Origin of the sequence: Cupriavidus pampae, assembly GCF_914271485.1 — a bacterium.
GTDB classification, from domain to species: Bacteria; Pseudomonadota; Gammaproteobacteria; order Burkholderiales; family Burkholderiaceae; genus Cupriavidus; species Cupriavidus pampae.
In genome coordinates, this window is the sequence record NZ_CAJZAG010000017.1 from 1 (window position 1) to 57,671 (window position 57,671).

General features: G+C 64.2%; 49 protein-coding genes (1 of these 49 running past the window's edge). 24 read left to right on the forward strand and 25 right to left on the reverse strand.

Going from position 1 to position 57,671, the window contains the following annotated elements; all coding sequences use genetic code 11:
* The 10 genes from LDO41_RS31525 to LDO41_RS31570 form a co-directional block, all read right to left on the reverse strand.
* On the reverse strand, window positions 1-528 hold a 528-nt coding region (locus LDO41_RS31525), incomplete at its 3' end, for a hypothetical protein (RefSeq protein ID WP_223995391.1).
* 658 nt (window positions 529-1,186) lie between these two features.
* A complete protein-coding gene (locus LDO41_RS31530) occupies window positions 1,187-3,361 on the reverse strand; it encodes an alpha/beta hydrolase domain-containing protein (RefSeq protein WP_223995392.1) in 2,175 nt (724 codons plus the stop codon).
* Between the two features lie 148 nt (window positions 3,362-3,509).
* The gene (locus LDO41_RS31535; RefSeq protein WP_223995393.1) at window positions 3,510-4,142 is read right to left on the reverse strand and encodes a CDP-alcohol phosphatidyltransferase family protein; all 633 of its coding nucleotides are present in this window, start codon (window positions 4,140-4,142) and stop codon (window positions 3,510-3,512) included.
* 35 nt (window positions 4,143-4,177) lie between these two features.
* Entirely contained in the window at window positions 4,178-4,468 is a 291-nt protein-coding gene (locus LDO41_RS31540) for an antibiotic biosynthesis monooxygenase family protein (protein WP_223995394.1), read from the reverse strand.
* A 139-nt stretch (window positions 4,469-4,607) separates the two neighbouring features.
* Window positions 4,608-5,072, reverse strand: a complete 465-nt coding sequence (locus LDO41_RS31545) for a DUF2127 domain-containing protein (RefSeq protein WP_223995395.1) — start codon at window positions 5,070-5,072, stop codon at window positions 4,608-4,610.
* Window positions 5,073-5,142: 70 nt separating this feature from the next.
* Entirely contained in the window at window positions 5,143-5,544 is a 402-nt protein-coding gene (locus tag LDO41_RS31550) for a hypothetical protein (protein ID WP_223995396.1), read from the reverse strand.
* A 101-nt stretch (window positions 5,545-5,645) separates the two neighbouring features.
* Window positions 5,646-7,172 carry an efflux transporter outer membrane subunit gene (locus LDO41_RS31555; protein ID WP_223995397.1) on the reverse strand — a complete coding sequence of 509 codons (1,527 nt, stop codon included), beginning with the start codon at window positions 7,170-7,172 and terminating at the stop codon, window positions 5,646-5,648.
* Window positions 7,173-7,258: 86 nt separating this feature from the next.
* Window positions 7,259-10,459: an efflux RND transporter permease subunit gene (locus LDO41_RS31560; protein ID WP_223995398.1), complete on the reverse strand. Its 3,201-nt coding sequence runs from the start codon at window positions 10,457-10,459 to the stop codon at window positions 7,259-7,261.
* Window positions 10,460-10,559: 100 nt separating this feature from the next.
* Entirely contained in the window at window positions 10,560-11,834 is a 1,275-nt protein-coding gene (locus tag LDO41_RS31565; protein ID WP_223995399.1) for an efflux RND transporter periplasmic adaptor subunit, read from the reverse strand.
* Window positions 11,835-12,063: 229 nt separating this feature from the next.
* Window positions 12,064-12,975 carry an alpha/beta hydrolase gene (locus LDO41_RS31570; protein WP_223995400.1) on the reverse strand — a complete coding sequence of 304 codons (912 nt, stop codon included), beginning with the start codon at window positions 12,973-12,975 and terminating at the stop codon, window positions 12,064-12,066.
* 318 nt (window positions 12,976-13,293) lie between these two features.
* On the opposite strand from LDO41_RS31570, the gene LDO41_RS31575 reads away from it, so the two are divergent.
* Window positions 13,294-14,253, forward strand: a complete 960-nt coding sequence (locus tag LDO41_RS31575) for a LysR family transcriptional regulator (protein ID WP_223995401.1) — start codon at window positions 13,294-13,296, stop codon at window positions 14,251-14,253.
* 316 nt (window positions 14,254-14,569) lie between these two features.
* On the opposite strand, the gene LDO41_RS31580 is transcribed toward LDO41_RS31575, so the two are convergent.
* The gene (locus LDO41_RS31580; protein ID WP_223995402.1) at window positions 14,570-15,301 is read right to left on the reverse strand and encodes a BON domain-containing protein; all 732 of its coding nucleotides are present in this window, start codon (window positions 15,299-15,301) and stop codon (window positions 14,570-14,572) included.
* A 358-nt stretch (window positions 15,302-15,659) separates the two neighbouring features.
* Here LDO41_RS31580 and LDO41_RS31585 point away from each other — a divergent pair, with 358 nt between their 5' ends.
* From LDO41_RS31585 to LDO41_RS31610, 6 genes are all read left to right on the forward strand, one after another.
* A complete protein-coding gene (locus LDO41_RS31585; protein WP_223995567.1) occupies window positions 15,660-16,163 on the forward strand; it encodes a Csu type fimbrial protein in 504 nt (167 codons plus the stop codon).
* Window positions 16,163-16,954, forward strand: coding sequence for a fimbrial biogenesis chaperone (locus LDO41_RS31590; protein WP_223995403.1), 792 nt, complete (start codon window positions 16,163-16,165; stop codon window positions 16,952-16,954). Before LDO41_RS31585 ends, LDO41_RS31590 begins: the two co-directional genes overlap by 1 nt.
* Window positions 16,955-17,035: 81 nt before the next feature.
* The gene (locus LDO41_RS31595; protein WP_223995404.1) at window positions 17,036-19,291 is read left to right on the forward strand and encodes a fimbria/pilus outer membrane usher protein; all 2,256 of its coding nucleotides are present in this window, start codon (window positions 17,036-17,038) and stop codon (window positions 19,289-19,291) included.
* Entirely contained in the window at window positions 19,288-20,253 is a 966-nt protein-coding gene (locus LDO41_RS31600; protein ID WP_223995405.1) for a Csu type fimbrial protein, read from the forward strand. Before LDO41_RS31595 ends, LDO41_RS31600 begins: the two co-directional genes overlap by 4 nt.
* Before the next feature lie 73 nt (window positions 20,254-20,326).
* Window positions 20,327-21,013, forward strand: a complete 687-nt coding sequence (locus tag LDO41_RS31605) for an SOS response-associated peptidase (RefSeq protein ID WP_223995406.1) — start codon at window positions 20,327-20,329, stop codon at window positions 21,011-21,013.
* Window positions 21,014-21,161: 148 nt separating this feature from the next.
* Window positions 21,162-22,244 (forward strand): calcium:proton antiporter, encoded by a 1,083-nt coding sequence (locus LDO41_RS31610; RefSeq protein ID WP_223995407.1) that lies wholly within the window; start codon window positions 21,162-21,164, stop codon window positions 22,242-22,244.
* A gap of 9 nt (window positions 22,245-22,253) precedes the next feature.
* On the opposite strand, the gene LDO41_RS31615 is transcribed toward LDO41_RS31610, so the two are convergent.
* The 6 genes from LDO41_RS31615 to LDO41_RS34290 all read right to left on the reverse strand — a co-directional run bounded on the left by LDO41_RS31615 (window position 22,254) and on the right by LDO41_RS34290 (window position 28,023).
* On the reverse strand, window positions 22,254-22,829 hold the full coding sequence (locus tag LDO41_RS31615) for a TetR/AcrR family transcriptional regulator (protein ID WP_223995408.1): 576 nt from the start codon (window positions 22,827-22,829) through the stop codon (window positions 22,254-22,256).
* 160 nt (window positions 22,830-22,989) lie between these two features.
* A complete protein-coding gene (locus LDO41_RS31620; protein ID WP_223995409.1) occupies window positions 22,990-24,405 on the reverse strand; it encodes a dihydrolipoyl dehydrogenase in 1,416 nt (471 codons plus the stop codon).
* 108 nt (window positions 24,406-24,513) lie between these two features.
* Window positions 24,514-25,251 (reverse strand): glutathione peroxidase, encoded by a 738-nt coding sequence (locus LDO41_RS31625; protein WP_223995411.1) that lies wholly within the window; start codon window positions 25,249-25,251, stop codon window positions 24,514-24,516.
* A 239-nt stretch (window positions 25,252-25,490) separates the two neighbouring features.
* On the reverse strand, window positions 25,491-25,967 hold the full coding sequence (locus LDO41_RS31630; protein WP_223995413.1) for a nuclear transport factor 2 family protein: 477 nt from the start codon (window positions 25,965-25,967) through the stop codon (window positions 25,491-25,493).
* Window positions 25,968-26,087: 120 nt separating this feature from the next.
* A complete protein-coding gene (locus LDO41_RS31635; protein WP_223995415.1) occupies window positions 26,088-26,927 on the reverse strand; it encodes a class I SAM-dependent methyltransferase in 840 nt (279 codons plus the stop codon).
* Between the two features lie 19 nt (window positions 26,928-26,946).
* Window positions 26,947-28,023 carry an alpha/beta fold hydrolase gene (locus tag LDO41_RS34290; RefSeq protein WP_290370936.1) on the reverse strand — a complete coding sequence of 359 codons (1,077 nt, stop codon included), beginning with the start codon at window positions 28,021-28,023 and terminating at the stop codon, window positions 26,947-26,949.
* Window positions 28,024-28,373: 350 nt separating this feature from the next.
* Between LDO41_RS34290 and LDO41_RS31650 the strand changes: the two genes are divergently transcribed.
* On the forward strand, window positions 28,374-29,351 hold the full coding sequence (locus LDO41_RS31650; RefSeq protein ID WP_223995416.1) for a hypothetical protein: 978 nt from the start codon (window positions 28,374-28,376) through the stop codon (window positions 29,349-29,351).
* 73 nt (window positions 29,352-29,424) lie between these two features.
* Here the strand turns inward: LDO41_RS31650 and LDO41_RS31655 are convergent, their stop codons facing one another.
* Window positions 29,425-30,414: a Bug family tripartite tricarboxylate transporter substrate binding protein gene (locus LDO41_RS31655; RefSeq protein ID WP_223995418.1), complete on the reverse strand. Its 990-nt coding sequence runs from the start codon at window positions 30,412-30,414 to the stop codon at window positions 29,425-29,427.
* A 506-nt stretch (window positions 30,415-30,920) separates the two neighbouring features.
* Between LDO41_RS31655 and LDO41_RS31660 the strand changes: the two genes are divergently transcribed.
* Window positions 30,921-31,466 carry a ferritin-like domain-containing protein gene (locus LDO41_RS31660; protein WP_223995420.1) on the forward strand — a complete coding sequence of 182 codons (546 nt, stop codon included), beginning with the start codon at window positions 30,921-30,923 and terminating at the stop codon, window positions 31,464-31,466.
* An 81-nt stretch (window positions 31,467-31,547) separates the two neighbouring features.
* Here LDO41_RS31660 and LDO41_RS31665 read toward each other — a convergent pair whose 3' ends face one another.
* On the reverse strand, window positions 31,548-33,347 hold the full coding sequence (locus LDO41_RS31665) for an FAD-dependent oxidoreductase (protein WP_223995422.1): 1,800 nt from the start codon (window positions 33,345-33,347) through the stop codon (window positions 31,548-31,550).
* 752 nt (window positions 33,348-34,099) lie between these two features.
* Here LDO41_RS31665 and LDO41_RS31670 point away from each other — a divergent pair.
* The 6 genes from LDO41_RS31670 (at window position 34,100) to LDO41_RS31695 (ending at window position 42,049) form a co-directional block, all read left to right on the forward strand.
* A complete protein-coding gene (locus LDO41_RS31670; protein WP_223995425.1) occupies window positions 34,100-34,729 on the forward strand; it encodes a response regulator in 630 nt (209 codons plus the stop codon).
* A gap of 3 nt (window positions 34,730-34,732) precedes the next feature.
* The gene (locus LDO41_RS31675; RefSeq protein ID WP_223995427.1) at window positions 34,733-36,694 is read left to right on the forward strand and encodes a PAS domain-containing sensor histidine kinase; all 1,962 of its coding nucleotides are present in this window, start codon (window positions 34,733-34,735) and stop codon (window positions 36,692-36,694) included.
* Window positions 36,687-38,363: a putative bifunctional diguanylate cyclase/phosphodiesterase gene (locus LDO41_RS31680; protein ID WP_223995428.1), complete on the forward strand. Its 1,677-nt coding sequence runs from the start codon at window positions 36,687-36,689 to the stop codon at window positions 38,361-38,363. Before LDO41_RS31675 ends, LDO41_RS31680 begins: the two co-directional genes overlap by 8 nt.
* A 277-nt stretch (window positions 38,364-38,640) precedes the next feature.
* Window positions 38,641-39,891 (forward strand): cyclopropane fatty acyl phospholipid synthase, encoded by a 1,251-nt coding sequence (gene cfa, locus LDO41_RS31685; protein ID WP_223995430.1) that lies wholly within the window; start codon window positions 38,641-38,643, stop codon window positions 39,889-39,891.
* 164 nt (window positions 39,892-40,055) lie between these two features.
* Entirely contained in the window at window positions 40,056-41,000 is a 945-nt protein-coding gene (locus LDO41_RS31690; RefSeq protein ID WP_223995432.1) for a patatin-like phospholipase family protein, read from the forward strand.
* 239 nt (window positions 41,001-41,239) lie between these two features.
* Window positions 41,240-42,049, forward strand: coding sequence for a BON domain-containing protein (locus LDO41_RS31695; RefSeq protein WP_223995433.1), 810 nt, complete (start codon window positions 41,240-41,242; stop codon window positions 42,047-42,049).
* Between the two features lie 29 nt (window positions 42,050-42,078).
* Here the strand turns inward: LDO41_RS31695 and LDO41_RS31700 are convergent, their stop codons facing one another.
* Together LDO41_RS31700 and LDO41_RS31705 are read right to left on the reverse strand one after the other, a co-directional pair.
* The gene (locus LDO41_RS31700; protein WP_223995434.1) at window positions 42,079-44,067 is read right to left on the reverse strand and encodes a methyl-accepting chemotaxis protein; all 1,989 of its coding nucleotides are present in this window, start codon (window positions 44,065-44,067) and stop codon (window positions 42,079-42,081) included.
* Between the two features lie 160 nt (window positions 44,068-44,227).
* Complete coding sequence (locus LDO41_RS31705; RefSeq protein ID WP_223995435.1) at window positions 44,228-44,992, reverse strand: SDR family NAD(P)-dependent oxidoreductase; 765 nt, start codon at window positions 44,990-44,992, stop codon at window positions 44,228-44,230.
* 109 nt (window positions 44,993-45,101) lie between these two features.
* Between LDO41_RS31705 and LDO41_RS31710 the strand changes: the two genes are divergently transcribed.
* Window positions 45,102-45,731, forward strand: a complete 630-nt coding sequence (locus tag LDO41_RS31710; RefSeq protein WP_223995436.1) for a TetR/AcrR family transcriptional regulator — start codon at window positions 45,102-45,104, stop codon at window positions 45,729-45,731.
* Between the two features lie 71 nt (window positions 45,732-45,802).
* Complete coding sequence (locus LDO41_RS31715) at window positions 45,803-47,104, forward strand: MFS transporter (RefSeq protein WP_223995437.1); 1,302 nt, start codon at window positions 45,803-45,805, stop codon at window positions 47,102-47,104.
* 27 nt (window positions 47,105-47,131) lie between these two features.
* Here the strand turns inward: LDO41_RS31715 and LDO41_RS31720 are convergent, their stop codons facing one another.
* Window positions 47,132-48,016: a LysR family transcriptional regulator gene (locus tag LDO41_RS31720; protein WP_223995438.1), complete on the reverse strand. Its 885-nt coding sequence runs from the start codon at window positions 48,014-48,016 to the stop codon at window positions 47,132-47,134.
* Window positions 48,017-48,127: 111 nt separating this feature from the next.
* Between LDO41_RS31720 and LDO41_RS31725 the strand changes: the two genes are divergently transcribed.
* The 4 genes from LDO41_RS31725 (at window position 48,128) to LDO41_RS31740 (ending at window position 50,899) form a co-directional block, all read left to right on the forward strand.
* Window positions 48,128-48,550, forward strand: a complete 423-nt coding sequence (locus LDO41_RS31725) for a VOC family protein (RefSeq protein ID WP_223995440.1) — start codon at window positions 48,128-48,130, stop codon at window positions 48,548-48,550.
* A 24-nt stretch (window positions 48,551-48,574) separates the two neighbouring features.
* Window positions 48,575-49,285 carry a fumarylacetoacetate hydrolase family protein gene (locus LDO41_RS31730; protein WP_223995441.1) on the forward strand — a complete coding sequence of 237 codons (711 nt, stop codon included), beginning with the start codon at window positions 48,575-48,577 and terminating at the stop codon, window positions 49,283-49,285.
* 274 nt (window positions 49,286-49,559) lie between these two features.
* Window positions 49,560-50,048, forward strand: a complete 489-nt coding sequence (locus LDO41_RS31735) for a copper resistance protein CopQ (RefSeq protein ID WP_223995442.1) — start codon at window positions 49,560-49,562, stop codon at window positions 50,046-50,048.
* A 230-nt stretch (window positions 50,049-50,278) separates the two neighbouring features.
* Window positions 50,279-50,899 carry a TetR/AcrR family transcriptional regulator gene (locus LDO41_RS31740; RefSeq protein WP_223995443.1) on the forward strand — a complete coding sequence of 207 codons (621 nt, stop codon included), beginning with the start codon at window positions 50,279-50,281 and terminating at the stop codon, window positions 50,897-50,899.
* 48 nt (window positions 50,900-50,947) lie between these two features.
* On the opposite strand, the gene xth is transcribed toward LDO41_RS31740, so the two are convergent.
* On the reverse strand, window positions 50,948-51,763 hold the full coding sequence (gene xth / locus LDO41_RS31745; RefSeq protein WP_223995444.1) for an exodeoxyribonuclease III: 816 nt from the start codon (window positions 51,761-51,763) through the stop codon (window positions 50,948-50,950).
* 129 nt (window positions 51,764-51,892) lie between these two features.
* On the opposite strand from xth, the gene LDO41_RS31750 reads away from it, so the two are divergent.
* Together LDO41_RS31750 and LDO41_RS31755 are read left to right on the forward strand one after the other, a co-directional pair.
* Window positions 51,893-54,367: an ATP-dependent DNA helicase gene (locus tag LDO41_RS31750; protein WP_223995445.1), complete on the forward strand. Its 2,475-nt coding sequence runs from the start codon at window positions 51,893-51,895 to the stop codon at window positions 54,365-54,367.
* 39 nt (window positions 54,368-54,406) lie between these two features.
* Window positions 54,407-54,742: a thioredoxin family protein gene (locus LDO41_RS31755; protein WP_223995446.1), complete on the forward strand. Its 336-nt coding sequence runs from the start codon at window positions 54,407-54,409 to the stop codon at window positions 54,740-54,742.
* Window positions 54,743-54,773: 31 nt separating this feature from the next.
* Here LDO41_RS31755 and LDO41_RS31760 read toward each other — a convergent pair whose 3' ends face one another.
* Window positions 54,774-55,658 carry a LysR family transcriptional regulator gene (locus tag LDO41_RS31760; protein WP_223995447.1) on the reverse strand — a complete coding sequence of 295 codons (885 nt, stop codon included), beginning with the start codon at window positions 55,656-55,658 and terminating at the stop codon, window positions 54,774-54,776.
* A 101-nt stretch (window positions 55,659-55,759) separates the two neighbouring features.
* On the opposite strand from LDO41_RS31760, the gene LDO41_RS31765 reads away from it, so the two are divergent.
* Window positions 55,760-57,187, forward strand: coding sequence for an aldehyde dehydrogenase family protein (locus LDO41_RS31765; protein ID WP_223995569.1), 1,428 nt, complete (start codon window positions 55,760-55,762; stop codon window positions 57,185-57,187).
* A gap of 12 nt (window positions 57,188-57,199) precedes the next feature.
* Here the strand turns inward: LDO41_RS31765 and LDO41_RS31770 are convergent, their stop codons facing one another.
* Window positions 57,200-57,671 carry the 3' portion of an Lrp/AsnC family transcriptional regulator gene (locus tag LDO41_RS31770; protein WP_223995449.1) on the reverse strand. It continues 2 nt past the right edge of the window, so 472 of the gene's 474 nt are visible here — the last part of the coding sequence; its start codon straddles the right edge of the window (only 1 of its three bases is visible, at window position 57,671); it ends in the stop codon at window positions 57,200-57,202.

Here is a 57,671-nt window from a genome sequence, read left to right on the forward strand (position 1 = left end):
CACATGCTGCCCGGGTAGCGGGAACCACTCGCTGTTCCATTGACCCGCGGCATTGGGCCAGAACGTGGAATAGACGCGGTTGTCGAAGCCAATGACGAACAGGTCCAGGTTACCCGGTGCCCGGGAGACTGCGGCGATCCGCTGCTTCTGGTGATCGAACACGTGCCGCCCGGGTAGCGGGAACCACTCGCTGTTCCATTGACCGGCGGCATTGGGCCAGAACGTGGAATACACGCGGTTGTCGAATCCAATGACGAACAGGTCCAGATTGCCCGGTGCACGGGAGACTGCGGCGATCTGCTGCGTCTGGTGGTCGAACACATGCTGCCCGGGTAGCGGGAACCACTCGCCGTTCCAGTTGCCAGCGACGTTGGGCCAGAACGTGGAATACACGCGGTTGTCGAATCCGATGACAAACAGATCCAGGTTGCCCGGTGCCCGGGAGACCGCGGCGACGTGTTGCTTGTCGCGGTCGAAAACCGCCTGACCGGGAAGTGAAAACCAATCATTGTGCCAACGCTGACTCATGTGTGGTTTCTCCTAAATCAGTCATAGCTGTGGGTCGCACTTGCGCGGGAGGAGCGATATGAAATGACGTTAGGCATGGCAATGCCAGGAGTCAATTTCACTTAATGTAGATCTGCCATGCACAGATATTAGAAGGTCGCGACATTGAAGCATTCGGCTAGGAAAACGCGATACTGCGCTGACATCCCCGCCGCACGCCCAGTTCGACGAACGGACGCCGATTTCCCATTTTCTTCGAAGAATTTCTCTTGCCCGTCGTCGTACCGTGGATAACGATCAAAGATCGTTATGTCCATCTTCACGAGTTCAGAATTTGAGGATCTCGCATTAGACTGAGAGCAAGAAAAACGCCCAAATACTTCCATTCTTTTCGCGTAATTGGGAGTTCACCCATACCGTCCGTGAGGAACGCCCATCCAATCACGAGGATGACGAGGATCGGCTTAATGACTAGGCCGGCTGGCTCCGCTAGTCGGCGTTCAAGTCGTTGCCGATTCAAATGCTCGCTCATAACGCCGTTAATCTGTTGTTATCGCGCCCCAAACTTTCTGGCCTTCCATCCGCGGTACGGACGCGCTGTATGTCGTGCAGGTCGCGATAAAGCCGGGCGCCTCTCCACTGCCACCCGGGCTTCACGCATGCACTGACAGCAGCCGACTCAAGGCAAGACCGGCTGCGCCGTAGCCCGCGCGATGATTGCGTCCGCATCGCGTTGCAGCAGGAACCGCTGCGCCACCAGATTGTTCGCGGCCGTGGTTACCGCCGCCACGTAGCCCGCCTGATTCACGTAAAGCGATTCCAGCGATGGTCGGCCATCGCCAGCCGCGATGCGCGCCGCGTCGGTCTTGTGGAACGGGATGAACGAGCCCGTCAGGTTAGACAGGTCGATGATCCCCGGCGTGGCCACGTAGTTAAACTCGATGCTGGTCCCCACCGGTACCCGTGCGTCCACGCTGTGGATGCCCGCCAGCGGAATGCCCGTCGACGTGTCCACCTGCGGCACCAGGATCGCATAGTCCCGATTCAGGTTCGTCGGAGGCAGTATCGTGGCGATGCCCGATTCATCCTGCGGACGGTACTGCGGACCGAAGTCGAACAGTGAATAGCCGTTGTATCGCGCGAGGTACTGGAAGTCCGGAATCGCGGTACCGCCGGCAACAGGCCACGTCAGTCCCTTCATCACCGGGAACGTCACCGCGCCCGGTTGCACGAGCGAGCCATCGGCCAGCTTCGGCACCTGGCTGGCCGGTGGTGCCACACCCCGCACGACCCAATCTTCCAGATCGATAAACAGTGCGCGGAAGGTGTCGTTGTGTTGGGTCACCGTGCCGGCTGGATAGACATTGCGCGTCGGTGCGAACGCAATGCTCGACGTACCGCCTGCCCCACCGTGCTGCGTGCCCGTGTAGTAGTAGATGCGCGCGTTGTCCGGTTGCGTCAGATCCCTGGTGCCATTGGCGTCGGTCAGCACCGGCGAGCCCTGCAGTTGCCAGAACTCGGTACCTGACAGCCCGAGGAAAAACTTCGGGCAGGTATTGGTCGCCGAGCATCGCGCCATCACTCCCCCACGCTGGCCCGAGATGTCATCGACATAGTCCTTGTCGAGCCCGCGCGGCGCGGTCTGGCCGAACGCCGTATGGTCGGTACGCAGTCCACCGCCGCCTCCGGGCACCGCAAAGCGCGTATTGACGTTGGTCTGCCGCGCGGCCACGTGCGCGTAGATGCCGTCGAACACCTTGCTGCCATCGAGCGCCTGATTGAAGCCCAGATGCAGGAAGGTCTTCATCGCATTGCCCGACTGCGATGTGCCCTGCCCGATCGTATTGGTAATGCGCCCCGCTACCGGATTCGGCGCCCCAGCGCTATCCGCCGTCTTGCTGCGGAAGAAGCTGATGGTGTCCCGCAGCGCTGCAAGGCCCACGCCCATGACCTTCGGATCCTTGGCCACGTACACGAGCTCGTACAGGTATGCCGGATCGAAGCCGCCGCGCAGGCAGACGTTCGCGGGGTCTGGCGTACCGGGGAACGGATTGGTGCCCGCATCGCACGTCGCGAACTTCCAGTCGCCGGCCGGAACGGGCACGCGTGCATCGGTCTCGTTCGCGCGCCGCGTAAGCGAATAACCGGGCTGCGTGTTGTCGAGGCTGGCCGGCGCGTATGGCAGCATGGTGCCGTTGAACACGCCGCCCGGTAATGTCATGGAAGGAGTCGCCGCAGTGGGGACCAGCTCGCTGCGATACGGACCGGTGATGGACGTGCCATCGGCGTTCTTCGCCACCGGCACAGTCACGGTCAGCCGTGCCGCGCTGGACTTCGGCACGTCGCCCTGCCACGCCGAATACAGCAGCACATAGCCGCGCTCGAGATAGACCGCATCGCTCGGCGTGGCCGTCGGATTGACCATCGTCAGGATATTGCCTCGGTTCGGCGCGTCGTAGCGCATGACACCGCTCGCCTTGCTCATGTCCTTTGGCTTGAGCATGACGAAGTCGGCGGTGTACTCGACCATGCCGTTGGCGTTGACGGGTGCAAGGGCCAGATCCTGGATGATCGCGTTCTTCGGGTCCTTCGGATCGACCTCGCCGCGGAGCGTGCCGGTGAGTTGCTCGTACTGGCCGACGGTTCCGTAGCTGCCCGGAAAGTCCTGCGTCGCGGTGACCTTCAGCGTCATCGCGGGAGCACGCGTGGCCGGCGCACCGCCGCCTCCCGTGCCACCACCATTGCCCGCGTTGTTGTCATCGCTGCCACCGCATGCGCCCAGCAGCAGCGCACCGGCCATCGTGCATGCCGCGAGCGCGCACGTCTTCCCCAGGTGTGGGAACACCTTTGTCATTTGCTGTCTCCTCGTTACGGGTTTCGTTACGTGACGTCACCTCGAAACTGAGTCTAAGCGCAGCAAATTAATCTTATAAATTGATTGTTTGGATGAATTTATCGAGATTACCGATGAGATCCCCAGCGGTGCCACAGCGGGCAACGGCTCAGAACTTTGGAATCCGCAGCGTCTTGCTGATCATCAGCGAGCCCGATAGTACGAACAGCAGTGCCATCGGATGCAGTACCGCCGGGCCGATTTGCCATGCGCCGCCGTAGAGTGCGTCGGCCAGTCGGTCCTGCGATGCGCACCATGCCAGCACGCCGGTCAGCACCACGCTCGTGGGGATCGGTGTGCCCTCGAAATACTTCACCTTGTTGGCACCGGCCGATAGCGTTTCCGCGGTAACGTTGAAGCGCGCGAGGCGACTCACGCCGCAGCATACGAAGTACGCCAGCGCGATCAGATCCCATCCGCCCCGCATGCCCGCGGCAAACGCCAGCGTGGCGGGCGCCACGCCAAACGAGATCACATCCGACAGCGAATCGAGTTCGCGGCCCAGCGCGGAGTGCGCGTGCCGCCAGCGCGCGATGCGGCCATCGAGCACGTCGAATATAAATGCGGCCGGCGCAAACGCGGCGGCCACGTAGAAATGCGATATCGAAGTTTCCGCGACGTAGAACATCGCGAAGAACACGGCGCCCATGCCGCATGCCGCATTGGCCAGCGTGAAGAAGTCCGCCAGCTGCAGGTCACGCAGCATCGAAAAATGCTTGGGTCGCTCGCTCGAAGTCGTCATCGTTACTCGGGTAGCGGACCCGATCGGTTTCCCGATCAGATCACGGTGTTGACGTGATACACGTTAGGCGGCGCGGCGAACGTATCGCCCACCAGCTTGCGCCACGTCTGAAAATCGTCGGACTCGCGGAAATGCACCATATGGTCTTCCACGGTTTCCCAGCCGACCACGAGGTTGTACTGCGCAGGCTGCTCGATCGAGCGCTGCAGGTTCATGCTCAGGCAGCCGCGCGCACGCGCGAACAGCGGCTTGGCCTGCGTCACGCCTGCTTCGAACTGCGCTTCCATGCCGGGCTTGACGGTGATCTGTGCGATTTCGTGAATCATGGTCTGATGTCTCTCGTTGAATAAACGCCATGCAAGCGGCGTGCCGTGTACCTTAGCAGATCGCGCGCAGGCGCGACACGGCGCCTATGGTCGATCGCGCCACGCTTACCGGTCGATCCAGCGATCGTTTGCAAATTTTCTAGCCGCTGCCCTTCTGCCGCAGCAATCCGACCACGAGGTAGGCAACCACCACCGCATTGGCGATAGCCAGCCCCACATGCAGCCACGTCGGATGGCGCACCGCCTCGTAGAACTCCACCGGAATATAGATGCCGCCCGACCACACGCCGAGCCATTTTCCCCACGGCAAGTTGTGCCATAACCCGTAGGCCTCGGCAAAGCGCATCACCGCGTAGACCGCGGCGGAGCCGCCGATCGCCCACAGTCGGCCATCGGTAGGATGCGCCAGCAGCGAAAGGAAAATTGTCGGATAGCGACTGGCGGGATTGATATGGAGGCGCGCCACGATGGCCTCCGCCAGCGCCTGCGCATCTCGATGCAGGAATGCGACCAGGCCGATGCCGGCCAGGATCACGAGCGCACCCTTGGCGGCCTCGAACAGCGCAATGCTCTTGAGGCCCAGTTGCGATGAAGCATGTGCCATGGCGATGAGAAAAATGTCGGGAGATCGACATTGTGCTACATCGGCGACATGTAGATCATCTGAGCCATGCTTAACGCCGGGATTCGCGCTCCACGATCGGCCCGTCGGCATCGATGCCGCCGCCCGCTTCGATCGCGCCGTCGACGGTGATCGGACCATCGACCTGCAGATCTCCGTGCACCACCATCGACCCGTGAATCGTTACCGGCCCGTTGAAGTCCTTGTACAACCCGCGTGGCGGCGGACGTGGATAACCGCCGCCCGGTGTGGCGAGCCAGCCTGCGGTAATTGGACCGCTTGCATGCACGTTGCCATCCACGCTTAAGTTGCCGTGCACGGTGACGGGTCCGCGCACATGCGCGGAGCCTCCCACGGCGATCGATCCAGCCACGGTAGGCTGCGCGCTCGCCGTCTCCACGGCTGCCGGCAGCACCAGCGTTGCCGCCACAAGCAGGCGGATTGCGTACCTCATGTTGCGCCTCCCAAAACGCCACTGGCGCGATGCCTCCAGTCTAGTGCCCTGGAAGCATCGCGCCAGCGATGCGAGTGCAACGGTTGGTAACCGTCGTAACGTTAGTTCGCCGCGGTCGTCTTCACCACCGCAGGCTTCGCGCCATCATTTGACGCGACCGACTCCGGCAGCGGACCCCAGCCGCCGCCGAGGCTGCGGACCAGCGACACGGTGGCCGAAGCACGCAGCCCGGCGACCGTGTTCGAATCGCGCTGCGACTGCAGCACGGTGCGATCCGCATCGATCACGGTCAAGTAGTCGACCGCGCCCGCATCGTAACGGCTGCGCGAAATACGCTGCGCGCGCTTCGCGCCCGCGATGGCCGTGTCCAGCGCCGTATTCTGCTGGCTCAGCCAACGCACGTCCGCCAGGCTGTCCTCGACCTCGCGGAACGCGTTCAGCACGGTCTGCCGATACGTGGCTTCCGACTCTTCATGCGCAGCGCGCGCACCAGCCAGATTGGCGCTGTTGCGGCCACCGTCGAACACGGTCTGCGCCAGCGTGGAGCCGACCAGCGGACCGATAGACCACGCCCGCGACGCATGCTTGAACAGATCGGCAAAGTTCGACGACTCGAAGCCGAAGATCGCGGACAGCGAGATGCGCGGATAGAACGCGGCCTTCGCCACCCCGATACGCGCGTTGGCGGCCGCCATCTGGCGCTCCGCCTGCGCGATATCGGGACGACGTTCGAGCAGTTCCGACGGCATGCCTGCCGGCACCGACAGCGGCGTCAGTTGCAGCGGACGCGCCGACAGCGAGAACTGCGCGGGCGCCAGGCCCGTCAGCACGGCGAGCGCATGCTCCTGATTCGCGCGGCGACGCTCGGTGGCAGCCAGATCCGCGCGCGCGGTGCCCAGCTCGGCCTCGGCGCGTGCCGGATCGAGGTCGGTGGTCTCACCGGCCTCGTAGCGCTTGCGCAGGAACGACAGCGCATCCTCGCGCAGCTTGATCGTGGCCAGCAGGATCTCGCGATCGCTGTCGAGCGTGCGCAGGCCAAAGTAGGCCTGTGCCACATCGGCCTGCAGCGCCAGCTGCACCGAGCGGAACAGGTTCTCGGCCGCTTCGCCGTCAGCCCGCGCCGCATTCACGTTGCTGGCTACGCGGCCGAACAGATCGAGCTCGTAGCTGGCAATCGCGCGCGCCCGGATCAGGGTCTGGATCGGCGGCGTGGTGCCGGCACCCAGATAGCTCACCGATGCCGCCGAATACTGCGTACGGGTCGGATCCACACCGAGACTGAGCTGCGGATACAGATCGGCTTCGGTCGCGCCGGTAAACGCACGCGCCTGCTTGACGCGCGCGGCGGCGGCCGCGAGGTCCTGGTTGCTCGAGTTGGCGGCAGCGACCAGACGATTCAGGTCCTCATCGCCGAACACGGTCCACCACTCTCCGCGCGCCTGGCCATCGGCCGGGGTCGCGGTCTTCCACTGGATGCCTTCGGTCTGCGCGGCCTCGGCTTCCTTGAACGTTGCCGTGTTGGCCGTCTCGGGCACCTTGTACGTCGGTGCCAGCGAGCAGCCCGCCAGCACCAGCGCGGCGGCCAGCGTGGCCAGGCGGGGTAACTGGTTGGTCAATTGGGCAATCATGGTTCTTCTCTCGTTTGAGTTTGTTTCGCCCTCACCCGTTTGGCTCCCCCTCCGTCACGGAGAGGATCGGGGTGAGGGCAATCTCGTTACTCGGCCGAAGCGATCGCGTCCGTGCGGCCCTGACCGGCTTCTGCTTCCCGCTTCTCGCGGCGCTCGCGGCGCGTAGCCAGCAGGCGCAGCGACACGTAGAACACCGGCGTCAGGAACAGCCCGAAGAACGTCACGCCCAGCATGCCGGCGAACACCGCCACACCCATCGCATGACGCATTTCCGCGCCGGCGCCGGTGGAGATTACCAGCGGCACCACACCCATGATGAACGCGAACGACGTCATCAGAATCGGGCGCAGACGCAGGCGGCTGGCTTCGATCGCGGCCTGCACCACGGTACGGCCGTGATGCTCGAGCTCGCGGGCGAACTCCACGATCAGGATCGCGTTCTTCGCTGACAGCCCGACAAGAACGATGAAGCCGATCTGCGTGAAGATGTTGTTGTCGCCACGCGTCAGCCACACACCGGTCATGGCCGCGAGCAGGCTCATCGGCACGATCAGGATCACGGCCAGCGGCATCGTCAGGCTTTCATACTGCGCGGCCAGCACCAGGAACACGAGCAGCACGCACAGCGGGAAGATCCAGATACCCGCGTTGCCGGCCAGGATGTCCTGGTACGTCAGGTCGGTCCACTCGAACTTGATGCCCTTCGGCAGCGTTTCCGCGGCGACACGTTCCACCGCAGCCTGAGCCTGACCCGAGGAGAAGCCCGGCGCCGGACCACCGTTGATATCGGCGGCCGTGAACGCGTTGTAACGCACCACGCTATCCGGACCAAAGCCCTGCTTCACCTTGACCAGCGACGACAGCGGCACCATCTCGCCCGACTGGTTGCGCACCTTCAGCTGCAGGATGTCCTCTGCATGGGCGCGGAACTGCGCATCCGCCTGCACCTTGACCTGATACGTGCGGCCGAACTTGTTGAAGTCGTTCGCATAGGTCGAGCCCAGGTACGTCTGCAGCGTGTCGAACACGTCCGTCACCGGCACGCCCAACTGCTTCGCTTTCACGCGGTCCAGCTGAACATCCAGCTGCGGCACGTTGATCTGGTAGTTCGAGAACAGGCCAGCCAGTTCCGGCGTGGCACGGGCCTTGCCAAGGAACGCGTTGGTCGCATCGAACAGCGCGTCATAGCCAAGGGCCTGACGATCCTCGATCATCATCTTGAAACCACCGATCGTGCCAAGGCCCTGCACCGGCGGCGGCGGGAACACCGCAATGAACGCGTCCTGAATGCCGGCACCGTACTTCTGGTTCAGCGCGGCCGCGATCGCATCGCCCGACAGATCCTTGGACTTGCGCTCGTCAAACGGCTTCAGCGTCGCGAACACGATGCCCTGGCTCGGGCTGTTCACAAAGCCGTTGATCGACAGACCCGGGAAGGCCACCGCCGATTCCACGCCCGGCTGCTTGAGCGCGATCTCCGACATGCGGCGAATCACGTCTTCCGTACGGTCCAGCGTGGCACCGTCAGGCAGCTTGGCAAAGCTCACCAGGTACTGCTTGTCCTGCGCCGGCACGAAGCCCTTCGGCACCATCTGGAAAATGCCCCAGGTGGCGACCAGCAGCACCGCGTAGACGCCAAACACGGCAGTCTTGCGGCCGATCACGCCCGTCACGCCCTTGCCGTAGCTTTCGCTGCTGCGGTGGAAGAAGCGGTTGAAGCGCTTGAAGAAGCCGCCCAGCACGCGATCCATCGCACGCGTCAGCCAATCCTTCGGCGCATCGTGGCCACGCAGCAGCAGCGCGGACAGGGCCGGCGACAGCGTCAGCGAGTTGAAGGCCGAGATGATCGTCGAGATCGAGATCGTCAGCGCGAACTGCTTGTAGAACTGGCCGGTCAGGCCCGACATGAACGCCAGCGGCACGAACACGGCGCACAGCGTCAGCGCGATCGCGATGATCGGGCCGCTGACTTCGCGCATGGCCTTGTAGGTGGCTTCCTTCGGCGGTAACCCTTCCTCGATGTTCCGCTCGACGTTTTCCACCACCACGATCGCATCATCCACCACGATACCGATGGCCAGCACCAGCCCGAACAGTGACAACGCATTGATGGAGAAGCCGAACGCATGCATCAGGCCGAACGTACCGACGATCGACACCGGCACTGCCAGCAGCGGGATGATCGACGCACGCCACGTCTGCAGGAACAGGATCACCACGAGCACCACCAGCGCAATCGCCTCGAACAGCGTATGCACCACGGCCTCGATACTGTGACGCACGAATTGCGTCGGGTCATAGACGATGCTGTAGTCCACGCCATCGGGGAAGCCTTCCTTCAGCTCCTCCATGGTCTTGCGCACGTCGTTCGAGATCTGGATCGCGTTGGAACCCGGCGACTGGAAGATCGGCAGCGCCACCGCGGACTTGTTGTCCAGCAGCGAACGCAGCGCGTATTCCGACGCACCCAGTTCGATGCGCGCGATGTCCTTCAGGTACGTCACGGCGCCATCGGGCGAGCTCTTGACGACGATATCGCCAAACTCCTCGACGGTCTGCAGACGACCCTGCGCGTTCACCGACAGTTGCAGGTCGGTGCCCGGCAGCGACGGCGACTGGCCGATCACGCCGGCCGCCACCTGCACGTTCTGCTCGCGAATCGCGCGCACCACGTCCGATGCGGACAGCTGACGCTCGGCAATCTTCTCCGGGTTCAGCCACACTCGCATCGAGTAGTCACCCGAACCAAACATCTGCACCTGACCCACGCCCTGGATCCGCGCGAGGCGGTCCTTGACGTTGATCAGCGCGTAGTTACGCAGGTACGTCATGTCATAGCGGTCGTTCGGCGACACCAGGTGGACCACCATGGTGAGGTCGGGCGAGCTCTTGACAGTCGTGATACCCAGACGACGCACGTCCTCGGGCAGACGCGGCTCGGCTTGCGCGACCCGGTTCTGCACGAGCACCTGAGCCTTGTCAGGATCGGTACCGAGCTTGAACGTCACCGTCAGCGTCAGCGAACCGTCGCTGTTGGCCTGCGAGTTCATGTACAACATGTCCTCGACGCCGTTGATCTGCTCCTCCAGCGGCGTAGCCACGGTCTCGGCAATCACCTTCGGGTTGGCGCCCGGGAACTGCGCGCGCACAACGACCGACGGCGGTACCACTTCCGGGTACTCCGAGATCGGTAACTTGAACATCGAGATGGCGCCGATCAAGAAGATCAGCACCGACAGCACACCCGCAAAAATCGGGCGATCGATAAAAAATTTCGAGAGATTCATCTTGGTCTCGGCGAAAGCGCTTCCCCTGGCCGTCCGCCTGAGCGGACGCCATCAACAAACGGGAAGTTTCTGGTCTACGGGGGCTCTGGCTGGAAAGCGCTCAGCTCACCGGTTTTGCCGCGGGTTTCTCGTTGCCACCGACCACCTGCTCGGCAGCCTTGTCGGCCTGCTCTGCCTGCTTCGGGGCATTCGGATTAGCCTTCGGCTGAAGTTCGCTGCGGAAGGCCATGTCCACGACCTTCGGGGCCACGGCATCGCCGGGACGCACGCGCTGCAGGCCATTCACGACGATGTTCTCGCCGGGAGTCAGGCCCTTGCGAATCACGCGCAGCCCTTCGTACGTCGGTCCGAGATCGACTTCGCGATAACCGAGCTTGTTGTCCTTGCCCACCACCAGCACAAACTTTTTGCCCTGATCGGTGCCGATCGCGCGGTCGTTGATCAGCACGGCCGCATGCGGCGAACCGCCACCGAGCTTGACCTTGGCGTAGAGCCCCGGCAGCAGACGACCATCTTCATTGTTGAAGACGGCGCGCATGCGGATGGTGCCGCTACGCGTGTCCAGGCGGTTGTCCACCCACTGCACCTTGCCTTCGCGCGGATTGCCATCCTCGTCGGCCAGACCCAGGAACACCGGCAGATCCTTCTTGCCGCCGCCCGCGCCCGGCGCGGTGAAGCGCAGGTAGCTCTGTTCATCCACATCAAAGCTTGCGTAGATCGGCGAGACCGACACCACCGTGGTCAGTGCCGGCGACGATGCACCAGCCGCCACGAGGTTGCCCACCGTGATTTCGGCCTTCGACACGCGACCGGTCACCGGCGCGACGATGCGCGTGTAGCTGAGGTTCAGCCGCGCGGACTCGAGCGCTGCCTGCGCGCCACGCACGTCGGCGGTGGTTTCGCTGGCAGTGTTGATGCGCTCGTCGTATTCGCGCTTGGAGATCGCGTTGTCGTCCAGCAGGCGCTGAGCCCGTGCCTTCTCGGTCTGCGCGTGCGAGGCGCGGACCTGTGCGGCGGCGAGCGCGGCGTCGGCACGTGCCACTTCGGCAGCGTACGGGCGCGGGTCGATGGTAAAGAGCGGATCGCCCTTCTTCACGATCGCGCCTTCGCGGAAATGCACGGTGTCGATGGTGCCGGAGACGCGCGGACGAATCTCCACGCGATCGACGGCCTCCATGCGGCCCGAGAACTCATCCCACTCCGTGATGGTCTTGCCGACCACCGATGCTACTTCCACCGAAGGTGCCGGCGGGGTGGCGGTGTTGGCCTGCGCTTCGCCCCCATGCCACGGACGCAGGACCGAGGTTGCCACGCCAATACCGAGAACCGCCACGATGGCAACGGCAATCAGCGTGCGTCGAGACTGGTGATTCATGATTTCTTCACTCCGTGTTTCTGTCGGGTTTTCTTCAACTGAAAGCAAAAATTGGCCGAACGCGCCCCGCCGGGCCCAGGGACCCGGAAAAAAGGGGGAATACCGTGTTGACGTCCGTCTTGACGTCCGTCATGACGTCGTAAAGCCCGGCCCAAGTGATGCTCGGCCGCGCTATACCGTTACGGTGATCGCCAGCATGAAAGACTGCTGGCCTCTAAATCCGGCAGCTCTATGCGCCGGACCGGCGTTCGGGCCGGGATGAGGCGTCGTCGCCCTGCGAAAAGCAATCCCGCAGGAATCGCGCACCTTCGTTAACCCATGCCTGGCAAGCCTCATGGGACTGTTCCACCCCGTCGCCACAGGCGCCGGGCATGATCATGGTTTCGGCCGGCACCCCGGCCTTGCGCAGGCGCTCGGCGAACGCTTCGCCCTCCGCCCGCAATGCATCCAGTTCGGCCACCTGCACCAGGGCGGGGGGCAGTCCGCCCAGCCTCGACGCCATCGCCGGCGCGGCATATGGATGCACGCTGTCTGCCGGCGTAGGCAGGTAGTCTCGATAATTGCACGCTAATTGCTGCAAGGTTTCCATCGATACACGGCGAGGGCCGGCCGTGCACGATGCATGTTGCAGGCATGGGTCCGTCACCGGTCGAATCAGCCATTGGCCCGCCGGTTGCGGCAGTCCACGATCGCGCAGCATCTGCGACAGCGCGATCGCCAGATTGCCTCCGGCTTCTTCCCCAACGACTGCAAAACGCGACTTGTCTACTTTCAGGCGGCGCGCGTGCTTGAGCACCCACGCCACCGTATTCACTGCATCTTCTGGCGCGGCCGGGAACGGATTCTCCGGCGCCAGCGAATAATTCGGGGTCACCACCACCGCCGGCACGGTACTGGCCAGATCCCGCGCCAGCTCGCATGCCGCGTCGCAATCGCCCTGCACAAAGCCACCAGCATGCAGGTACACCAGCCACGGCAGCAAACCGCTGCTGGCCTGGGCGCCACCGGGGGCATATCCCGCAGGGTAGCTCACCCAGACGGTAATCGTACGGTCGCCGCTGACCACCTCATGCTGTGCCACGCGCGCCGCCACCTGCTTCACAGGGGCTTCCGGGTTACGCGAATTGGACGTCTTGGGCATTTGGCTGGTGCCGCATCGTGCGTCCACGGGCGGCGATCAAGTGTTGCGATGCAACGAATTATGGTGATTGACAGGGATGGGATAAAGCAAGAGATTGCCAACGCACTGTTTCTGAGGTGGAATAATCGATGAATCATTGTTGTGCGGACACCAATGGCGCGGCCACCTGAGTCTTACCGGCACTTCCATTGGCAAAGATGGCGGAAATGTGATTCACTGCCGTGCTTTCCAGCGACGTTATCAGTGGTTAACTGCCACGATTCGTCTGTAACCATCGTCGTCGGAAGTCGCTTTGGACCCGGTTTTGGACTCAATACCATGGATCGCTTAGTCTCAATGCAGGCATTCACGCGGGTGGTGGATGTTGGCAGTTTCGCCCGCGCGGCCGAGTCTCTCGACCTCCCCAAGGCCACACTCACCCGCCTGATCCAGAATCTGGAGACCCATCTCGGGGTCAAGCTCCTGCACCGGACCACCCGCCGCATCAGCGTGACGACCGATGGCGCCGCCTATTACGAACGCTGCGTGCGCATTCTCGCGGATGTCGAGGAGGCCGAGCAGTCGCTCACCCGGCACAATAACTCCCCGCGCGGCACCTTATGTGTAGACACGGTGGCCGGCCTCGCGCAGATGGTGCTGATCCCCAACCTGCAGGGTTTCTTTGACGCCTACCCCGAGCTCAAGCTCGAGCTGACGCTCAACGGCAAGCCGATCGACCTGCTCAAGGAAGGCGTGGACGTGGTGCTGCGCGTCGGCAATCCGCTTGACGAGACCATGGTGGCGCGGCGCGTGGGTGTGCTCAAGCTCGCGATGTACGCATCGCCGATCTATCTGCGGCGTTCCGGCACACCGACCAACCTGACCGAGCTCGCGCAGCACAAGGCGATCAACTACCTGTCCAATCGCACCGGACGGGAAATGCCATGGCCACTCGCGCGCGGTGACGAGCAAGGCGAGATCCTGCTGCCGTCCGTGATCTCGACCAACGATGCCGAGGTGTATCTCGGCTGCGCACTCGAAGGTCATGGCATCGCGCGCATCTCGCGCGCGATGGCGGAGCCTTATGTGGCCAGCGGCAGGCTGGTGGAGGTCATGCCGGACTGGCAGACCGAAGAGTTGCCGATCTCGGCGATGTATCCGCAGAATCGCCACCTCTCGGCCAAGGTGCGCGTGTTCGTCAACTGGGCCGCCGATCTGTTCTCGCGGCATCCGCACTTCGGTGCCGCGCAGCAGCCATCCACGCGCGACACGATTCGCGCGCTTGCCGCGGCGGGTTGAGATTCATGCGGTTCCGGCGCGACCCGCCCATCAGGGTAGGCGTCCGGGGAAGGCTTATGCCCGGGGTTCGGGCACGCATGCTGACATCGCACCTCGATATCGGTAGTCAGATTGACCACCGATATCGGAACGACCAGCAGGTAAGGCGAGAATTTGAGCAGCTTGGAAAGTTTCAGGAGCCATGGCAGGAATGTGAGGAGAGTATTCATATTGTTGTGAGGAACGATTTACGTCATGCCTGATGGACATGACAGCAACCATTCTTCGCTCTGCCTCGCCTCCTGTGAATCAGATATCTCCGAATGTTAGTTCGGACTCAGCTCTGTAGCGTGATCCGGTTCACCACGTCCTCCACGCCCTGGACGTACCAGGCATCGCGCTCGGCCTGCCGGCGCGTGCCTTCGTTGGTCACGTAGCCGTCCAGCGTCACCACCCTTCCCTCCGTCCGCACGCGGATACGACTCGCATCGACAAACGGATCGGTCTCCAGCACCAGTTGCAGCGCTTCCGTGACCTCGTCGTCGCGATCGGTCTCGGCGGGCGCCACGACGATCTCGTTGATGACACAACGGCAACCACCCGACCACCAGGCCAGCACACCGGCCAGCCGCATGTGCGAGAGGCTGATGACATTGCCGCGCAACGTGACCACGCCACCGCTGGCCGCCACCTCGATCCATCCGCTACGCTCGCCCACCGCTTCGCGCACAGGTTCCACATGGCCCTTCACATGCGCGCAGATGCGGCAGTTGCGAAAGTCGATCGCATTGAGCAGACGCTCGCACACGGCGTCGCGCAACGCACCGTCACCAACCGGTACCGCGCCATCGGTCACGCGCAGGTGATCGATCACGGCGCTCACGCCGTCCACGCGGCGCACGTGTGCCGCCGCACGCGTCTTGTCCACGATACTGCCCACTTCCCCCTCGAGGATGAGCGCCCCGTCCGATAGCCGAAGATGGATCGCGGGATGCAGCTGGCGGCCCTGATACGGTACTTGTGAAAGCGCGGCGCGCGCCTGCGTCAACACCGTTTCATTGCTAGGCATGATGTCCTCCTTTGGGGAAAAATTCGACGGGGAAGCATCCAATCGATTATAGAAATCGAGACAGAAGGGTCCAGCCGAGACCGTCGAATCACGTTTCAAACAACTGCTCATCGCCGCGCAACTTACAACCGAACGGGTGCCCTAAACCTCTGCCGTGCTCACTCCGAGACATCGCGACACATGCTCCCACGACCCGGAAACCCAATCCCCGTAACGGTTTCCGCATATCGGATGGAGTTCAGTGATACTAAGATCACTGCGTCAGTGAATTAAAATTAATTGAACGTTGTAAATCCTGTGGCGACGACGATGGCGCTCGATACCATCACTTCATCGGCTGTAACGGAACCCTTCGATGATGCAACGACCGTCTCGCCGCCTTTCCCTGCGCATCGCCGCGTTTGCAGCGTTGTCCGCGTTCCCGTTGTGGCTCGGCGCCGCGACCAAGACCACCACCTTCACCGTCAGGCTGACGCTGACCAACGATTGCACGATCGCCGCGAGCGACCTCGACTTCGGTAGCACCGGTGTGCTCGCGGCCAACGTCGATCAGACGTCGACGGTCTCGGTCACGTGCAGCACCGGCGCCCCGTACCAGGTGGGGCTCGATGGCGGCACCACCGCCAGCAGCACCATCGCCAACCGCCTGATGACCGGCCCCACTGCGGCCACGGTGCAGTTCCAGATCTATCGCGACGCCGCGCGCACGCAGATCTGGGGCAACACGCCCAACACGGACACCGTAGGTGGCACCGGTAACGGCACCGCGCAACCTCTCACGATGTATGGGCGCGTGCCTACGCAGACGACGCCTGGCGCGGGCGCGTACACCACCACGGTCACGGCGACGATCAACTTCTGATGCGCCGCGCCGCCACACGGCGGCGTCCGGGTTCCGCAACGCTGCCGGCACTGGCGCTGGCCGCGCTGGCAGCGGTTTGCCCGGCGCACGCCACTTCGCTTCAAATCACGCCGGTACGGATCGACCTGCCCGCTGGCGCGGGTGCGGCCGCGCTGACCCTGCGTAATCAGGGCAATACTCCTATTCACGCGCAGGTACGCGTGTACCGCTGGACGCAGGACGATGGCAACGACGCGCTTGGTGCTACGGAGGAAGTGGTAGCCAGCCCGCCGATCGTGCGCATTCAGGGCGGGGCCGATCAACTCGTGCGCATCGTGCGTCCCGCACCCGCCACGCCGTCCGACCGGCCCGGTGGCGAGGCCGCGTATCGCCTGTTGATCGACGAACTGCCAGTGCCGGACGCCGTGCCCGATGCCTCCGGCGTCAAGCTGCAACTGCGCTATTCGGTGCCGGTCTTCGCGGGCACGCCGGCCAACACCGCACCGCCGCGGCTGGTCATGCATCTCTGGCGCAACGAGGATGGCAATAGCGACGGCAATAACAAGCGCGGCTGGATCCTGTCGGTACGCAATGCGGGCCAGCGTCATGCGCGCCTCAGCGATATCGCGCTCGTCAACGCGGGGCAACGCATCAACGTCGCCAGTGGTCTGTTCGGCTACGCGTTGCCCGGCGCGATGCGCATCTGGAAGATCAATCTACCCGCGAATTTCGCGCCCGCCAGCAGCATGCGGCTCGACGGTGCGGTCAACGGCGAACCGCAAAGCCTGCCGGTCACGGCTGGCCGCCCCTAGGAACGCATGGCATGCCGCCGCGCGCTTCCGACCTGGGGGACATGGGGAATCCGGCGAGCCCGGCTGGGCTGGATGGTCTGCATGGCATTCGTGCTTGTCCCCACCGCGCACGCCGACGACGGGGCCGCCTCGCCGGTCCAGACCACATATCTCGAGGTCATGCTCAACGGTGTGACCACCGGCGCGGTCGCGCGCTTTGCAGAAAACGGTGGCGCGTTATCGACGCCGATCGAGGAACTGGGCGAGCTCGGCTTGCGCGCCGACCCCGCGCTGGCCGGTCCAAACGGCATGGTCCCGCTCGATCGCCTGCCTGGCGTGACCTATCGCTATGAGCCGGGCATGCAGCGCGTCTACCTGAACGTCGAGGACAGCCAGCGCCTGCCGGCGCAACTCGGCACGCGTGGACGGGTACGGCCACCGGTCACGCACGGCTATGGCTTCGTGCTCAACTACGAGGCCTACGCGCAGCCCGACACCGGCAACGAGCTCGGCCTGTACACCGAGCAGCGGTTCTTTCATCCCGGCGGTGTGTTCAGCAACACCGGCGTCTCGACGTTCTACAACGGCAACAACCGTTACTTACGGCTCGACACGTCGTGGAGCCACGCGGATCCCACCGGCCTGCAGTCGATCCAGATCGGCGATGCGATCACGGGCGCGTTGCCATGGAGCCGGCCGGTGCGCATCGGCGGCATCCAGATTCGGCGCAACTTCGGTCTGCGGCCGGATCTGATCACCTATCCCCTGCCCGCGCTCGGCGGCTCGGCTGCCGTGCCGGGCGCGGTCGACCTGTATATCAACAACGTGCGCCAGTACACCGGGCAGGTGCCAAGCGGCCCGTTCGTCATCAACAACGCGCCGGCACTGAGCGGCGCGGGTCAGGCGACCATCGTCGTGCGCGATGCGCTCGGCCGCGACGTCAGTACCACGGTGCCGCTGTACATCGATTCACGCTTGCTGGCCAAGGGCCTGTTCGACTATTCGTTCGAGGCCGGCTTTGCGCGCACCTCGTATGGGATCGATTCGTTCCGCTATGACACCGCGCCCGCGGCGAGCGGCTCGGTGCGTTACGGTCTGAGCGATGCCATCACGCTCGAGGGTCATGGTGAGGCCTCGCGCGGCGTGGGCATAGCGGGCGCGGGCGTGCTGTTCAAACTACCGCTGACGGGCGTGCTGAACCTGTCCACGAGCACCAGCGCATCGGGCGGTCAACAGCTTGGCCTCGGCTATCAATGGCGCACGCCCGCGTTCAGCATCGACGTACAGGGCACGCGCGCATTCGGTGACTACAAGGATCTGGCCGCGAGTACTGGCGCGCCGATGCCGAGCGCACTGTATCGCGGCACGGTGTCGGTGCCGCTCGGCCGCAGTGGCAATGTCGCCGCGAGCTACGTCAATCTGTCGGACCCGATCTATGGCGCCGCGCGCATCGGTTCGCTGGCGTGGACCGCGCAGCTCGGGCGGCGCGCCGCGTTCACGGCCAGCACGTACCGCGACTTCGCCGCGGGCTCGTCGTATGGCGTGTCGCTGTCGTTGACCTTCCTGATCGACAACGCCACCACGGCCTCCTCCACGGTCGGCCGTGAAGGCGGCAACCCGACCATGATCGGCGCGGTCAGCCACACCGTGCCCTACGAAGGCGGCTGGGGCTGGCAGGTCGGCGGCCAGCGCGGTGGCGACATGTGGCGTGGCTTTGCGCAGACCAACCTGCGCGGACGCTATGGCGAGGCCTATGCCGCCGTGCAGGACCTGCAGGGCCGCGTGACCACCGCGTTCGGCGCCAGCGGCTCGCTCGTGGCGATGGACGGCACCGTGATGGCCGGGCGCCGCATCGATCAGAGCTTCGCGCTGGTCTCCACTGGCGGCGTGCCCGACCTGCCCGTGCTGGTCGAGAACCGCCGCATCGGCACCACCGACGGCGGCGGTCACTTCCTCGTGCCGAACCTGCTGCCATACGATGCGAACCGCATCGAGATCGATGCACTGAACCTGCCGATCAACACGCGCCTGAGCTCCACGCGCCTGTCGATTGCACCCGCGCTGCAGTCAGGCGCGGTGGCAGCGTTCTCGATCCAGTCGTTCCGTGGCGGCCAGGTGGTCCTGACCGATGCTGCCGGCGCGCCACTGACAGCCGGCACCGCAGTACTGCACGTGGAAAGCGGTGATCGCACCGTGGTGGGCTACGATGGCCTCGCGTTCTTCGAATCGCTACGCGACGACAACACGTTCCGCGCCGATCCCGAGCAAGGCCCCTGCACCGCGCGCCTGCGCTATGCCGCGAGCAGCGATCCTCTGCCACGACTGGGCCCGATCGCCTGCGTCGGCAGCCCGCCATGAGCGCGCGCCTGTTCTGTCTGCTGACGATGCTGGTGGCGCTATGCGCCGGCATGTCGCAGGCGCATGCCGTGTGCACCGCCACCGCGCCCTCGGTCACGTTCGGCAGCTACAGCCCGGTGTCGGGCAATAGCGTCGATGTCAACGGCAGCATTACGATCAATTGCACTGGTATCTCGGTGTCCACACGCGTGCGTACCTGCATCAATATCGGTACCGGTGCGGGCGGCACCACCGTGTCTCCACGCATCATGCTCAGCGGCACGCGGCCGCTGCAATTCAATATCTACTCGGACAGCTACACCACGCCATGGGGTGCGCGCAGTACCGCCGGGTTCGCGCCGATCATGCTGGACTTTCCGGTGTTGCTCGGCAATGGCACGGCCACGGCGAATTATTTCGCGCGCCTGTTCGCCAACCAGTCGACCGCCATCGCTGGCAACTACACCTCCACCTTCAGCGGACTCAATGCGGAGGTCACCTACCTCGAGTACGGCCTGCTCATCCCCGCGCCCGATTGCGCAACGCTGGCGAGTCCCAGCATTCCCATCACCTTCACCGCCACCGCCACGGTCGCCAACGACTGCGTGATCACCGCCAACACGCTCGACTTCGGCACGGCCGGCGTCCTCAATGCCGCGCTCGATGCCAATGGCTCGCTCTCGGTGCGCTGCACGCTCAACGCGCCGTATTCGATCGCGCTCAACGCTGGCATCGGCACCGGCGCGACGGTCGCCGCGCGCCGCATGACGCGGGTCAGCGGCACGCAGACGGTCGGCTATCAGCTGTTTCGCAATGCCGCGCGGACAGAACTCTGGGGCGATGGCACTGCCGGCACACTCACGGTCAGCGGTACCGGCACAGGCACCGCGCAGATCATCAACCTCTATGGCCGCGTACCCGCGCAGACCACACCGCAGGCCGGTACGTATCAGGACACGGTGACCGTGACGATTACCTATTGAGGCGCGGTTGACGATCCACACCGATGCGCGGACGATAAAGCCCTGCGCCATCGCGTCTTCGGGAGAGCCATCGATGTGCACGAACTACGCACCGGTCCAGCGCCGCCTGTTGCGCGAGATCTTCGGCGTCGAGCCGCCCCCCGATCTGTTTCGCGCGGAGACCTATCCCGACTATGCGGCGCCGATTGTGCGCCAGACCACCGACGGCGCGCGCGAAAGTGTGCTGGCGACGTTTGGCATGGTGCCGCGCAAACGCACACCGCCCGGCGCGCGCCGCTACGACACCACCAACGCGCGCAGTGAAACCGTCGGGGAACGACCGACCTTCGCGCGCTACTGGCGCCAGGGGCAGCTATGCCTCGTGCCGCTGACTGCCTTCTACGAATTTGCCTATCCTGAATCCGCCACCCCTGTCACGCCGGGCAAGCCCGTGCGCTGGCGCGTATGGCTGCGCGACGCCGAGGCGTTCGCGGTGGCCGGCCTTTGGCGTGACTGGCCCGATCTGCCGGATGCGCCCGGCCAGCCTTCGTTCACGATGCTCACGGTCAATGCCGATGGGCACGGCGTGCTGGACCGCTTCCACCGCCCTGGCGACGAGAAGCGCGGCATCGTGATCGTCGCGCGCGACCAGTGGGACGACTGGCTGAGTTGTCGCAATCCTGAAATCGCGCGAACCTTTCTGCGGCTTTACCCGTCCGACCAGATGGCCGCCGAACCGGCGCCGAAGGTTCAGGGGGCACCGATTCCGCTCTCGGACTGAGCGTCCCAACTTAGCATCCAACCGAGCATCACCTCACGCTGAGCCCCGCGCGCACCTATCCCTGCGCCGGCATCTGCTGCACAATGCAGTGAGCCCTGCACATCACGTGGCGTGCGGGGCGACACATAACAAGGAGAAACATCAACGCATGGCGACGCCGAACAAACTGCCTGCCTGGACCATCGGAGCCCCCATTGCGGCATGGGTCGCCTTTGGCATTGGCCTTGCCCTGCCCCTGTCGGGCTGGATCATTACGATCATGGCGATCGCGCTGGCCGGCGCGGTCTTCTCCGCGGTCCATCATGCCGAGGTGGTCGCGCACAAGGTCGGCGAACCGTTCGGCACGCTCGTGCTCGCGATCGCCGTCACCGTGATCGAAGTGGCGCTGATCGTCTCGGTCATGCTGTCCGCCGGCCCGGAAAAGGCCGGCCTCGCGCGCGATACCGTGTTTGCCGCGGTGATGATCATCTGCAACGGCATCGTGGGCCTGTGCCTGTTCGTCGGCGCGCTGCATCATCGCGAGCAGGCTTTCCAGGCGCCCGGTGCCAATGCCGCGATGGCCGTGCTGGTGGCCCTGCTGGTGCTGACCATGGTGCTGCCGAATTTCACCAGCACGACGCCCGGCCCGGTCCTGTCGCCGTCGCAGCTCGCGTTTTCGGGCGCGATGTCACTGGTGCTGTACGGCTGCTTCGTATTCGTGCAGACCGTCCGGCATCGCGACTACTTTCTGGCCGAAGGCACCAACGACGAGAACGAACATGCGCCACCCCCGCCCGCGCGCGTGGCGGCTATGAGCGGCGGCCTGCTGATCGTCGCGTTGATTGCGGTGGTGGCACTGGCCAAGATGCTGTCGCCGTCGGTGGAAGCCGCGGTGATGAATGCTGGCGCCCCGGCCGCCGTGGTTGGCGTGGTGATCGCCGCGCTCGTGCTGTTGCCGGAAGGCCTGGCCGCGCTGCGCGCCGCGCAGACAGATCGTCTGCAGACCAGCCTGAACCTCGCGCTGGGTTCGGCGCTGGCCAGTATCGGCCTGACGATTCCGACCGTGGCCGCGGTATTCATCGCGATCGGCCGGCCACTCGAACTCGGGCTCGGCCCGAAAGAGATGGTGCTGCTGTTCCTGACCGTGATCGTTTCGTCGCTGACGCTAGGCATGGGCCGCACGACGATCCTTCAGGGCGTGGTGCACCTGGTGATCTTTGCCGCCTACCTGTTCATGACCATCGTGCCGTGATGGACCGTATTACTGACGGGCCGAATCCTTGTGTAACCGGTTCAGCAACCGGCGGCCCGCGGTAATGACTTCCTCGTCGGAGCGCATCTGATACCGCACGATCATGCCTTCGACGCACAGCATGGCCTCCGCCGCGACCTGTTGCGGGTCGGTCAGGCCCAGCTCTCCGGCTAGCTGGGTCAGGTAATCCTCGAGCGAGGCCTTGTGCGAGACCGCATGCTCGAGCAGACGCGGGGCCTCTCCCGCACCGCCACCGACTTCCGCCACCACGTTGATAAACGCGCAACCGCGATAGTCGTCGCTGGTGAACCATTCCGCCAATGCGTCGGCCAGTACATCCAGATTGCGGCGTAGCGCGAGTTGCCGCGTCACCGCGGCTTCGAACCAGCCCATCCAGAAATCGTGGCGACGTTCGAGATAGGCGGCAATCAGGTCGTTCTTGGAAGGGAAATGCCGGTACAGGGACATCTTGGCGACGCCCGATTCGGCAATGATCTTGTCCACACCGGTGGCGCGGTAGCCATCGCGGTAGAAGAGCCGCGCGGCAGTGTCGAGAATACGGTCCCGGGCCGATTGCGTAGCCATTTGCATGGAATCTTATGATTCGAATGCCTGCATTATAGAAGACAGCTCTGTCTACTGCGGGCCTCGTTTGTCATCAGACCGTAAAAATAAGACGAAGGCCGGATGCGCTTGCGCGACACCCGGCCTTCCACCAGACCCCTGGTGACCTGCTACCTGACCATCAGGCGGCCAGCTTGACGCGTGCCTGAACCAGCCTGGCATCCGCATCGCGCAGCGCGGTACGCAGCCCTTCTTCCACCACCGGGTGGTAGAACGGCATCGCCAGCATCTCCGTGATCGTCAGCCCCTGCTGATACGACCATGCCAGCAAGTGCGCGATGTTCTCCGCGCGCGGGCCGATCCATTCAGCACCGAGGAAGCGCCCCGATTCGACGTCCGCATACACATGCATCAGACCGCGATGCTTCAGCATGACGCGGCTGCGCCCCTGGTCCTCGAAGCTGACCTCGCCGGTCACATACGTGCCCTCATCGAGGTCGGCATGACGCTTGCCCACCATCGCGATCTGCGGATCGGAGAACACCACGCCCAGCGGCGCGCGGCGCGAGATCGCCTTGACCTGCGGCCACGTGGCGGCGTTCTCGCCGGCCAGCCGGCCTTCGTCCGCGGCTTCGTGCAGCAACGGCAGAATGTTGTTGGCATCGCCGGCGAGGAAGATCGGCGCCGTGCCGCACTGCAGCGTTTCGGCATCGAACACTGGCACGCCGCGCATGTCGAGCGTCACGCTCGTATTGGCCAGGCCAAGCTTCGCAACGTTCGGCGTGCGACCGGTTGCAGCCAGCACGTAGGCAAAGCGCTCGGTCAGGGTGTTGCCCGTGGCGGCATCGACGAACGAGATCACGGCTTCGTCGCCATCACGTTGCATGTCGGTGATTCTGGCATCGGTATCGAGCGAGAACTCCTGATTGAACGCCTGCTCGGCATACGCGCGGATGGCGGGATCCGTGAGCGGACCGACCGACCCGCCCTTGCCGAAAACGCGGACGCGCACGCCGAGGCGGGACAATGCCTGACCAAGCTCGAGGCCGATCACGCCGGGACCGAACACCGCTACGCTTGCCGGCAGATCGTCCCATGCGAACACATCATCGTTGACGATCAGGCGATCGCCGAACACCGAGAACGTCGGCGGCACGGCCGGGCTCGAACCGGTGGCGATGACCACACGGCCGGCGCGCACGGTGGTACCGTCATCGATCTTCAACTCGTTGTCATTGACGAACGTGGCGTAGCCGCGAATGCGATCGGCTTCGGGGATATTCTCCACGCTGCGCACCACAAAGCCTACGAAACGATCACGCTCGCCACGCACCCGGGCCATGACTTCGCGGCCATCGATGCGGATCTCGCCATCGATATGCACGCCGAATGCCGACGTATGGCGCGCCTCGTGAGCGGCCTCGGCAGCGGCGATCAGCAGCTTCGAAGGCATGCAGCCCACGCGGGCGCAGGTCGTGCCATAAGGGCCGCCTTCGATGATCACGGCGCGCTTGCCTGCCGCGACGACGGCCCGGTAAGCGGCAAGGCCCGCGGTGCCTGCGCCAATGATGGCGACATCGGTCTGGATGGTGGTCATGTTCTCGTACCTGTCCTTTTTCAGGCAAAACGGTGCCATCGGGTCCGGCAATTGCCGGACCGCGCAAGCGGTCCTTCAGGGAGTTGGAGCCGGTTTAAAGGCTGCGGGTCAGGCTGCCTTCTTCAGATACTCCTCAACGGCTTCGGCACCGCCGATCAGATTGCCGTTGATGAACACCTGCGGCGCGGTCATGTTGCCCGAGATGGCGCCCAGCACCTTGCCGCGTACCTTGTGCTCCAGCGGCACGTCGATGTACTCGTAGCCGTTGTCGCTCAGCAGCTGCTTGGCCTTGGCACAGAACGAACAGCCCACCTTCGAGAACACCACCACCTGGTCCGGCTTGGCCGCGTTCGGCGCGATATGGGCCAGCATCGTGTCGGCGTCCGACACCTTGAACGGGTCGCCCGGCTCTTCCGGCTCGATGAACATCTTGTCGACCACGCCGTTCTTCACGTACATCGAATAGCGCCAGCTACGCTTGCCGAAGCCGAGGTCGGCCTTGTCCACCAGCATGCCCATGCCGTCAGTGAACTCGCCATTGCCGTCGGGAATCATCACGATGTTCTCGGACTCCTGGTCCTTCGCCCACTCGTTCATCACGAACGTATCGTTGACCGACACGCACAGGATGGCATCCACGCCATGCTTGGCGAAGACCGGCGCGAGTTCGTTGTAACGCGGCAGGTGGGTGGACGAGCACGTCGGCGTAAAGGCGCCCGGCAGCGAGAACAGCACCACGTTCTTGCCTTCGAACAGCTCGGCAGTGGTCACGTTCTTCCATTCATTGTTCTCGCGAACACGGAAAGTCACGTTAGGTACGCGTTGGCCTTCACGGGGTTGCAGCATCGGTATGACTCCTTGGTTTCAGTCGTTGAAGCGTTGTCGGTTGGTTGGTTTCGCTTGTCGTGCAGCGATGGAGCTCATTCTGCCGAGACTCACGTGATCTGTACAATTCATCGTTTCAACCCAACCGATTGATAATTACTATTCTGACGTGATAGGCATCGACAATCGGGCCCAAAGGATCGGAGACAAAGCAAAAGGACGGCCGTAGCCGTCCCCTGATGCGCACCCCTCGGCAGGGCTTACAGACCGAGGTCGCTCAGGCTCGGATGATCGTCAGGGCGGCGTCCGAGCGGCCAGTGGAACTTGCGGTCGGACTCCTTGATCGGCATGTCGTTGATGCACGCGAAACGCCGCTGCATCAGGCCGTGTTCATTGAACTCCCAGTTCTCGTTGCCGTAGGAGCGGTACCAATGACCCGAGTCGTCATGCCACTCGTAGGCGTAGCGTACGGCGATTCGGTTACCTTCGTACGCCCACAGCTCCTTGATCAGGCGATAGTCGAGTTCCTTGTTCCACTTGCGCGTGAGGAATTCCACGATCTGGTCGCGTCCAGTCACGAATTCGGCGCGATTGCGCCATGCGCTATCGACCGTATAAGCCATCGACACTTTCTTGGCATCGCGGCTATTCCAGCCGTCTTCGGCCCCACGGACCTTGGCAATGGCGCTTTCAAGCGTAAACGGCGGCACAGGCTGGCGAACTTCCGGATTCGACATGACAGGAACTCCTTTTGGATGGGCAAAGCGTGATGGGATGTTCTACGCGGACTGCAGAAATGATACAGACCTGTCTACTATTCTAAATAGACAGATCTGTATGTCAAGAGGCCTCTTTGCTCAGCGTTTCGTCACCACGACTTCGAGGTATTCGCTCGGCACCACGAGCGAGTCCTTCCCAGCCTCGTTCAGGCTGTTCAACAGGTCGGTGAGATCGCGCGCGAGGCCGTCCGCGCGATCCGGTGGCAGCGCGCCAAAGGCCTTGTGTACCGGGCCGTACCAGTTGCGGAAGACTTCGATAAAGTGCGCCGGCGAGCGATAGCGGAAGCGGAACTTGCGCGGCGTGACGGCGATGGTCGCGCCATGGGGGTCGAACAGCGCGTGCAGGTGCTCCTCCACGCCCCATTTCGAGGGCGGGGACACGCCGGCCGGTGGCGGTACATAGCCGCCGAGCGTCTTGAACACCTGGCCGATGAAGCCTTGTGGCGTCCAGTTGGCCAGTCCGATGCGGCCGCCCGGCCGGCAAACGCGCATCATCTCGGCCGCGCAGCGCGGCTGATCCGGGGCGAACATCACGCCGAACGTCGACAGCACCGCATCGAAGCTGGCGTCGTCGAACGGCAGTGCTTCGGCATCGGCCTCCTGAAACCGCACCTCGAAGCGTTCCGCGCGTGCACGTTCAGCGCCCCGTTCGAGCAACGTGCCGACGTAGTCCGTGGAAGTTACCTTGCAGCCGCGACGCGCGGCAGCGAGCGTCGCATTGCCATTGCCCGCGGCGACATCGAGCACCCTCTCGTCGAATCTGAGGTCGCAGGCCTCGGCGAGTTGCTCGCCGACGATCTGCAGCGTGGTGCCGATCACCGCATAGTCACCGCTGGCCCAGGCCGCCTGCTGGCGACCCTTGAGCGCGGCCAAATCTACCTGCGGAGCGTCCTGGCCTGTCGTGGAAGTGTTAGTCATGGGAATCGTCCTTTCGATGTCATGGGTGGCGACCGTCGTAGCCGGCCTCGCGCGCCAATACGATGGCCTGCGAGCGGTTTTCAACTTCCAGTTTCGAGAAGATATTGGTGATGTGGTTGCGCACGGTTTTTTCGCAAAGGCCCAGATGCGCGGCAATCTGCGCGTTGTCGCGGCCCTGCGCGATCAGCACCACCACATCGCGCTCGCGCCGCGTCAGTGTCATGAAAGCCGGATCGTCGATGGCATCGGTGGCGGGCAGGAATGCGCGCACCTCATCCAGCCAGCGCTCCCATGCGGGTTCGTCCTCCAGCAGCAGATGATTGCCGCTCTCCAGCGGCACGAAGTGCGCGTGGGGAATCATGCTGGCGATCAGGCGGCCTTCGTCGAATGGCACGCGCGCGTCGCGCACCGCGTGCAAGACCAGCGTCGGGCAGCTGACCTGCGGCAGCAGTTCCACCACATCGATGTCGTTGAAGATGCGCATGAAGCGCGCCGCGTTGCTCGGCGAGGTGGAAACACGTTCGAGCTCATTGAACCAGCGGTGCTGCGCGGCGGTGCCGCCGGGAATGAACTGCGTGGTGAAGAACTGGCGGAACGCGGGATTCTCCTGTCCCCAGCCCAGTTCGGCGAGGCGCGCCATCAGTTCGGCTTCTTCGCGCATCTCGGGCGTCGGGTTGCGCTTGAGCCGGCCGCGCGCGTAGCCGCCGTGCAGGATCAGGTGCGAGACGCGCTCGGGATGCTTGACCGCATACGCCACCGCGATCGACGCCCCCTGCGAGATGCCGAGCAACGGAAAGCGATCGACGCCGGTGGCATCGACGATCGTTTCCAAGTCACGCAGCCACGCATTGAATGTGAGGTCCTCCACGTGGCGATCGGACAAGCCGCAGCCGCGCTCGTCGTAGCGCACGAACGTATGGGCCTCGGACAGCGCGCACATCATGTGGCTCCACACCGGGCTGGCCACGTCGAACTCGAGGTGGCTCATCCAGTTCGCGGCCTTGACGAGCGGCGGGCCGCTACCAGAGATGGCGTAGGCGAGCCTCACACCATCGAGGCTGGTGCATAGGCGAATCTGCTGCTTGAGCGTCGGCATTGGGCGACTTTTCGCTGGCAGGTTGCGGGAAGACGCTTGGGTGACATTTCCAGAGTAGGCAAATGCGCGCACGCGCGCGAGGACGGAAGTCTCGACAAATGCACGGTGCGCCGCCCCGGTTGCCATTTTTGGTCCGTGCGAACGACGCCGCCGCCGCGCTCGACGGCAAATTCCGATTGTCCTGTCTGCCTAACATGGGTCGCAAGCGGGACCGTCGTCCCGGGTCGGGACGCCTCAACACCATGCAAATCCCGCCGCCCGGGACACGCGCCTCATGTGCGGACACGCGCTCGCTGGAATCATTACGGCACGTCCTGCACGGACGTCTTTACACAACAGGAGTCCCGCAAATGGAAGTCGCATCGATGCCAACCGACACACAACGCTATGCCCGCTGTATCGCCGCCTCGCGGCGCATTCGCTGGGACATCGACCAGGATGTTATCCGTCAGCGCAAGTTCGATCTGGCCCACAAGTTTCTGCCCGACGGCCTCTCGCTCGTCAACGAGTTGCCGTTTCTGTCCGCTGCCGAGCAGCGCTTTCTGAGCCAGGTGCAAGGTCGTACTTACGCCAACATGTTTCGTCTGGTCGAGCGCTTTGTCGGTGCCAAGGTGCTGGATATTTCGCGCGATCACTGGTTCGGCGATCAGGTCGCGCTCGAGGCGCTGGTGCGCTTTACGGATGAAGAGCTCAAGCATCAGGAGCTGTTTCGCCGGGTTGAGCTGCTGGCCGCCGAAGGCATGCCAGAGGGCTATCAGTTCGTACCGGATGCCAACGAGGTGGCCGAGTTCGTGCTGGGCAAGGAAACCTGGGCCGTGCTGGCATTGACCTGCCATATCGAACTGGTCTCACAGGCGCATTACCGCGCCAGCATCGGTACCGCGCCGGATCTGTCGGATCTGTTCAAGGACATCTTCATGTTCCACTGGCGCGAGGAATCGCAGCACGCGATTCTCGACGAGCTCGAATGGGCGCGCGAGAACGCCAAGCTGACGAACCTGCAGCGCGATGCGGGCGTGGCCGACATGATCCAGATCGTCGGCGCGCTCGACCAGATCCTGCAGCGCCAGGCCGCTGCCGATACCGCGTACTTCATGCGCACGATCCGCGGTGCCGACCATGCGCCGCACGCGGCGGAGGTCGAACATGTCGTGCTGAAGGCGTACCGCTGGACCTACTTCGTGTCGGGCATGCTGGAGCCGCGGTTCGTCAAGCTGCTCGGGGAACTGACTACCGAAGCGCAACGCTCTTGCATCGATGCGGCCATGGCGCCGCTGCTGTACGCAATGCCGGCGGAGGGTGCTCCCGTGCCGGCGATGGCGGCCTGACGAGCCCGGCTGGCGCCCCGCTTCCGCTGCAGGCAGGCGCGGGAGCGGAGTGCCAGCCCACGGCTCGTCCGGATCAGTCCTCGCGGATACCCGCCCGTTGCGCGATCATGCGCATGCGGGGTAGTTCCTTGTCGATCATTGCCGCCACCTGTTCGGCCGGCGCGTACTTCGGCTCGAGCCCATTGGCCAGCAGCTTTTGCTTGACCTCGGGGTCGGTCATCACCTTGGCCACCGCACTTTCCAGTTTCGCCTTGACCTCGGCGGGCAAGCCGCGTGGCGCGGCGATGGCCACCCACGAGTCGGCATCAAAGCCTGGATAGCCCGCTTCCGCGACGGTAGGGACGTCGGGCAGCAACGAGGCACGCGTGGCACCCGTCACGGCGATGGCCTTGAGCTTGCCGCTGCGGATATGCGGCAACGACGCCGCCACGGTATCGACCGAAAACGGAATCTGCCCACCGATCAGATCGGCGATCGCGGGCGCGCTGCCCTTGTAGGGAATGTGCTGCATCTTCATGCCGGTGGCATTGAGCAACGTCTCTCCCGCGAAATGCCCGGTGGTACCGGTGCCGAACGATCCGTACACGTACTTGCCCGGGGCCGCACTGACCGCGCTGACCATCTGCTTCAGGTTGTCCACCGGCACCGATCGATTGGCCACGATGATCAACGGCACCCGTGTGACCAGCCCCACCGGTTCGAAACTCTTGATCGGGTCATACGGCAGGCTCGACTTGATGGCCGGATTGACCGTGAACGTCGACCCCGAGCTGATCAGCAACGTATAGCCATCCGCAGGCGCCTTCGCGACATACCCCGCACCAACGATGGTGCCCGCCCCCGCGCGATTCTCGATGACCACGGGCTGCCCGATCGTATCGCCAAGCGCCTTGCCCACGACGCGTCCGATGATATCAACAGCGCCGCCTGCGGGAAACGGCACCACCAGCACCACCGGCTTCGTTGGAAAGCTTTGAGCCTGCGCGGCGGGCGCCCACGCAAAGAGACACGAAAGCGCGGCGATGCCGCACTGGCAGAAGGTACGGCGTAGTGGGGGTTTCATGGTGTTTCCTCAGATGGACACGACAGGACACGACGACAGGACCATCGTAAGAAGAAAGCCGAGAAACGTGCTTGCGAAGAACTAGTCCTTGACCCATGGTTTGCTGTCTCAGACCGGCCTCAACCGTCGTGCAATTCTGCATGCACCACGATATACGCAACAAAATTCCATGCCGGAGTTTTGCCCGAACGTCGCCCGATGGGACTCGGCAAACCGGAGAACCAGCACCGACGCCACCTCGCGCCGAATCGCTCATTATCAATTCCGCGCCATCGCTTACGTGGTCAAAAAAACGCCGTTCAACGCCTGTCCATGACGGGGAATCGTGCACAGGCGCGGGGAAATTTCCCGCTTGTGCAAAAAAGAAAGGCTTGCAACGCGAGCATGTAAAAACGTCACGCACTCCGCGCGAAATCGCCGCAAAACGCGATGTTTTCATTGGCATGCATTCTGCGTTCCCCTGTGGTTGCTTTCCAAAACCCCACAAGTAAAGTAAAGGAGCAGCCATGTCCGACCAACCGTTCCTGACGGATATCAAGACTCTGCGAGAGCGCGCCCGCCAGCACATCGATGACGGTGCCGTCACAGCCGGCTATGACGCGGAACGCGCCACGGTGATCAACCTGCTCAACGATGCGCTCGCGACGGAGATCGTCTGCACGCTGCGCTATCGTCGCCACTACTTCATGGCCAAGGGGCCGACGTCAAAGAGCGTTGCGGCCGAGTTTCTCGCGCATTCGAATGAAGAACAGGGGCATGCCGATCAGATTGCCGAGCGAATCGTGCAGCTCGGCGGCGAGCCGAATTTTTCGCCGGAGGGTCTGCTGACGCGGAGCCACGCGGAGTACGTCGAGGGCGCGTCGCTGACCGATATGATCAAGGAGAATCTGGTAGCCGAGCGCATCGCGATCGATTCCTATCGCGAGATCGTTCAGTACCTGGCCGACAAGGATCCAACCACGCGCCGCATGCTGGAAGAAATCCTGGCGGTCGAAGAAGAGCATGCCGACGATATGTCGGATCTGCTGTCCGCCGCCAGCACGAACCACTGAAGCGGCGTACCGAAGCAGCGAGCGGTAAACGAAACAAGGGGGCATCAGCCCCCTTGTTTCGTTACTCAAACGCGCTGCGTGTCAGGCCACTGTGACCAATGCCTCGCGACGCTCGGCTTCCGCGAGGAAGCTGTGAATCTGCGCAACCACGGCCGCGCCTTCGCCTACCGCCGCGGCGACACGCTTGGTCGAACCCGAGCGCACATCGCCGATCGCAAACACGCCCGGCACGCTGGTCTCGAGCGTGTAGATGCCGCCGTCCTCGCCCATCTGGCACTTCTTGCGCGCGGCCGTGCCCGTGAGCACAAAGCCCTTTTCGTCCGTCCGCACATTGCACGCACGCAGCCATTCGGTATTGGGCGCGGCGCCGATGAACAGGAACACGTGGCGCATGGCGGCAGAGAGCGCATCCTCGCCCTTCGCCCGCTCGCGATAGCGCACCGTCTCCAGCCAGCCCTCGCCCTCCATCCCGGTGATCTGCGCATGGGTGTGCAGATGCACGTTGGACAGACCCTTGAGCCGATCGATCAGGTAGCGCGACATCGTCGCTTCGAGCCCTTCGCCGCGCACGAGGATATGCACCTCTTTCGCATGCGATGCCAGGTAGACCGCGGCCTGCCCCGCCGAATTGCCGCCACCGACGAGCATCGCATGCTCGTCCTTGCACAGCTTGGCCTCGACCGGTGAAGCCCAGTAGTAGACGCCCCGACCCTCGTATTGATCGAGCGAATCGATGTCCGCACGCCGATACTGCGCGCCGCTGGCGATGACCACCGTGCGCGCGGGCACCTTGCGGCCATCCTTGAGCTCGATCTGGATCGGACTGTCGCCGCAATGCAGCGCCTTGACCTCGAGCGGAATCGCCACGTGCGCGCCGAACTTCTGCGCCTGCACGAACGCGCGGCCGGCCAGTGCCTGGCCCGAGATGCCCGTAGGGAAACCGAGGTAGTTCTCGATCCGCGCGCTGGCCCCGGCCTGGCCGCCCGGCGAACGACAATCGATCACCGCCACCGACAAGCCTTCGGATGCCGCATACACGGCGGTGGCCAGGCCGGCCGGACCCGCGCCGACCACGATCACATCATAGACATGGTCTTCGGCGAAATTGGGCACGATGCCGAGGCATGACGCCAGTTGGCCCTCGTCCGGCGCGCGCAGCACGCTGCCATCCGGACAGATGACCATCGGAAAATCGCTTTGCGGGGCGTTGCTGACGTCGAGCAGGCCGATCGCATCGCGATCCACCTCCACGTCGACCACCTTGTGCGGATAGCCATTGCGCCGCAGAAACGCCTGTAGCGCCAGCAGCAGCGGCTCCGTGCCGCGGCCCACGAGTACCGGACCACTGCCGTTCTCGATCAGGCCCACGCGGCGCAGGATCATCGAACGCATGATGCGCTCGCCCAGATCCGCTTCCGCAACCAGTAACGCGCGCAGCCGCTCGGGCGGCACTACCAGCACGACGCTGTCTTCAAGCGCCAGCGCATCCACCAGCGTCGGACGGCCCGACAATTGCCCGACTTCGGCCAGGAACTGACCCGGACCTTCATCGATGATCGGCTTGCTGCGGCCCAGACCGTCGCGATGGATGATCTGCACCCGGCCTGACAGGATCAGATGCATGCCGCGGCCCTTCTCGCCAATGCGGAACAGCATCTCGTCCTTGCGCCACGAGTGTTCGGTGCCGAAGCGGCGCACGCGTTCGATCTCGGCCGCGCTCAGCGTGGGGAACATCTGGTGGCGGCGCGTCGTAAATACCGAGAACGGCGTTTCGAGCCCGGCAACGGGCTCCGCATCCGGCTGCAACGCTGCCGCCTGCACTACCGTGTCGCCGACATCCGTGTCGCCGACCGACTCTCGGTCGTCCTGCGTGATCTCCATGCTTCCCCCTGGCAAGGATGCGCGCGCGCCCGTCAGTGCAAGCGTCACGAAAGGTTAAAAGATGCTGCGCGCAAACCGTCGCAACCTATCGATAGTAGCCCTCCTGCGAGCGCTACGCACTCCCAGAATGTGCATATGCAGCAATCGACTATAAATGTGCGCAATACTACCCTCCAATCTGCAAGCCAACCCAAGGTGGACGGTCGCAATTCAAGGCCGTTAATTGCACCATATCGCCGTGCGATCAATGGTAAGGATTTTCCTACAGCCGAAACCGGATATCCCGATATTTGCGCCAACGCCGTCCATGTGAGAATCGCGCCTTCATCGGGCGCGATTAATTTTTATGCACGCATAAGAATCGCACGGTGCCGCAAAGTTGAATTTTTCCGTCCCCGCTTCATATAGATGTGTATTGGATATTTGTCGCATCGCTCATTCCGGATTTCCGGAATTTCCCCAGCCACCCTGCTGCCTCGGCGTTGCCACAGGCGTTGCGGTATGGTCACGGCCCCGCACGTGATCGTGCATCCGCGCAAGCGTGGGGATCGCGCACGCGCCAATTGCGGTCGACAAGGGAATAATGCTGGCGTCGACGGTTATCCCTGACTGGAAATTCCACAGCGGCTAATCACATTGATTTTTTCAATCCCAGCGATAGCTAATGAACATTGTCGGCAAAGCCGTGCGTCTGCGAAAATCCGCAAGCCATCCGCGCGGCGTTACCTGATGTGCGGAATTCCGAGATTTCGATGATCAAGATCCTTATTGCCGACGACCACGCCATCGTGCGGAGCGGGTTGCGGCAAATCATTGCCACCACGTCCGACATCGTCGTGCAGGCCGAAGCCGCCGACGGGCCGGAGGTGCTCGCGCGCCTGCGCGAGGCGGTGCCGGACGTGCTGCTGCTGGACATGTCGATGCCGGGCATCTCCGGCACGGATCTGATTCGCCGTATCCGCTCGGAACACCCGTCGCTCGGCATCCTGATTCTCACCATGCACAACGAGGGGCAGTTCGCCTCGCGCGCGCTGCGTGCCGGCGCCACCGGCTATATGACCAAGGACAGCGATCCCGGCGTGCTGCTCGCGGGTGTCCGCAAGGTGGCGACCGGCGGCAAATTCATCGATCCGTCGCTGGTCGATGCGATGATTTTCCACGTCAACGGCGAAGATGCGCCGCCGCACCGGCTGCTGTCCGATCGCGAATTCCAGGTCCTGCAGCAACTGGCTGGCGGTAGCAGCATCAACGAGATCGCCGAGGCGTATGCGCTCAGCGCCAAGACCATCAGCACGCACAAGATGCGGTTGATGAAGAAGCTCGGCATCAGCAACAACTCCGAGCTCGTGCGCTACGCGGTGAACCACGGATTGGTGCGCTAGCCGATGACCTTCCAGATGTTTGCCAATCTCTCGATGCCGCCGCTGCGCGACATGCCCCGCGCGTTTGCGCTGGCCGCCGCGTCGGTGGCCACCGCGCTCACGCTGCTGGCGGCAGTGGCCACGCGCGGCGAGCCGCCGGCAGCCTCACTGCTGCTGCTCTCGGTGCTGTTCGCCTCGTGGTACGGCGGCGCGCTGGCGGGCCTGTTCGGCCTGCTGCTGTCGGTGGTGTCGTTCGACTACTTCTATGTGGGCGAGATGCATCTGTTCGGCGCGCAACTGGCCGAACTGCCGCGGCTGGTTGCCTTTATCGCCGCCGCAACGTGCGTGATCCGCCTGTGCGCGTCGCATCATCGCGCGGTCAGCGAACTCAAGACGGCAAACGAGAACCTGATCGAGAGCAACGAGTGCCTGATGCGCGCGAACGAGGCGCTGGAGCGCAAGAGCACGCAGCGCGAGATGCTCAACGAGCGGCTGCGCTGGAGCGAGGCATTCCTGCGCGAGGCGCAGAAGATCAGCCGCACCGGCAGCTGGCGCTGGAGCCTGATCGACGGCAAGCTCACCTGGTCCGATGAAAATTTCCGGATCTTCGGCTTCTATCCGGGCTTCGAGACCCCAGCGCGCGACGCGATCTTCGAGCGCATCCATGAGGAAGACCTCGAACGGTTGCGCGACGTGGTCAGCCGCGCGGTGCAGGCGCATCGCGGGTTCGAGTGCGAATACCGCATCCGGCTGCCGAACCAGGCCATTCGCCACGTCCGGGGTGTGGGCCGGCCCATCCAGTGGGAAGCGGGACGCCCCGTCGAATATATCGGCACCACCGTGGACATCACGCGCCAGCGCCAGACCGAAGAGCTGCTGCGCAAGAGCGAGGCCGAGTTCCGCTCGCTTGCCGAGAACCTGCCCGATGGCATCATCCGCTACGACACCGACGGCCGTCGTCTCTACGTGAATCCCGCGCATGCGCGGCACAGCGGCATTCCGACCGAATCGGCAATTCGCATGCCACTCGATCACGGCTGGAGCGCGGACATTCCCGCGCCGGAATATCGCGCCATGATCCTCGACGTCATGCGCACCGGCATACCCCGGCAGATTCTCGGCCGCTGGCGCGCGCCCGACGGCAGCTCCGTGCATTTCGCAGTGCATGCGGTGCCTGAGCGCAATGCCGAGGGCGAAACCGTGGGTGCACTGGCTATCAGCCGCAATATCACCGCGCTCAAGGAAACGGAGCGCCAGCTCGAAGAGTCGCGTCAGCTGCTGCGCCGGCTGTCGGACCGCAATGAGACCGTGCGCGAGGAAGAACGCAAGCACCTGGCGCGCGAGCTCCATGACGACCTTGCACAGTACCTGCTGGCGATTCGCATGAACCTGTCCGTGCTCGGCTCCGAGTTCGGCGCGCAGGTGGACGGATTGCAGGCGCGCACGACATCGATGATCGGGTCCGTCGATACCGCCATCAAATCGGTGCGCAACGTGATCGCCTCGCTGCGGCCGGCGGTGCTCGACATGGGCGTGCTGCCCGGCCTCGAGTGGCTGGTGGCGGACTTCCTCGCGCGCACCGAATCCCCGTGCGAACTGGATATTCGCGTGCCCGACATCAAGCTCGGTGACAAGGCCGAGATGACCTTCTTCCGGGTGGCGCAGGAATCGTTGCGCAATGTGGCCCGCCATGCGCAGGCCACCGAGGTCCGGGTTGTGTTCCGCCGCGCGGAGCGTGGCGACTTTAGCGGCGACATTGTCGGCTATCTCAACGGTGACGTCAGCGCAGACCAATGCGACGCCTACGTGCTGGAGGTGGAGGACAACGGTGTCGGGTTCGATGCGTCGGTACAGCGACCCCGCTCGTTCGGGCTCATGGGCATTCAGGAACGCGTGCTGATGGTCGGTGGCACGCTCGAGATCGCCTCGACCCCAGGCGCCGGCACCACCATACGCGCGGTCATCCCGCATCCGACGCATGAATGAGGTCACCCACGCCCGCGGCAATCTGCCGCCCGATGCAACGCCGGAGGCCACCGTCGAGGCCGCCCCTGTCGCATCCCCCGTTACGCCCCCATTTGCCGCGCCCGCCAAGGCGCGTCATCTGGGCGACAGGTTCAGCCTCGAAGCCCGTCTGTTTGGCCGTTACGATCGTGCCATCGTCTATGCGGTACTGATCGGCCTTGTGCTGTCCGGCGCGCTGCTGCTGTTGCGGCTCGAAATGGAGGCACGCGAACTGCTGCTGGCCGCCGATGGCGACGCCGGCGAGCGCCTGACCTCCATCACGCGGCAGTTCCACGTCTATATCGTCGGCACGTTCCTGACCGGCCTGTTCATGCTGCACCACGTGCGCGCGCGCTTCCGGCTCGAAGACAAGCTGGTGCATCAGGCCGATCACGACCCGTTGACGGGCCTGCCCAATCGACGTTCGTTCGATGCCGCCATCCAGGCCGCGCGGCACGGCAGCTACAGCGTGGTGCTGGCGTCGATCGACCGCTTCGAACGTGTCGCGGCCGAACTCGGCCTTGCGTCCGCGGACCGCCTGATGGCGATGTGCGCGGAGCGCATTGCGCACGCCTCGCGCCTCCATCGCGGCCGCGCGTTCCGGCTCGACGGCGTCAAGCTCGGCATGCTGTTTATCGGCAAAGGCACCCACCACGACCTGACCGCGGCCATCTTCGCGGTGCAGGCGGCGATGGCGGAGCCGTTCGTGCTGAACCGCCGCGAGGTGTTCCTCAGCATGAGCCTGGGCACCGCCGAGGCACCCGCCGACGCGGGTGGTCCCGGCGAACTGCTGCGCAACGCGAGCACCGCGCTGCAGGCCGCGCAGGCCTATGGCGGCGACACGCACGTGCGCTACAGCCCGGACCTGCAGTCGATCCGCTCGGAGAAGCTGTGGATGGAAGCGGCGCTGAACCGCGCGATCGAGCGCGGCGAGATGACGCTGCACTACCAGCCGCAGCAACGGCTGCGCGACGGCAAGCTCGCGGGTTTCGAGGCCCTGCTGCGCTGGCAGCACGATGGCCGCTCGATCTCGCCGTCGGACTTCATCCCGCTCGCGGAGGAATCAGGGCAGATCATTGCGTTAGGCGACTGGGTACTGCGCGAGGCCTGCACGCAGGCGCATCTCTGGCGCCAGAAATTCCGCTGTCCGATCGTCGTGGCCATCAACATCTCCCCACGCCAGTTCCAGCATCCGGGCTTCCTTGCCGGCGTGCGCCGCATCCTCGACGAGACCGGTGTCGCCCCTACCGATATCGAACTGGAAATTACCGAAGGCATGATGCTCGAGCGCGCGGACAAGGTCATCGCGCTGCTCAACGAATTGCGCGGGCTGGGCCTGCGCATCGCGATCGACGACTTCGGCACCGGCTATTCCAGCCTGTCCTACCTGACCCGCCTGCCGATCGACCGGCTCAAGATCGATCGCGCGTTTATCCAGGGCATCGCCCACGACCCGCGCAACGCCAGCGTGGTGCAGGCCGCGATCAGCCTCGGCCATAACCTCGGGCTGACCGTGCTGGCCGAGGGCGTGGAGACCTGCGCGCAGCGCGACTGGCTCACCGCCCTGAATTGCGACGAGATGCAGGGCTTCGTCTATGGCCGACCGGTGCCCGCCGCCACGGCCGAAAGCTTCCTGCGCAACCACTGCTGATATGTCGCCGTATATGTCGCCAAACGGACCCTAAACGCCGGCCGCTCCTCGGCTCGATGGCTGCCAACCCTCTGCAGACCTGCCGCCCGCCCCCGCTGCCCCCCAGCAGGAGAGCGGGCGTTTTTGCATTTTCATACCAAGGTCTACGTTGCGGATATGAGAATCCTGACGTACTTTTAAGCAGAGGTTGTGCGACAAAGGCATAGTTGGCGCGGCTGCAGCATTGTTTTCTGTCGGCCGCACGTCGTCGAAGTTTCCGCTTCAGGAGGAAGTTCCGATGCAAAACGGGCAAGCAGACTTTCAATCGGCAACGCCGCCAGGCACGGTTTCCAGCTCGCTGGTACCCCCACAGACGTTATCCACGTTATCGGGCCAGGCGGCCTCCCCTCCCCGAGCGTCCGCTGCCAGTACCGAACCGCCTTCCGTCATCGTCGACATCCTTGCGCATGCCGACGTCCGCCTCAACGGCGACCGCCCCTGGGACATCCGCGTCGTCAATCCCCGTCTTTACCATCGCATCCTGACCAGCTGGTCGCTTGGCTTCGGCGAAGCGTTCATGGACGGTGATTGGGAGTGCGACGACCTCGACGGGCTATTCACGCGGCTGCTCACGACCAACATCGAATCGGCCGCCGTGGGCCGGGCCCGCGCGCGGCTGCTGTTCGAACATATGCGCCACCGCGTGATGAACCTGCAGTCGCGAAACCGCGCGTTTCAGGTAGGGCAGCAACATTACGACGCGGGCAACGACATCTTCGAGGCGATGCTCGACTCGCGCATGATCTACTCGTGTGCGTACTGGGCCAATGCCACCACGCTCGAGGAAGCACAGTACGCCAAGCTGGACCTGATCTGCCGCAAGCTCGAGCTCAAGCCCGGCGAGACCCTGCTCGATATCGGCTGCGGCTGGGGCGGGCTGGCCCGTTTTGCGGCCGAGCACTACGGCGCTCACGTGACCGGCGTGACCATTTCGAAGGAACAGCTCGCGCTCGCGCAGGAGCGCTGCGCGGGCCTGCCCGTGGATCTGCGCCTGCAGGACTATCGCGAGCTCGACGGCCAGTTCGACAAGATCGTGTCCGTCGGCATGTTCGAACACGTCGGCCCCAAGAACTACCCGGTGTACTTCGATACTGCCCAGCGGCTGCTCGCGCCCGAAGGCCTGTTCCTGCTGCATACGATCGGCATCGACGTGCGCAGCGCCGGCACCGATCCGTGGATCGACAAGTACGTGTTCCCGAACGGCAAGCTGCCCGCGGCCACCGAGATCGCCGATGTCGTCGAAAATCGCTTCCTGATCGAGGACTGGCACAACTTCGGCCGCGACTACGATCGCACGCTGATGGTGTGGTGGGACAACTTCGTGCGCGCGTGGCCGCAGCTGCAGCACAAGTACGGCGAGCGGTTCTTTCGCATGTGGAAGTACTACCTGCTGGTCTGTGCCGCGTTCTTCCGCTCGCGCCAGGGCCAGTTGTGGCAGGTCGTGCTGACCCACCGCGATCGCCAGGCACCCTATCGTTCGGTGCGCTAGGACGACCTGACGACGTCCGGACGTCGTCGTCAGCGCACCACGTCTTTGGTGGGCCATGGCCCGCCTCTGGCATTCCCCTCTTTTGGGTAACGCCGAAGTGGCCTATGCTGTCGCACAACGACAAACATGAAAGCCATGCGGGCGATGGTGCGCCGCAACGATCCATGGAAAAAACCGCATTTGTTTTCGCAGGCGGCGGCAGCCTCGGGGCCATCGAGGTAGGCATGCTGCGCGAGTTGGTGGGCTGGGGCGTGAAACCCGATATGGTGGTCGGCGCGTCCGCCGGCGCCATCAATGGCGCGTACTTCGCCTGCCATCCGCACGCCGAGGGCACCGCCAAGCTCGAGGGCCTGTGGCGCGGCATCCGCCGCGCCGAAGTTCTGCCGTGGTCATGGCGCAGCATGTTCGGCATGCTCGGTGGCAAGCGCGGCCATCTGGTCGAGTCGATGGGCCTGCATCGGCTGCTGTCACGCCATTTCGGCGACTCGCGCGTCGAGAATGCGTCGCTGCCCCTCCATGTGGTGGCCACGGACATGCATTCTGGCGACGAGGTGGTGCTGTCTTCGGGCAGCATCGTCGACGCCGTGCTCGCCAGTGCCGCCATCCCCGGTGTCTTCCCGCCGGTCACCGTGGACGGCCGGTCCCTGATCGACGGTGGCGTGGCCAACAACACCCCGGTTTCCACCGCGGTGCGGCTGGGCGCGACGCGCATCGTCGTGCTGCCCGCAGGCTTTGCCTGTGCGGAACGCCGGCCGCCGCGCGGTGCGGTCGAGCACGCGCTCAACGCGTTGTCGCTGCTGGTCGCGCGCCAGCTCGTGCATGACCTCGAACGCTGGCGCGACGTGGCGCACATTGCCGTGGTGCCGCCGCTGTGTCCGCTCGACGTGTCGCCCTATGATTACACCCGCTGCGGCGAGTTGATCGATCGCGCCGCCAGCGCGACGGTCGCGTGGCTGCGCGCGGATGGGCTGTCCAGCTGCCGCGTGCCGGGTGCGCTGGAGCCACACGAGCACGACGAATCGTCGCCTAGCTGCAGTGCCGATATCGGCGGGGTACCCCCGCAACCGGGCCCCACCGAGGCGCACTCGCACCCGCACACCCACGGCTGAGCCCCGCGGCGACCGTCTCGGCCGCCTGCAGTCTTTACAAGCGATGCGGCAACCTTGCACGGTTGCCGCGTACCGCTGGGCCGCGTATGTGTTCTCTACGCCCCTTAACTTTGCCCATTGCACACGATATCGCGACTCCCGGCATTCCGCCCGGCGCGGTACGGTTCTTGCCGGTATTGGTCCCTGCCGGCCGATGGCAACACGCCATCTGGCCTTCCCCCAACTTCAGGAGATCAGCAATGGGCATGCACGATACCGGTCGATATCGCCCTGGCCAGGACAGCTGGCGGGCCTACGGACAAGTTCGCGATGACCGTGACCCGCCTTGGGAGGGCACGCAGGGCGACCAGCGTGACGATTGGCGCGACAGTCGCGACGATCGCGACAACCGCGGCCAGCGCGCAGACGTCTCACGCCGTCAGGGTAGCGATCTGCGCTATGGGCTGAACGGCGGCTACGGTCAGGAAACGTGGGCCGACGACGATGCGTCGTGGTCAGACGTGGCCGACGATGACTGGGGCGAGTTGAAGCCCCATATGTTCCGCAATCGCTACCGGACCGAACCCGGCTACGGCAGCGGCGATGGCAGTCAGAACTATCGCGGCAACTACCGCGACGACGCCCGCCGAGCGTTCGAGCGCGGGGAGGATTACGAGCCCGAAAATTACGAGCCCGAAAATCGCGGCGTGCTGTACAACCTCGGTCACCGCATCGGCGAGGCGATTGGCGAGTGGTTCGGCCCGTCGACGGACGAACGCCCTGGCGCCAGACGCGCGGGCCCGCGCAACTATCAGCGCACCGACGAACGCATCCGCGACGAGATCTGCGAGCGGCTGACCTTCACCAACGGCGTCAACGTCCGTGAGGTCAGCGTCGAGGTGGAAAAGGGTGTGGTCACCCTGAGCGGCACCGTCGAACGCCGATCGCAGAAGTACGACATCGAAGACATCGCCGACAACACGTTCGGCGTGACCGAAGTCGATAATCGCATCCGCGTGCAGCGTCAATCGACCAACGACGCGGTCGACGCCGGCTTTAACGGCTGGTAATTTCTCGGCTTACCGCAACTCACCGCGACTCAGACGGACAGCGCCAGCGGGCGCTGCTCCGCCTGCCCCTCCAATCGAAACACGCTGACGGAACGCTCCATGCGCAGCGCCTGCTCATGCAGCGCCTGCGCGGCGGCGGCCGCTTCCTCGACCAGCGCGGCGTTCTGCTGCGTGACCTGATCCATCTGCGTCACCGCCTGATTGACCTGTGCAATGCCGCTGCTTTGCTCGTGCGATGCCGTGCTGATCTCATCCATCATCGCCGTCACGCGACGCACCGCCGCAACGATCTCTTGCATCGTGGCGGCGGTCTGCCCCGCTAGCGTGTTGCCCGTGGCGACGCGCTCGACCGACTGCGAGATCAGCAGACGAATTTCCTTGGCCGAGTTGGCCGCGCGTTGCGCAAGACTGCGCACCTCGCTCGCCACCACTGCAAAGCCGCGCCCATACTCGCCCGCGCGCGCGGCTTCCACGGCCGCATTGAGCGCAAGGATATTGGTCTGGAAGGCAATGCCGTCGATGACCGCGATGATCTCGACAATGCGCCGCGAATCAGCCTCGATCTCTCCCATCGTCGTGCGCATGCGCGCCACCGACTCGCCGCCGTCGCTGGCAATGCGCGAAGCCTCGCCCGCGAGCTGGCTCGCCTGCTGCGCGTTGCCCGCATTCTGCTGCACGATCGACGTCAGCTCTTCCATGCTGGCCGCGGTCTGCTCCAGCGACGACGCCTGCTCCTCGGTGCGCTGCGACAGATCGGTATTGCCCTGCGCGATCTCGTTGGCGGCCACCAATACGTTCTGCGCGCCCTCCTTGGTATCGCCGATCAGGCCACGCAGCGTCTGCACCATCGACATCAGATGTCGCTTGACCGCACTGAGCTCGTCACGACCACGCGCTTCGACACTGACAGCGAGGTCCCCGGCGTTGATCCGCGTGACCAGCTCCGTCACGTCGCGCACATCCTCGCGCATGCCCACGCTGAAACCCGCGAACAAATAGCAGGCGGCGCCCACGGTCAGCAGCGCAAGCGCGCCCAGCAGCAGCAACTGGCGCTGTTCGGCGGCCATGCGCGCATCGAGCATCTCGCGCGCCAGGGTTGCGAACTCGCGATTGAGGTCGGCTACGCCATCGATGGCCGCGGTGCCTTCGGCGAAGTACGTCTTGGCGTCGATCGTGATGCCGCTCGAGCCCAGCATGCTGACCTTCATCGTGCGATAGAAGTTGTCCATCGCCGCCAGCTTCTTCGTCACCGCCTCTATGCGCTCGCGCTCCGCCGGTGCACCACGCACGACGCGCGCCACATCGCGCCGCACGGACTCTAGCCCCTCCTGAATCTGCTCGGCCAGCGTGACCAACTCCGCCTGCTGCGTCGCGTCCGCAAAACCGCCGCGCGCAATGATGCCGGCACCCCGGCCACGCGCGAGCGCGCCCAGTTCCGCGAGCCGCGGCATCGGCGACACCATCAGGTTGATCAGGTAATAGGAGCCAGCATCGGGGTCAAGCGCCAGCGACGATCGATCGGCCACATCGCCGACGAACAACCGCGTCTGCTTGACGAGTGCCGTGTGACGATCGAACAGTGGCGGCGCAGGCGTGTTCAGGCCCGCACCGATCTTGATCTGGCGGATCTGCTGCCACGCTTCATCGAGCTTGCGCGCATCGGCCTCCACCTGGAAGTCCGGCGCATTGCCCACCTCGGTGAGTAATGCCGCGAGCAGTTCTGCCGCCTTGGCGTCGGCACGCTCGAACGTTGCCTGAAAGCTGTCGTTGCCAGACAGCACGCCATTGGCCGCGCCACGACGCACCTGCGTCTCGCGCATAAAGTCGAGCGCGCGCTCGACGATGACCAGTCCACGCAATTCGTCACGCGTGGCACCGATCGCCTGGACCGACTGCGCGAACACCGCGAACAGCGCACCGCACAGCGGAATCAGGAACAGCACCGTCAGCAATACGAGCTTGCGGTTGATCGACAGTCGCGCCATCAGGCGCACGGCGGGAGACAGAAATACGGCCACGAGATTCCTTGAATTGGCGACAACTGCGGCGATAAGCGCAGGAGCTTTCCTGCCCTGTATCGGCCGCCAATCCAAGGAATAAAGCGCATCAACGCGCTATATTTTGCACCGCACACATGCGGTGCAAAATGCCCAGTCAGGGTGCAGGTTTTCCCCGTTATCAGGCAGTAGCGCCGCCATCGAGGCCGATCGACTGCCCGCTGATATAGCGGCCCGCCGGCGACGACAGCAGCAGTGCGAGGCCGGCTACATCCTCAGCTTCGGCGATGCGACGCAGCGGAATATTGGCGGACAGCGCCTTCTCGCGCTCGGGGTCGCCCCACAGTGCTTCGCGCGAAAAGTCCGTCCGCACCGGACCCGGATTGATACTGTTCACATTGATGTTGTGCGGCCCGAGCGTCTGCGCGAAGTTGCGCATCAGCATATCGATGGTGGCCTTGGACACGCTGTACAGCGCCAGCATCGGCGAGGCGCGGCGTGCCGCGATGCTCGACATGAACGTGATGGAACCGTCGCGACGCTCGATCATCTGCGGCGCCAGCGCGTTGATCAGATCGAGGTTGCCGCGCACATTGCCCGCGATCACCTCCTCTAGCTTGTCACCGCCCTGACCCAGGATCTGGCCGGCCACCCCGCTAGCTGCGGCGTTGAGCACCAGCGCATCCACGCGCCCATAGGTCTCGAGCGCCGCCTTGGCAAACGCCTGCACACTCGCGCTGTCCGCGATGTCGCAGGGAATGCCCGTCGCCGTAACACCAGATGCCCGCAATGCTTCGGCAACCTCCTGCGACACCTCGGCGCTACGGCCGGACACGATGACCTTGGCCCCGGCTTCGCCGAGCGCGCGGGCCATGGCCAGGCCCATTCCCTTGGTGGAACCGGTGACGACGGCCACTCGGCCGGACATATCGAACAGTTTGGACACGATTTTTCTCCTTTGGCAGGTCAGGACGTTAAATGACGAACAGCATCTATTGAATAAAGTATGTTCATCATCTAATATTGCGTCAAGTTCAATTTTTTTCGAGTTCGCCATGGCACGAGCGTCCAAGGCAGTTGCCGAGCAGCACAGGATCGACATCGAGCGTTCCTCGTCGAGGCTGTTCAAGGAGTATGGACTCCACGGCGTGACTGTGTCGCAAGTCATGGCCGATGCCGGCCTCACACATGGGGGCTTCTATGGTCATTTCGCCTCGAAGGACGAACTGGCCGCCATCGCTTGTGCGCGCTCGTTCACCGAATCGGGCCAGCGCTGGGACAAGCGCATCGCCGAAGCCAACGGTGATGGCCGCGACGCGCGCCGTCGCCTGCTAGACCCCTATCTGACGCAAACCCACCGTGACGATGCCGGCAATGGCTGCACCGCGGCCGCGCTGACCGGTGACGTCGCGCGCGAGCCCGCCGACAAGCCGATTCACGCCGCCTATGTAACCGGTGTGCGCGAGATGGTCGAAGCCTGGCGCGGCACGTTGCCCAATCCCGACAGTCCCGAAGCCAACGACACCGCGCTCGCGCAAATTGCGCTGCTAATCGGTACCATCGCGATCGCGCGTGCCTCGCGCGGCGATCCGCTCTCCGATGCGTTTATCGAAGCGGCGCGCCGCCAACTGCTCGATCCGCAATTCGATCCCGACGCACCAGATCCTCGAAGTCACACCGACTGACGCCGGCCGAGCCTGAAAAGAGCCGACTGCAGCCGATTAGAACAACGCCCTCCATCGACCCTGGACACCATATGTTTGCGCACGCCCTATCCCGCCGGCTGGACCGGCACGGTATTCACTATGCGTGGCTGATCGCCATCATCACGTTCTGCGTGATGCTCACCACTTCGGCCTCGCTTGGTCTGCCCGGCGCGTTCCTCAAGCCGCTGACGGCCGAGATGGGATGGGATACCGACCAGATCTCGTCGATCCTCGCCTTCCGCTTTGCGCTGTTTGGCCTGATGGCGCCGTTCTCGGCCATCCTGATGGAGCGCTTCGGCGTCCGCAACGTGGTGTGCACCGCGCTGGCCATGATTGGCGCGGGCATGGCGCTCGCCACCGTGGCCACGGAACTGTGGCAACTGTTCTTCGCGTGGGGCCTGCTGCTGGGGATCGGCTCGGGCATGACCGCACTGGTGCTCGCCGCCGTGGTGGCCAACCGCTGGTTCCATGCGCGTCGCGGTCTCGTCATCGGCCTGCTGACTGCCAGCTCGGCCACGGGGCAACTGGCATTCCTGCCGATCGCGGCCTGGCTGATCGAACACATGGGCTGGCGCGTCGCCGTGCTGCCGGTGCTGATCGCCTGCGCGATACTGGCCTGCCTGGTGTTCGCCTTTATGCGTAATCGTCCGTCGGACATCGGCCAGCCCGCCTTTGGCGAGTCGCCCGCGGCCGCCAGCGCCGCCGCGCCTGCCGCGCCGGTGCCGTTCACGCTGCGCGGTCCGTTCGTGGCACTGGGCGAGGCCATGCGCAATCAGACTTTCTGGATTCTCGCCGGCACGTTCTTTATCTGCGGCCTGTCCACCAACGGTCTGATCCAGACGCACTTTATCTCGCTGTGCGCGGACTACGGCATGACCGCGGTACCCGCCGCGTCGGCGCTGGCCATGATGGGCGCGTTCGACTTTGTCGGCACCATCCTGTCGGGCTGGTTGTCGGACCGCTACGACAGCCGCAAGCTGCTGTTCTGGTACTACGCGCTGCGTGGCCTGTCGTTGTTCTGGCTGCCGCACTCCACCTTTACGCTCTACGGCCTGTCGCTGTTCGCGATGTTCTATGGCCTGGACTGGATCGCCACGGTGCCGCCGACCATCAAGCTCGCGGGCAGCGCCTTTGGCCGTGACCGTGCGCCGATGATCTTCGGCTGGATCTTTGCCGCCCACCAGATTGGCGCGGCAACGGCGGCCTTCGGTGCGGGTCTGTCGCGTACGCTGCTGCTGACCTATGCGCCGGCGTTGTATGTCGCCGGTGGCGCGTGCCTGATCGCGGCACTGCTGGCGCTGATGGTGCGTCGTTCGCAACCGGCGGTGCAGGCGCAACCGAGTAGTGCGTAGGCAAACCCGCTGATCAGCCCACCGAACTCAGGCCGGGACGCGCCAGCGCGCGCTCTCGGCCTCGAGCGCATCGATCAGCGCGGCCACCGACTCGCGCTTGAGCGCGGTCTGTCGCACCAGCACACCGATTTCGCGCTGGGGCGGCTGGCCCGGCATCGCCACCAGTTCCACCTGCGGGGTCTGCCGCACCGGCACCAACGCCGCCGGGATGATCGCGCAGCCAAGCCCTTCCGCCACCATCTGCAGGATCACCGCGGGCTCGTCGAGCTCCATCCCCTCGCGCACCCATAGCCGATGCCGGCGCAGATAGCGGTCCACCACCTGACCACCGGTGGAATGGCGGTTATAGCGGATGAACGGCATGGTCGGCAGCAACGTCGCCAGATCGGCTCCGGTGCCGGCAGGCGCGATCGCCACGAACGGCTCGTCGAGCAGGTGTACCCATTTGAGCTCCGGCGGAATGCCGAGCCGCGGCCGGACCAGTACCGCGATATCGAGCTCGCGCGCATCCACCTGCGTCAGTAGCTGCGTGGACATGCCCGGCACCACGTTCACATGCGTGTTCGGAAACGCCTCGCGGAAGCGCTGCATGGCCTTGGGCAGCAGCGTCGTCTGTACGGTGGAGACCGCGCCGAGGTCCAGCGGCGCCATGTCGGGCTGCGCGCCGCCGCCCTTCTGCTTCATCGCGTCATAGAGCGCCACGAAGCGCGTGGCATCGTCGAGCAGCCGCCGGCCATCCTCGCTCAATGCCACCGATTTGCCGGAACGATCGAATAGCTGGCAGCCCAATTCCTCCTCGAGCCGGCGAATCTGCATGCTGACCGCCGATTGCGTCAGCCCAAGGCGCGCGCCGGCGGCAGAGAAAGAGGCGGTCTCGGCAGCGACGAGAAAGGTCTGGAAATAGCGGATCACGGACACGGATCTATATAAAAAACCCTGATGCTCAGGGCCGAAATGATTCGTTTCATATTACGGTGTCTTCTGATTACAATCAACGCGATTCCCCACCCACAGACCACGAAGATGAGCGCCATTCCGTTGTTCCACCTTGCATTCCCCGTTCATGACCTGGCCAGCGCGCGTGCGTTCTACGGCGACCTGCTCGGTTGCCCCGAAGGCCGCAGCTCCGATGCGTGGGTCGATTTCGATTTCTACGGTCACCAGATCGTGGCGCATCTGTCGCCCGACGAGTGCGGCCATCGTGGCAACAGCGCGGTGGACGGCCATGACGTGCCGGTGCGCCACTTCGGCGCGATCCTGTCGATGGAGCAGTGGGAGACCCTCGCGGACAAGCTGCGCGCGGTCGATACCAAGTTCGTGATCGAGCCGTATGTGCGCTTCAAGGGCGAAGTTGGCGAACAGGCCACGATGTTCTTCCTCGATCCGTCGGGCAACGCGCTCGAGTTCAAGGCCTTCGGCGACCTCAGCCAGGTATTTGCGAAGTAAATCCACCCACCGACAGAGTCAAACATGACCGCCGACACCACCGAGTACGTTATCGCCCCTGCGCCGCAGGCCAGCCTTGCTGTGGCAGACAGCAAGGCGCGCTTCCCGATCCGCCGCGTCTTCTGCGTGGGCCGCAACTACGCCGCGCATGCGCGCGAGATGGGCAAGGATCCGGACCGCGAGCCGCCGTTCTTCTTTACCAAGCCGGCTGACGCCGTCGTGGCGGCCGAAGGCACCGTGCCGTACCCGCCGCTGACCGAGAACCTGCACCATGAGATCGAACTCGTGGTGGCACTCGGCAAGGGTGGCCGCAATGTGAGCCCCGCACAGGCGCTCGATCTGGTGTGGGGCTACGCGGTCGGCGTCGATCTGACGCGTCGCGACCTGCAGGACGTGGCCAAGAAGATGAGCCGTCCGTGGGACTGGTCGAAGGCGTTCGATGCGTCGGGCCCGTCCGGCCCGCTGCATCCGGTCTCCCGTATCGGTCATCCCGAGAAAGGCGCGATCTGGCTCAAGGTCAATGGTGAAGAGCGTCAGGTTGGCGATCTCGATGAACTGATCTGGCCCGTGGCCGACGTCATCGCCTATATCTCCGAAAGCGTGGAGCTGCAGGCTGGCGACGTGATCTTTACCGGCACGCCGGCCGGTGTTGGCGCGCTGCTGCCGGGCGACAAGGTGACCGCGGGCGTCGATGGCGTTGGCGAAATCGCGTTCAAGGTCGGACAGCGCGGCTAAGTTCTTAGCATCCCTGGCGGCCCCGGCACTATGCGTGCCGGGGCCATTTTTTATTGTAATTCAATGACTTACCTGTCTATTTGCCGTCGAAATAGAGTGGCGCCTCAAATTCTTTCCGAAGAAAGTCCTTGCTTATCTATCTAGTAGTAGATATTCTTCGATCCATGGACGCCGCTGCAGCAACACAGACACACACGCAACGGTCTTTTTTTTAGCGTCGTAAATCTATCTAGTAGTAGATAACATCGACGAAAAACGAGAACAGGAGCGAATCATGAATGCCAAGACCATCCTCACCGCCGCCACCTTCGCTGTTGCCGCTGCCTTCGCATCGGGTGCCGCACAAGCTCAAGGCCCGCAGGACAGCACGCATGCCGGCGACCGCTACGGCTACAACTTCCGCGTGAACGACGCCCGCGACGTGTATTCGCAAGGCGCCCGCATCAGCAACCGTGACGGTTATACCGACGGTGCGCGTATCAGCAACCGCGATGGCTACACCGACGGTGCCCGCGTGACCAACCGCGACGGCCTGGTGGCAGGTCTGGACCGCACCGGTGTCTCCGCCACGCCGAGCCGCACTGCCGACCCGTATCTGGACGGCGCACGCAACGGCCAGCGTGATGTCTACACCGATGGCGCACTGGTAGCAGGCCTGGACCGCACTGGCGTATCCGCCGAACCGTCGCGCACTCGTGACGTGTACACCGACGGTGCCCGTAACGGCCAGCGCGATGTCTACACCGACGGCGCACTAGCCTAAGTCAGAACCGGCGGGGCACTGACACCCCGCCGGCCGATCGACCCCCGATTGACCTCGATACATCGACCATCGGAGTTTCCAAATGAGTTGGCGTGACAGTGCCCTGATCGTGGGCGGATGGGTAGCGCTTTGTGTCGTGAGCGGTGCGCTGCTCTCGCTGGTTGCGCAAACGCTGTCGATTTGATCGATGGCGTAGAACAGGAGGGTCTATCCCACGATAGACAAGCGTCATGAAATCGACATCCGTACGCGAACAACTGCTGGCCCACACGCTGGTTCTCATCCAGCGCCGCGGATACAACGGCTTCAGCTACCGCGACCTGGCCGAGCTTGTGGGTGTCAAGACCTCGAGCATTCATTACTACTTCCCGACCAAGGACGATCTGGTTCTGGAAGCGATGCGGCTATACACGGCATCGGTCTCCGATCGCATCCATGCGATCGACCCGACGTTGCCGCTGGCTGAACAGGCGTGTCAGTTCGTGAAACCGTTGAACGCCACCATCGAGCTCGGCAATGCCTGCGTCGCCGGCATGTTGTCGGCCGAAGTGGTGACCATGCCGGAACAGGTGCGCTCGCTGCTGCAGGCGCACTTCCAGATGAACGAAGGATGGCTGACGCGGCTGTTGCAACGTGCAGAGGAAGAGCGCGGTTGTGCCGGCGCGGTGCCGCCCGAGGCGCTGGCCAAGGTGATTTACGGCGCGGTGCAGAACGGCATCATTACCGCGCGCATGTCCGGCTCCAATGATCGCTTCAATGCGGCGTGCGACATGCTGGTTGGCGCGGTCTCGACCGATCCGGCCGCGCATCATCAGAGCAAGCGCGTAGAACCCGAAGTTGCCGTAGTGTGAACCGGCGCCCCTCTCCCGCACGGGAGGGGGGATCGATCAAGACTTCCGCTACTTCCCTTTTTTCCCCGCTGTTTTTCTTGCTGTATCCAGCACCACCCACGTCGGCGCATGATCGCTTGCATGCGGCTCGCCGCGGACCCAGCGATCGACGCCCGCATCGCGCAGCTTCGGTGCCAGATCCGCGCTCAGCAGCAAATGATCGATGCGCAAACCCGAGTTGGTTTGCCAATGCTGACGGAAATAATCCCAGAACGTATAGATCCGCTCGTCCGGATGGCGCGCGCGCAGCGCGTCGGTCCACCCCTGCGCCAGCAGCCGCCGATAGCAATCGCGCGACTCGGGCTGAAGCAACGCATCCTTGAGCCACGAGCGCGTGTTGTAGATGTCCTCGTCGGTAGGGATCACGTTGTAGTCGCCCGCCAGCACCACCGGATGCCCGCTGTCATAGAGGCCCTGCGCATGCCGGATCAACCGTTCGAACCACGCCAGCTTGTAGTCGAACTTCGGCCCCGGTTGCGGATTGCCGTTGGGCAGGTACAGGCAGGCCACCAAGACCCCTTCCACCGCGGCCTCGAGATAGCGGCTCTGGGTGTCGTCGTCAGCACCGGGCAGGCCACGTCGCGCCTCGATCGGATCGGTGCCATGCGCCAGGATCGCCACGCCGTTCCATGACTTCTGGCCGTGCCAGATCGCGCCATAGCCGGCCGCGTGAATCTCTTCGATCGGAAAGCCGCTGTCGATCGTCTTCAGTTCCTGCAGGCACACCACATCGGGCGCTTCGCGTTCCAGCCATGCGAGCAGCGCCGGCAGTCGCGTGCGAATGCCGTTGATATTGAACGTGGCGATCTTGAGCGTCTTCTTCATGAGACCCATGGTAGACAACGAAGGTAAGCCCTGCGGAGAGGCAGCAATATTCCGCAGCAAGATTCCTTCCCGCGTGGGAATGAACACTGTATATTCATACAGTTATCCGGCCCCTACCGTCTTGCCGCCTTGCCAGATCCCTCCTCTCCGTCGCCAGCGCCGTCATCGCCACCACCGCGCTATACGGTTGCCGTGCGCGCGCTGTGCGAGTTCACGGCCAAGGCCGGCGACCTCGATCTGCGCTTTACGCCCTCGCCCACCGCGCAGGAAGGCGTGGCGGGCCACGGCGTGGTCACGCGCCGGCGAGGTGCGGCGCATGGGGCTGATTACCGCGCGGAAGTCGCCCTGAGCCTGGAGTTCGAAGGCTTGCGCGTGCGTGGCCGGGCCGACGGATACGACCGTGCCGCTAACAGACTCGAAGAGATCAAGACAGTGCGCGGCGAAGGCGCGATGGTGCCCGACAACCACCGCGCGCTGCATTGGGCACAGGCCAAAACCTACGCGTGGATGTTATGCGCGCAGGAAAATCTTGCAGAGATCGAGATCGCGCTGGTTTATTTCGACATCCTGAGCCAACAGGAACGCATCGAGTCCGCGCGCTTCGAAGCGGCCGTGTTGCAAGCGGAGTTCGAACGGCACTGCCGCTGCTTTCTGGCATGGGCCGAGCAGGAGATTGCCCACCGCATGGCGCGCGACACCGGACTCGCCGCATTGACCTTTCCGCACGATGACTTCCGGCCGGGCCAGCGTGCGCTGGCGGAATCGGTCTACAAGGCCAATGCATCGGGCCGCACGCTGCTGACGCAGGCGCCTACGGGTATCGGCAAGTCGATCGGCACGGTGTTTCCGGCGCTCAAGGCGATGCCGGGGCAGCAGATCGACAAGCTGTTCTTCCTCTCCGCGCGCTCGACCGGGCGCGCGGTCGCGCTCGAGGCTACGGCACGCTTGTATCGGGACTTACGCCGCGACGATGGCGCGGCGCTGCGCGTGATCGAGCTCGTGGCGCGTGACAAGTCTTGTGAGCACCCCGAGCTGGCCTGTCATGGCGCCTCGTGTCCGCTGGCGCGTGGGTTCTATGACCGGCTGCCGGCCGCGCGCGAACAGGCGCGACAGGCCGTGCGACTCAGCCGTGAGGCCTTGCGCGAGGTGGCACTTGCGCATGACGTGTGCCCGTATTTCCTCGCTCAGGAAATGGTGCGCTGGAGCGATGTCGTGGTGGCCGACTACAACTACTACTTCGACCGCAACGCGATGCTGTACGCGCTGACGGCCCTCAACGGCTGGCGTGTCAGCGTGCTGGTCGACGAAGCGCACAACCTCGTCGAGCGTGCGCGGGCGATGTATACGGCCGAGCTCGATCCGATTGGGTTTCGCGCGTTGCGCAAGACCGTCCCGAAAGCATTGAAACGGCCGCTGGAACGCGTCAACCGGCAGTGGCGCGAACTGGCCGCGCACAGCGATGCCGCGCACGAAGTGTTCGAGGCGGTGCCGCCGGCGTTTATCGATGCGCTGACGCAATGTTGTGCCGCCCTCCTCGAGCATATGAGTGCCGCGGGGCCCGCGCAGGGTCGGCATGAGGCCGAACTTGAGCGCTTCTACTTCGATGCGCTGCATTTCCTGCGTCTGGCCGAGCAGATGGAAGAGCAAGGCGGCAAGCATTCGGTGTTCGACGTCGCGCGCCGCGATCGCATTGGTCACCGCAGTGCGACGGCGCGTGGCGTCGAAGCGGTGCCATGCGTGCGCAATCTGCTGCCCGCGCCGTTCCTGCGCGCGCGCTTTGCCGGCGCGCATTCGACCACGCTGTTCTCGGCCACGCTGCAGCCGGTGGACTACTACACCGACATGCTCGGATTGCCGGCCCGCACCGCATGGGTCGAAGTGCCGTCGCCGTTCCGCGCCGAGCAGCTCGAGGTGCGCGTGGCCACGCGCATCTCCACGCGCTATCGCGACCGCGAACGCACGCTGCCCGCGCTCGTGCAGTTGATGGGCGTGCAATATGCCGCACGACCTGGCAACTACCTCGCGTTTTTCAGCAGCCATGACTATCTGCAACGCGCGGCGGAACTGTTTGCGCGCTGTTATCCCGACGTGCCGTACCGGCTGCAGGCGCGCGGCATGGACGAGGCCGGGCAGACGGCGTTTATCGACGGCTTTGTGGCGGGCGGATGTGGCATCGGCTTCGCGGTGCTGGGCGGGAGCTTCTCGGAAGGCGTCGATCTGCCCGGCGACCGGCTGATCGGCGCCTTTGTCGCGACGCTGGGCCTGCCGCAGGTGAATCCGGTCAACGAGCAGTTACGCGAGCACATGGAGCAGCTGTTCGGGCGCGGCTATGCGTATGCCTATCTGTATCCCGGCCTGCGCAAGGTGGTGCAGGCCGCGGGCCGCGTCATCCGCACCGACGACGATCGTGGCGTGGTGTGGCTGATCGACGACCGCTTTGCCGATGCGGAAATTCTTGCACTGCTGCCGGCATGGTGGCGTCCGTCGCAAGACTCGTTGCCGCGTACGACAAGGCTCGCCGATTCGCGGCACAATGCGCATCACGATGGACATCACGCCGAGCCGCCATCCGGACAGGATGTCGCTGGCGCGAATTTCGCATAAGCGATGGCCCAACGCGGCGCGATCAGGAGACTCCCACCGATGAGCATGACCAAGACCTTTGCTGCCACCGAACCGGCCCGTACCGAGATCGACGCACTGTCCGGCGCCACGCTGCTGGAGTTCGGCGCCCCGTGGTGCGGCTTCTGCATGCGCGCGCAACCGCTGATCGAGACCGCGTTCGCGGGGCATCCGTCGCTGCGCCACGTGAAGATCGAAGACGGCAGCGGCCGACCGCTGGGGCGCTCGTTCCGCGTCAAGCTATGGCCGACGCTGGTGTTCCTGCGCGATGGCCAGGAGGTGGCGCGGCTGGTACGGCCCACCGATGCGAACGCGATCGCCGAAGCGATGGCCAGCATCGACGCAACGCCCACCTGAACGCCCACCTGAACTGCGTCAAGGTGCCTGCTCAGGACTCACGCATCAGGTCCACCAGCGCGCGCAAGCCGGCGGGGATATTGCGGCGGCTCGGGTAATACAGGCATAGCCGGCCAAACGACGGTGTCCAGTCCTCGAGCACATGCACGAGCCGGCCCGCGGCGATATCCTCCTGGACATTCCACTCGCTGAGGTATGACAGCCCACTGCCCTCGTGCACCGCGGCAATCATCAAGGTGGTGTCGTCGAGCGTGATCGTGCCCGGCACATCCACTTCCAGCGATTCGCCATGCTTTGTGAACTCCCAGCGGTAGATCACACCGCTGGCCATACGCGCGCGAATGCAGCGATGGTGCAGCAGATCCATGGGCGAGCGCGGCACCGGGTGATTCTCGAAATATTCGGGAGTGCCCACCACCACCATGCGCTGCTGCGGCCCGAACGGAATCGCCACCATGTCCTGCGGCACCGCCTCCAGTAGCCGGATACCGGCATCGAAGCCCGCCACCACGATATCGATCAGCCGGCCCTCGGTAACGATATCGAGGTGCATCTCGGGATAGCGCCGCGCGTACTCCAGAAAAATCGGCATGGCCTGCCGCGCGGCACCCACCGAAGTATTGATACGCAACGTTCCACGGGGCGTTTCCCCATAACTGCCAGCCTGCGTCAGCGCGTCGCGAATCGAAGCCAGCGCGGGCGCGACGTTATCGACGAACTGCGCCCCCGCCTCCGACAACGCCACGCTGCGTGTGGTCCGGTTGAACAACCGCACGCCGATGCGCCCTTCCAGCGCCGCAATGCCATGCGACAACGCCGAGGTCGAGACGCCCAGCTCCACCGCCGCCGCACGGAAGCTGCGATGACGGGCGACTGCGAGAACCGCCTCGAGTTCCTGTAAACCACTGGTTTGCATTATCCCGATCTCCTCACTGATTCATCCGCGATTGTATGGCTAGACGGGCCAATGGTGCGAGCCTACATTGAATGCAACGCAACTTTCAATGGCTCTTCACCATGCACAACATCGACAAGATCTACATCGACGGCGCCTTCGTGACCCCACACGGGGAGGAATGGTTCGACCTGTTCAATCCGGCGACCGAGCAGACCATCGGCCGCGTCCGGCTGGCCGACGAGGCCGATGCCCATGCCGCCATCGCCGCCGCCAAAGCCGCGCTGCCGCGCATTGCCAGCGCCACCCGCGAAGAGCGGCTCGGCTGGCTCGCACGCATGGAAGCGGCCGTGCGTAAGCGCGAAGCGGAACTGTTCGATGCCGTGATCGAGGAATATGGCGCGCCGATCAGCCGCGCGCGCTGGATGGTCACGTACGCGGCCGACGTCATCGCCCATGCCGCCGATGTCCTCCGCGACTACCCGTTTGCGCGCCGCGCGGGCACGGCCGAAGTCACGATGACGCCGGTAGGCGTGGCGGGCCTGATCACGCCGTGGAACGCCAACGCGAGCTTTATCACCGGCAAGCTCGCCACCGCCCTCGCCGCGGGCTGCCCAGCTGTCATCAAGCCGAGCGAGATGAGCGCGCTGCAAACCCGCATCGTCACCGAGGCGCTGCATGAGGCCGATCTGCCGCGCGGCGCGTTCAATATCGTGACTGGCCGTGGCGATGTCGTGGGCGCCGCGATCACCGCGCATCGCGATGTCGCCAAGATCTCGTTCACGGGCTCGACGGCTGTGGGCAAGGCGATCGTCCGCGCCGGCGCGGACACACTCAAGCGCGTGACGCTCGAACTCGGCGGCAAGTCGCCGACGATCATCCTCGACGATGCGGACTTTGCGCAGGTGGTGCCGCTCGCATTGCTGGCTGGCTTTATGAATAGCGGCCAGGCGTGCATCGCCGGCACGCGCATTCTGGTGCCGGCGGCGCGCAAGGCCGAGTTCGAGGCCCATGTGCGCGATGCCGTCGGCCAGTTTCCGGCGGGCCTGCCTTCGAACCCCGCCACCGCGATCGGCCCGATGGTAAGCCAGCGTCAATGGGAGCGCGTACAGCGCTATATCGGCGTGGGTCTCGAGGAAGGGGCAAAGCTCGTGACCGGCGGCGTGGGACGTCCTGAAGGCCTGACCGCCGGCTGGTTCGTGCGGCCGACCGTATTCACCGATGTGCGGAATGACATGACCATCGCGCGCGAGGAAATCTTCGGGCCGGTGCTGTCGATCATCGCCTATGACAACGAAGAAGAAGCCGTGGCGATTGCCAATGACACCACGTACGGTTTGTCGGCTTACGTCATGGGCAGCGATGCGGCGCGCGCACGCCGCGTTGCCGCGCGCATCGAATCCGGGCGCGTGCTCGTGAACACGCTTGCGCACGAGCCCAAGGCGCCGTTCGGCGGCTTCAAGCAATCGGGCCTTGGCCGCGAGTATGGTACCTACGGACTGGAAGCGTTTCTCGAACCGAAGTCGACGCTCGGCGTGTTTGCCGATTGATATGCGGCGAGATCAGGTTTCGAGCGGCATCGCGCTCGTGCACTTGATCTCGTCGAGGCACACGCTCGACTTCACCCCGCTCACGCCCGGGATGCGCATCAGCGTATCGAGCAGGAAGTCCGACAGCGACTTGAGGTCACGCGCTACCACCTTGAGCACGTAGTCGATATCCCCCGTCACCGAAAAGCACTCCTGGATCTGCGCGAGTTCGGCCACCAGGCCCTTGAATTTCGACAGATCCCGGATGTGCCCGCGCTCCATCGTCACATGGATAAACGCGGTCACCCCAAATCCCAGCGCGGCACTGTCGAGCCTCGCCTCATAGCGCTTGATAACGCCAGCCTCCTCCAGGCGGCGATGCCGCCGCAGCGTCTGCGCCGGCGACAGGCTGATCGCCTCGGCCAGTTCGAGGTTGGAAGCGCGTCCGTGTTCCTGCAGCATGCCAAGCAAGCGGCGGTCGGTTCGATCCAGCTCCGGATTCTGC

Coding starts and splice junctions, on each gene's coding strand:
- LDO41_RS31765 (WP_223995569.1), top strand. CDS start 55,760: ATGCACAACATCGACAAGATCTACATCGACGGCGCCTTCGTGACCCCA.
- LDO41_RS31650 (WP_223995416.1), top strand. CDS start 28,374: ATGGAAGTCGCATCGATGCCAACCGACACACAACGCTATGCCCGCTGT.
- LDO41_RS31590 (WP_223995403.1), top strand. CDS start 16,163: ATGCGCCGCGCCGCCACACGGCGGCGTCCGGGTTCCGCAACGCTGCCG.
- LDO41_RS31555 (WP_223995397.1), bottom strand. CDS start 7,172: ATGATTGCCCAATTGACCAACCAGTTACCCCGCCTGGCCACGCTGGCC.
- LDO41_RS31690 (WP_223995432.1), top strand. CDS start 40,056: ATGGAAAAAACCGCATTTGTTTTCGCAGGCGGCGGCAGCCTCGGGGCC.
- LDO41_RS31535 (WP_223995393.1), bottom strand. CDS start 4,142: ATGACGACTTCGAGCGAGCGACCCAAGCATTTTTCGATGCTGCGTGAC.
- LDO41_RS31755 (WP_223995446.1), top strand. CDS start 54,407: ATGAGCATGACCAAGACCTTTGCTGCCACCGAACCGGCCCGTACCGAG.
- LDO41_RS31710 (WP_223995436.1), top strand. CDS start 45,102: ATGGCACGAGCGTCCAAGGCAGTTGCCGAGCAGCACAGGATCGACATC.
- LDO41_RS31540 (WP_223995394.1), bottom strand. CDS start 4,468: ATGATTCACGAAATCGCACAGATCACCGTCAAGCCCGGCATGGAAGCG.
- LDO41_RS31670 (WP_223995425.1), top strand. CDS start 34,100: ATGATCAAGATCCTTATTGCCGACGACCACGCCATCGTGCGGAGCGGG.
- LDO41_RS31585 (WP_223995567.1), top strand. CDS start 15,660: ATGCAACGACCGTCTCGCCGCCTTTCCCTGCGCATCGCCGCGTTTGCA.
- LDO41_RS31625 (WP_223995411.1), bottom strand. CDS start 25,251: ATGCTGCAACCCCGTGAAGGCCAACGCGTACCTAACGTGACTTTCCGT.
- LDO41_RS31740 (WP_223995443.1), top strand. CDS start 50,279: ATGAAATCGACATCCGTACGCGAACAACTGCTGGCCCACACGCTGGTT.
- LDO41_RS31735 (WP_223995442.1), top strand. CDS start 49,560: ATGAATGCCAAGACCATCCTCACCGCCGCCACCTTCGCTGTTGCCGCT.
- LDO41_RS31725 (WP_223995440.1), top strand. CDS start 48,128: ATGAGCGCCATTCCGTTGTTCCACCTTGCATTCCCCGTTCATGACCTG.
- LDO41_RS31580 (WP_223995402.1), bottom strand. CDS start 15,301: ATGCCTAGCAATGAAACGGTGTTGACGCAGGCGCGCGCCGCGCTTTCA.
- LDO41_RS31730 (WP_223995441.1), top strand. CDS start 48,575: ATGACCGCCGACACCACCGAGTACGTTATCGCCCCTGCGCCGCAGGCC.
- LDO41_RS31565 (WP_223995399.1), bottom strand. CDS start 11,834: ATGAATCACCAGTCTCGACGCACGCTGATTGCCGTTGCCATCGTGGCG.
- cfa (WP_223995430.1), top strand. CDS start 38,641: ATGCAAAACGGGCAAGCAGACTTTCAATCGGCAACGCCGCCAGGCACG.
- LDO41_RS31680 (WP_223995428.1), top strand. CDS start 36,687: ATGAATGAGGTCACCCACGCCCGCGGCAATCTGCCGCCCGATGCAACG.
- LDO41_RS31530 (WP_223995392.1), bottom strand. CDS start 3,361: ATGACAAAGGTGTTCCCACACCTGGGGAAGACGTGCGCGCTCGCGGCA.
- LDO41_RS31665 (WP_223995422.1), bottom strand. CDS start 33,347: ATGGAGATCACGCAGGACGACCGAGAGTCGGTCGGCGACACGGATGTC.
- LDO41_RS31595 (WP_223995404.1), top strand. CDS start 17,036: ATGGCATTCGTGCTTGTCCCCACCGCGCACGCCGACGACGGGGCCGCC.
- LDO41_RS31570 (WP_223995400.1), bottom strand. CDS start 12,975: ATGCCCAAGACGTCCAATTCGCGTAACCCGGAAGCCCCTGTGAAGCAG.
- LDO41_RS31550 (WP_223995396.1), bottom strand. CDS start 5,544: ATGAGGTACGCAATCCGCCTGCTTGTGGCGGCAACGCTGGTGCTGCCG.
- LDO41_RS31695 (WP_223995433.1), top strand. CDS start 41,240: ATGGGCATGCACGATACCGGTCGATATCGCCCTGGCCAGGACAGCTGG.
- LDO41_RS31615 (WP_223995408.1), bottom strand. CDS start 22,829: ATGGCTACGCAATCGGCCCGGGACCGTATTCTCGACACTGCCGCGCGG.
- LDO41_RS34290 (WP_290370936.1), bottom strand. CDS start 28,023: ATGCCGACGCTCAAGCAGCAGATTCGCCTATGCACCAGCCTCGATGGT.
- LDO41_RS31660 (WP_223995420.1), top strand. CDS start 30,921: ATGTCCGACCAACCGTTCCTGACGGATATCAAGACTCTGCGAGAGCGC.
- xth (WP_223995444.1), bottom strand. CDS start 51,763: ATGAAGAAGACGCTCAAGATCGCCACGTTCAATATCAACGGCATTCGC.
- LDO41_RS31600 (WP_223995405.1), top strand. CDS start 19,288: ATGAGCGCGCGCCTGTTCTGTCTGCTGACGATGCTGGTGGCGCTATGC.
- LDO41_RS31545 (WP_223995395.1), bottom strand. CDS start 5,072: ATGGCACATGCTTCATCGCAACTGGGCCTCAAGAGCATTGCGCTGTTC.
- LDO41_RS31575 (WP_223995401.1), top strand. CDS start 13,294: ATGGATCGCTTAGTCTCAATGCAGGCATTCACGCGGGTGGTGGATGTT.
- LDO41_RS31620 (WP_223995409.1), bottom strand. CDS start 24,405: ATGACCACCATCCAGACCGATGTCGCCATCATTGGCGCAGGCACCGCG.
- LDO41_RS31560 (WP_223995398.1), bottom strand. CDS start 10,459: ATGAATCTCTCGAAATTTTTTATCGATCGCCCGATTTTTGCGGGTGTG.
- LDO41_RS31630 (WP_223995413.1), bottom strand. CDS start 25,967: ATGTCGAATCCGGAAGTTCGCCAGCCTGTGCCGCCGTTTACGCTTGAA.
- LDO41_RS31610 (WP_223995407.1), top strand. CDS start 21,162: ATGGCGACGCCGAACAAACTGCCTGCCTGGACCATCGGAGCCCCCATT.
- LDO41_RS31605 (WP_223995406.1), top strand. CDS start 20,327: ATGTGCACGAACTACGCACCGGTCCAGCGCCGCCTGTTGCGCGAGATC.
- LDO41_RS31715 (WP_223995437.1), top strand. CDS start 45,803: ATGTTTGCGCACGCCCTATCCCGCCGGCTGGACCGGCACGGTATTCAC.
- LDO41_RS31675 (WP_223995427.1), top strand. CDS start 34,733: ATGACCTTCCAGATGTTTGCCAATCTCTCGATGCCGCCGCTGCGCGAC.
- LDO41_RS31635 (WP_223995415.1), bottom strand. CDS start 26,927: ATGACTAACACTTCCACGACAGGCCAGGACGCTCCGCAGGTAGATTTG.
- LDO41_RS31760 (WP_223995447.1), bottom strand. CDS start 55,658: ATGCAAACCAGTGGTTTACAGGAACTCGAGGCGGTTCTCGCAGTCGCC.
- LDO41_RS31655 (WP_223995418.1), bottom strand. CDS start 30,414: ATGAAACCCCCACTACGCCGTACCTTCTGCCAGTGCGGCATCGCCGCG.